The following is a 57,671-nucleotide window of genomic DNA, read 5'->3' as shown; positions in this document are numbered from 1 at the left end:
TTCCAGGAACAACATGCCCCGCATGGAATGCCACTTGCTCGGTTTCTGCGAAAACGTTATCGACATTGCGGTTCAGCGTCATCTTGCCGACAATTTGAATCGGGATTTCTTCCTGCGGCCAAAGTTTGGTAGCATCAAGCAAATCAAAGTCGAATTTATGTTCATCTTCTTCAGGGATGATTTGAACCCCTAGCTCATATTCCGGGTAGTCCCCGTTTTCGATTGCGTCGTATAAATCACGGCGGTGGAAGTCCGGGTCTTTGCCTGAAATCTTCTGTGCTTCGTCCCACACGAGCGAATGCACGCCGAGCGTCGATTTCCAGTTGAATTTCACGAAATGGGATTTTCCTTCCGCATTGACGAAGCGGAATGCATGGACGCCGAAGCCATCCATCGTGCGGAAGCTGCGCGGCAAGGCGCGGTCAGACATCAGCCACATGATGGCATGGGCCGTTTCCTGGTTGTACGCGACGAAATCCCATAATGTATCATGGGCACTTGCTGCCTGCGGCATTTCGTTATGCGGTTCCGGTTTTACGGCATGGACAAAATCCGGGAATTTGATGGCATCCTGAATAAAAAAAACAGGCATATTGTTGCCGACCAAATCGTAATTCCCTTCTTCTGTATAGAATTTTGTCGCAAATCCACGCACATCCCTCACGGTTTCAGCGGAGCCTCTAGATCCTGCTACAGTGGAGAAACGAACGAAAACAGGCGTTTTCTTGCCTTTCTCGGACAGGAATTTGGCTTTCGTCAAATGTTCCAATGAATCATATGCTTCGAAAACACCATGCGCCGCATAGCCTCTGGCATGGACCACACGCTCAGGAATCCGCTCATGGTCAAAATGCGTCATTTTTTCGCGGAAATGAAAATCCTCCATCAGCGTTGGCCCGCGTTCTCCAGCTTTCAGTGAAAATTCATCCTCCGATACTTTGACTCCCTGGTTGGTTGTAAGATGCTTACCGGCGTCATCGCTGCGGAATTGCTCCAACTGTTCGTCTTTGCTGTCAGCGCCGATTTTTGTTTTCTTATCCATTTCTCCACTCCTCTGCCGCAATTTTCTTTCTTTAATCTTTCTACCCTCTAAATTTTTTAATAAAACGCAAAATGGAAAAACATGAAAAAAGCCCTGCAGGCATGAATAGCCTGCAGGACTTCCCACTTAAAATATACTTAAATCCCATTCTTTTGAAATCTGCCGCAGCATCATTGTCCCCGCTGCGCTGTTCCCTTGAACATCAATCGCCGGTCCGTAAACCCCGATGCCTGCACCAGCCTTGAATTCGTAGGTCTGGGAATGTAATTTCGGAGGCACAGCCCCCATGATTCCGCCAGACACGCCGCTTTTTGCTGGGATGCCGACATGCGCAGCAAAATTGCCGGATGAATTGTACATGCCGCAGGTGACCATCAAGACTTTGGCAACTTGCGCAATTTCAGCCGAGAAATGCGTTTCCTTCGTAATCGGGTTAAAACCGTCGTATGCGATGATCAGCCCGATCAGCGCCAAGTCCTTGACGCTCATTTTGATGGAGCATTGGCGGATGTATATATCCAATGCTTCCTCCACTTCAATATCCAAAAACTTCGCTTCTTTCAAGTAGTAGGCAAGTGCCCGATTGCGATGGGATGTCTTCCATTCAGAATCGTACACTTCCTTATCAAGCTCCAACGGATGGCCGACGAGCTTTTCCAGAAATTCCAGTAAAAATTCGTATTTCTTCTGGCTTGTCGGACCTGGCAAGAGTGCAGAAATAGTTATTGCTCCTGCATTGATAAAAGGATTGAATGGTTTGTTCGGCCGGTGTATTTCAAATGGGATAATCGAATTGAACGCTTCTCCGGTCGGCTCGACATCGACGCGCTCCAACACGAAATCCAAGCCGTAATGGCAACTGACAGCGATGAACGTCAAGGCCTTTGATATGCTTTGCAGTGTGAATTCCTTGTCCGTATCCCCTGCACAATAATAATGGCCGTCTTCATCGACCATACAGATGCCCAGAAGGCTTGGGTCGACTTTGCCAAGCGCCGGAATATATTGGGCGGTCGTGCCTAAGACGGCATGCCCCTTGTTTTCTTTCACCCATGCTTCGAGCTGCTCCTGGATATGCGGGTTTTCCTTCATAACATCCCTCCTCCTGAAATTTCGAAAACCCCTCTTTTACGCAAGAGGGGTTGATTGATTATAAGTTATCGTACCATTCTTTCGCCGCTTCGACTTCCGGCATGGTCAATTGATGTCCATAATTTTCCCAATGAAGCTTGACGCTTGCGCCGGCATCGCTTAAAAGCCGCTCCAGATCTGTCGACTCTTGTGCCGGGCAAATCGGATCATTCGTACCGGCTGCAATGAATACAGGAACATTTGCCAAGTCCGGTAATTCCGTATCGCGGTTCGGCACCATCGGGTGGTGGAGAATCGCACCTTTCAGCGCATCTGCGTATGTGAAAAGCAGATTGGCTGCAATATTCGCTCCGTTCGAGTAGCCGATGGCGATGACATTGGCACGGTCAAAACCGTGTTCTTCAGCTGCTTTGCCAATAAACTCGTGTAATTCTTCCGTCCGCATTTTTAAATCTTCCATATCGAATACACCTTCAGACAAGCGCTTGAAAAAGCGCGGCATGCCATTTTCTGAAACGTTGCCGCGGACACTTAAGACGGAAGCCTGCGAATCGATATGAGCTGCAATCGGCAGCAAGTCGTTTTCGTTGCCTCCTGTGCCATGGAGCATCAGAAATGTTGGTTTGGATGGGTCGGTACCTTTTTGGAATATGTGTTTCATTTTTTAAAACCTCCTGAGATAGTAGAAAGCCCCTGTTCAGGCTTTCCCCTTTTTTGATTAGCTTAAAACTTATCTTGAATTCGAGATAATAATAACATACTTTTCGTTTCATACCAACTAATCCGCTTTCAGTAAAACAGCGGTTTTCTACCAAAAAAAATGCAGCGGAACAGATCCGCTGCATTCCTATTAAACTTCTAACCAAGCATTTCTTCGAGATGCTGTTTGGAAAAATGGTATGTTTCATTGCAGAAATGGCATTGGGCTTCCGCTTGGCCATCAGTCGCAATCATGTCCTCGATTTCTGCCGGGCCAAGGCTGACGATGGCATTCGAGATGCGCTCACGTGAACATTGGCATTGGAATTGCACAGGCATTTTTTCAAGGACTTTGACATTCTCGCTGCCAAGAACTTCCGACAAAATCTCTTCTGGTGTCAAGCCGTCGCGCACCATGCTTGAAATGGTCGGAATTTCCGATAGGCGCTGTTCAATATGCGCAATGACACTTTCTTCAGTGCCCGGCATCAACTGGATGATAAAGCCTCCTGAAGCCTGGATGCTATTGTCCGGATTGACAATTACGCCGACTCCGACTGAAGAAGGAACCTGCTCTGAAGTAACAATATAATGCGTGAAGTCTTCACCCAGTTCTCCGGATACGAGCGGCACTTGCCCGACGAAAGGATGCAGCAAGCCGATGTCTTTTGATACCGACAGTGTGCCTTCCGTTCCGACAGCGCGGCGCACATCCAATTTTCCTTTTTCATTCAAATCAAAATGGGTATGCGGGTTCGACACATAGCCTCTGACTTCCCCTTTGGCATTGGCGTCCACTAAAATCGTTCCAAGCGGGCCATTGCCGTTGATTTTGATCGTCAGCTTTTCTTCGCCTTTCATCATGGCTCCGAGCATGACGGTCGCTGTCATTGAGCGGCCAAGTGCAGCGGAAGCAGTCGGCCACGTATAATGGCGGCGCTGCGCCTCCCCAACAGATTCAGTTGTTCGTGTGGCGTAAGCACGGACTTGCCCGTCGTACGCTAATGCTTTTACTAAATAATCATTCATCTATAATCACTTTCTTTCTATATATTATTATTAATGGTTTTATCTTTTAATTTTTCTGGCGTAACGTCGTTGCCGAGTGGGTCGATAATCGTCAATCCGGTAACCGAACTTTCTACCTGTCCACGAATCTCGCGCAGATAATCTTCGCGCAGCACTTGCCGTTCCACTTCCTGGGCTTTCGTCAAACCTATTTCTTTTGCTATTTTTGATAATTCGTTAATGCGCGTCAAACTTGCAATCATCGATTACCGCTCCTTTCCTGAACAAGCATTTTTTCGTTTAACCATTTTTGAAGTTCTGCCGCTTTCGGCTGGAATCGCTCTTCTTCCATCTTCCGTGCCAATGAAGCCACTGTTTCGCGCTCCATAACAGCTCTCCATGCCGATTCGGCTTCATCCATCAAATCCGTCAACAAGCAACTGGCCTCTTTTTTTTCAAGTTCCAGCAAATCACCTAATATTCCGCTTGGAGAATACAGCGATTGCCTGCCCTCGATTGCCAAGTAAATATCGTACACACAGATTTCCTCGGGCCGCTTCTTCAACCGGAATCCACCTTTGACGCCAGGCACTGATGCCACCAGATCCGCACTGACCAATTTCCTCAACAACTTCTGAAAATAAGTGGGTGATGCGTTCAGCTGCTGGCTGATTGCTTCCCCGGAAAGCACCGCTCTGCCCGGCAGCATATTCAGCAAAAGAATGGCATATACGGATTGTTCGACCCCTGTCTTCATGTGCATGAAATTCACCTCTATCCCTTATTAACGAGGACAACAATTGTCCTTGATTGCAATCATAAAATATCTCGAATTAGAAGTAAAGGTTTCTGCCTGCAGCAAAAAACCATCCGCTGCAGGCGGATGGTTTGGAGGTTATTGAGGAACTAAGCCATATACAATTTGTAAAAACGATATTCCGCAAAACAGCTGCGCTTGCCGCGGGCGAGCGCCAAGCCTCCTCGCTCGCTTCGAAAACCGATGCTCCTGCATCGCTTCGCTAGCTTCGTCGCAGGCGTCTACGCTGTTTTGCTCCATATCTAGAGACTAGTATTAAACTACAGATAGTATATCTTTGAAGTTCTTCAATCAAAGAAATAACTTGTTCTTAAGAAACACTTTTGAATGAAGCGGAAGACGGCGACTCCCGCGGGAGCAGTGACGGAGCAAAGCGACAGAACGACGCGAGCTGAAGGCCCCGCAGGAGCGAAGCGACGAGGAGACTGAAGCCGTGCCCGCGGAAAGCGTCCGTCTGTCTCTGCATCGCTTCGCTAGCTTCGAGACATGAAAGTGCGTTGAAGCGAAATGAAAAGATATTAAGAGTCACATACTAAAACAAACCGCTGAGGCCTCCGTAGACAAGTGCGAGCAAAATGACAAAAGCCGGATGGATTTTCTTGATTTCCAATAGCCAGTAGCTGAGCACCGCAAGTACTACGGTCTGCACACCGCCGGACGTTTCAGCCGATGTCATGAAAAACTGCAGCGTCATGGCGCCCAAAAGAACAGCGATGACGGGACGGATCATCTTCGTGATGTTTTTGACTTTCGGGGAATCTTTGTACTTCATCAACGTCATCATCAACGCGACCATCAAAATCAGCGAAGGTGCTATCGAAGCGAACAGCCCGATAAACGAGCCGAGGATTCCGCCCTCCATATATCCGATATAGCCAGCCATTTTCGTCGCAATCGGTCCTGGAAGTGCATTCCCCAATGCCAGCACTTCCCCAAATTCCTGCGTCGTCATCCAGCCGTACCGGTCAACCACTTCCTTCTCAACGAGCGGGATAGAAGCAGGGCCTCCGCCATAGCCCAAAATGCCAGGAATAAAAAACGCCAGAAAAATGGACCAGTAAATCACGCTGTCCGCCCTCCTTTTCTAAAGCCCAGCAACACGATCAACAAAATTCCGATGATTAAAACAACTGGATGGATATGGAGGATTTCCATCAACAGGACTGAAATTCCGAGCAGCAAGGCAGCGCGAGGCCAGCCCAGGGATTGCCCGGATTTTTTCACGAAATCCCAAGTCATCACCCCAAGCATGACCGCAACAACCGGGACAACTGCTGCTGACATGCTGTTGACCCATTCCACACCCTTGAATTGCTGTAATGCACCAAGCAACAGGATCATCATCAGGACCGTCGGCACCACTAACGCAATCAGCGCCGTCATGCTGCCAACGATGCCGCCGATGCGATAGCCGATATAGCCGGCCATTTTCGTGGCAATCGGCCCTGGCATCGTATTGGCAAGCGCCAAGGTATCGCTGAACTCGTCTTCAGTCATCCAATCATATTTTTTCACAGCTTCCGCATGGAAAAGAGGGATTGCCGACGGACCTCCGCCAAAGCCTAAAATACCGACGCGAAAAAAGGCGGCAAATAAATCGGCATTGATTTTTAAGGCTGAACCAGCCCGCGGCTCCATCCCTTTTTTCCCTTCAGTCACCAAACAGCCACGGCTCCATCCGTACGGGACTCTGTGCCGCCTGACAATACGCCCGTGTCCGGATTGCGCCAGATGATCTGGCCGCGGCCAAAAGCACCGCCGTCTGTAGCTACTTGAATTGCATGCCCTTTACGCGCAAGCGACTGCGCTAAATAATTCGGGAAGTTCGGCTCGACCAAAATCGTTTTGCCGCCCATCCATTGCCATCTCGGCATATCGAGAGCAGCCTGTGGATTCATTAAATAGTCGATGGTGTTCGTGACCACTTGGAAATGGCCTTGCGGTTGCATGTAGCCGCCCATTACGCCGAATGGACCGACCGCTTTGCCATCTTTGGTCAGGAATCCAGGAATAATCGTGTGGTATGTCCGTTTCCCGCCTTGCAGGACATTCGGATGCTGCGGTTCAAGCGAGAAATCCGCTCCGCGGTTCTGGAGGCCGATTCCCGTTCCCGGAATGACGATTCCTGAACCGAAGCCCATGTAATTGCTCTGGATATAGGAAATCATATTGCCTTCTTCATCTGCTGCAGACAAATAAACGGTCCCGCCTTTAGGCAGCTCGTAAGGAACAGGATCTGCTGCACTTTCACCGATTGTACCGGCGCGCTGGGCCGCATATTCTTCAGATAGAAGATGTTCGACGCTGACAGGCATCGCTTCCGGTTCCGTGATGAATTCTTTGCCGTCTGTGAAAGCCAGCTTCATCGCTTCGATTTGTGCATGATAGGTGTCAGCTGACTGCCATTTCGGCTCTTTCAGTTTTTTGAAGATATTCAATGCCATCAACGCTACCATGCCTTGGCCGTTGGGTGGGATTTCCCACACATCATAACCTCGGTAATGGGCGGATACCGGTTCAACCCATTGCGGTTTGAATGCTGCAAGGTCCTCTTTTGCAAGGAAGCCATTATGCTCCTTCATGAAGGCATCGATTTTTTCAGCGAGCGGCCCTTCATAGAAAGAACGCCCTTCTGTTTCAGCTATTTCCTTCAATGTCGACGCATGTCCTGGCGAAGACCACATTTCTCCAATTTCCGGAGCCTTGCCATTCGGTGCGAACGTATCAAACCACGATTGGTATTCTTCGGAAGTGAACGAATCCTTGAATTTTTCATAAGCCGCTTTCCAGTACTTGCCGAGAATCGGCGTCAACGGATAACCTTCTTCTGCATAGCGGATTGCCGGTTTTAACGCTTCGGACAAAGGCAATTTGCCGAATTTGCTGGAAAGTTCCGCCCATGCAGCGGGAACGCCAGGAACGGTTACTGGCACGACGCCGTGCACCGGCATCTTGTCGTGGCCAAGCGCTTTTACCGCTTCTACTGAAATCTTCGCCGGTGCCGGACCAGAACTGTTCAGTCCGTGGAGCTTGTCCTTCACCCATACCAGAGCAAATGCATCTCCCCCGATTCCATTGGAAGTCGGTTCAACGACCGTCAGCGCTGCTGCTGTCGCAATTGCAGCATCAATTGCATTGCCGCCGTTTTGCATCACTTCGATTCCTGCTTGGGCCGCTAAAGGCTGGGAAGTTGCAACCATGCCCTTTTTTGAAAATACCGTATGCCTTTTTGATTCGAATGGGTGCTGTAAATAGTCCATTAAAATTCCTCCAGTTATAAGAATAAAAGCCAGCTGCCGGAGTTTCCCCCGGCACCCGGCTCATAGTTTGCCCGCGAAATGGCACGCCGCAAAATGATTTGGTTCATGTTCCACAAACGCCGGCTTATCCACTGTACAAACATCCTGTGCAATCGGACAACGGGTATGGAATGGGCAGCCTGTAGGCGGATTTGCCGGATTCGGCATATCGCCTACAAGGCGGATGCGTTCGCGTTTCGCGTTGATCGCCGGCCTTGGAATCGCCGACAACAACGCTTTTGTATAAGGGTGGAGCGGGTTGTTGAAGATTTTGGATACATCGCTCATTTCCACCATATTCCCGAGGTACATAACAAGCACCCGATCGCAGAAGTAACGCACAACTCCTAAATCGTGGGAAATGAACATATAAGAAAGATCGTATTTTTTCTGGATCGTTTTCAGCAGTTTCAAGACTTGCGCCTGCACTGAAACATCCAATGCCGATACCGCTTCATCGCAAATGACAAAAGAAGGATTGAGGGCAATTGCCCGTGCAATGCCAATTCGCTGCCGTTGCCCGCCGCTGAATTCATGTGGATAGCGGTCGTAATGTTCAGGCTTCAGCCCCACTTCGGCTAACAAGCTCAAAACGGAATCTTTCCGCTCTTTCGCCGACATATCGGTATGCATCTTAAACACTTCATCCAATGCATGCCCGATGCGTTGGCGCGGATTCAGCGAAGCGTAAGGATCTTGGAAAATCATCTGCATTTCTTTGACAAATTTCTTTTTTTCCTTGCGGCTCAGATCCTGGATTTCCTGCTGCCCGAAGCTAATTGTACCATCAGTCAGCTCCTCAAGCCCGAGGATTGTGCGCCCCAGCGTCGATTTTCCACAGCCGGATTCCCCCACCACTCCGAGGCTTTCTCCTTTGTATAATTTCAGTGTTACCGACTCAACGGCTTTGACATTGCCGACAACCCGTTTAAAGACTCCGCCTTTAATCGGAAAGTATTTTTTAACGCCATTCAATTCAACGAGGACTTCAGGATTCGACCGTGACTCTTCCACTGCTTTCATCTTTTTCGGCCTCCTTTTCATTCAGCCAGCACATCGCACTATGGCCATTGGATACCTTGAAATTAGGAGGTTCCGTCACTTTGCATTTATCCATAGCGAATTTGCATCGTGGATGGAAACGGCAGCCGCTGATTTGTTCATTCAATCCAGGCATATTGCCCGGAATCGGCTCCAGTTCAAATTCAGGATCATCGACGTTCGGCACCGAATGCAGCAACCCTAACGTATAGGGATGGCTCGGATTGGTGAATATTTCTTCCACCGGCCCTTCTTCGATTTTCTTGCCTGCGTACATGACCATGACGCGGTCGGCAACTTCTGCTACGACACCCATATCATGTGTAATCATCAAAACGCCCATATTCAATTTCTCTTTCAAGTCTTTGATCAAGTCCAGAATCTGTGCCTGGATGGTAACATCCAGCGCCGTAGTAGGTTCATCCGCAATCAGCAGACTCGGGTGGCAGGACAAGGCCATGGCGATCATGACCCGTTGCCGCATCCCCCCGCTCAATTCATGCGGGTATTGGTTCAACCGTTTCTCCGGATTGGGTATTCCCACCTGCCGGAGCAATTCAATGCCTTGTTTCGATGCTTCTGCTTTAGACACTTTATGGTGCAGCATCAGCGGCTCCCTTAATTGATAGCCGATCGTCAAAACCGGATTCAACGCAGTCATCGGCTCTTGGAAAATCATTGAAAGCCGGTTGCCGCGGATTTTTCGCATTTGTTCATTTGATAGATTTTGAAGAGGTTCGCCGTTCAGCAGAATCTCCCCGCTTTCAATTGAACCGTTGGATGGCAGCAAGCGCATCACCGATAAAGAAGTGATGCTTTTCCCGCAGCCGGACTCGCCGACGATGCAAAGCGTTTCCCCTTTATCGACATGGAAAGAAACATCTCTGACCGCTTGCAATGTTCCATCGGCTGTACGAAATGATGTGACCAAATTCTTCACGTCAAGCAATCTTTCTCCCATATTCTCCCTACTCTCTCGTTACGTCTTTTAAGCTCCATTGGCCATTAGGGTCCACTTTCAGCCCTTTGACCGATTTGTCAGTAGCTGAAGTCACAAGGCCATGGTACATCACGATGGCTACATCGTTTTCAAGCATGTACATATTCGCCTCGTTCAAATATTGCTCGCGCTCATCTTGGTCGATCGTTGTACGCGACGCTTCTACAAGCTTATCGAATTCAGGATCGCTGTACTGCGCACGGTTTGAGTTTCCAACGTTATCGGAATGGAAGTTCGGATAAAACATCTCAGAACCGTCGCTCGTTACATTCGACCAGCTTAAGAATGTCATATCGTATTCACCTGCACGTGCTGTATCAAGGAATGTCGCCCATTCCATCATTTCAATTTCAACTTTGAATCCAGCATCAGTCAATTGTGCTTGGACAATTTCAGCCATCAGCACAAAGTTATCGCGGTTTGCCGCAAGCAATTTGATCGGCTCATCGCCAAAACCGTTTTCTTCAACAAGTTTTTTAGCAGCTTCCGGATCGTATGCTGTTCCTGCATTGTCTGCACTTTCGTTATAGCCGAAAACTTTCGGTCCAAGCACGCTATCGCTTCTTACACCTAATCCATTCAGTTTTTCAACAAATGCGTCACGGTCGACTGCTTGTGCCACCGCTTTACGGAACGCCGGATCTTGGTTGCGTTCTTTCGAATGATTGAACGTCAAGTAGTAGACCGGAGTCCCTTCCTGTTTAGCAACTTCAACATTCTTTAAGCCTTCAATACGGGAAATCTGTTCTGGCGGCAATGCATCAAGGAAGTTCACTTCCCCTGTCTGAAGCATTGAAATAGCTGTGGATGTTTCAGGAACTACTCTGAATGTCACTTTATCAAGAGCGACTTCCCCATCCCAGTAATCGGCATTTTTTTCAAGGACGATTTGGTCTCCAGTTGCCCAGCTGACAAATTTGAATGGGCCAGTACCTACCGGGTTTTGCATCAAATCTTGTTTTTCGTCAGCAGTTGGGCTGATAATCGCTGCATTTGAGTGGGACAATGCTGCAAGCAACGGTCCGTATGGGTATTTTGTTTTGATTTCTACAGTTGTTTCATCAACCGCTGTTACTGTATCAATTGGCTCCAACAAGGATGCACGCGGCGCTCCTGTTGCCGGATCGCGCAATTTATCGAAAGAATATTTAACGGCTTCCGCATTGAATGGTGTACCATCCTGGAACGTAATGCCTTCTTTCAATTTGATTACCCACGTCAGCTCATCCGTATTTTCATAGGATTCTGCAAGTTTCGGTTCCAATTCCATCGTTTCCGGATTTCTTTCAAATAAGTTTTCGTAAATTTGGGTCATGACGTTCGAAGAAACCGAGTCATTCGTCATTGTCGGAGATAATCCCACGGCGTCAGAAGTTGAAGCATAAATGACTTCCTTCGCTCCCTCGCTTGCCGGCTCTGAACCAGAACCTGAGCCTTCTTCCCCTTCGGGAATTGTGCTTCCTCCTGAACAAGCCCCTAAAATCAGTACCCCGATTAATGTTAATAAAAGCAGCCAGTGTTTTTTCATTTAAATTCCCCCATTCTTATTGTTGTATATCCATATTCGGATCAAGCGCGTCGCGCAAGCCGTCTCCGAGTACATTAAAGGCGAAAACTGTCAGCATGATGGCGATGCCGGGCACAATCGTCAAATGCGGAGATGTCCACATAAAGTCTTGGCCCTGCGAAATCATTGCGCCCCATTCCGGAGTCGGAGGCTGTGCGCCGAGCCCTAAATAACTGAGTGAGGCTGTGGAAAGGATTGCAGTCGCCATCCGCATTGTTGCAAAAACAATGATTGGTGCAGTGGCGTTCGGCAAAATGTGGCGGGCCATGATCCGCAGATCCGAAGCGCCCATCGAGCGCATGGCCATGATGTATTCTTTTTCTTTGATCGATAACACCGAGCCGCGGACAATCCGTGCACATGTAGGAATCGACCAGATGCTGATGGCAATCGCAACATTGACCAGGCTAGTTCCCAGGATAGCGATGATCAGCATCGCCAACAGAATTCCCGGAAACGAGAACAGCAAATCGACAAAGCGCATGATTACTGCGTCAAGCTTCGGGTAAAAGCCGGCGAGCATGCCCAGGAGCACTCCGCCGATAAGCCCTAACGATACAGCAACCAGTCCGACCACCAGGGAAATCCGGGCTCCGAAGACGATGCGGCTCCAAACATCCCTGCCGTAATTATCCGTGCCAAGCCAATGGCCATCACTGAACATCGGCAATTCACTGCTGGCGAGATTCTGCTTTATCGGATCGTGTACCGTGATGGCCGGTGCAAAAATGGCCATCAGGATTTGCAGAATAACGATAATCAGGCCAGCTACTGCCAACTTGTTTTTAAACAAGCGCCGAATCGTGGTGACGATATATTTCTCGCGCTTTTTTTCTTTTAAAGCAACTGTTTCCGCCATTGCCATTAGGTCCCCTCCTTCTTAATCGAATTTGATCCGTGGATCGATATAGGTGTAAATGATATCAACAAGCAGATTGACGACTACGAACAAGGTAGCGACGAGAAGCACGGAACCTTGGACCATCGGAAAGTCCCGGGCGGCAATGGCATCGATCATCAAACGGCCGACCCCATTGATCGCGAATACTTTTTCTGTAATGATCGTTCCGCCCAGCAGGAAACCGAAATTCAAGCCGATAACGGTGATAATCGGGATCATCGCGTTTTTCAAGGTATGGATCCAAATGACATTTTTTTCTCTGACGCCTTTTGCGCGTGCAGTCCGGACGTAATCCGCCCGGATCACTTCCAGCATCGAAGATCGTGTCATGCGGGCAATCATCGCCGCTGAACCTGTGCCGAGTGTGATGGCCGGCAGGATCAATTCTTTAATCCCCGCTAATGTATAGAAGGGATTCGTCATCCCGCCTACCGGCAGCCATTGGAGATTGACCGAGAAAACCAGGATGAGCAATGCCCCCAGCCAGAAGTTCGGTATCGAGATCCCCGCTAATGCAAAGGTCGTTGCCGAGACATCCAGCAAGGAATTTTGCTTCAATGCCGAGACCAGGCCTGTAATGATGCCGATGACCACCGCGACAATCATACTGGCGATTGCCAGTTTCAAGGTATTTGGAAAACGGACTGCGATTGCATCAGCTACTGGTTGAGAAGTCTGATAGGAATAACCAAAATCCCCTTGCACCGCATTGCTGACATAGCGTACATATTGTGTAAGAAACGGATCGTCCAAGCCGAGATTCGCTTCGATTGCCGCTATATCTTCCGCCGTAGCAGTCGGGCCGCCAATGATAGCTGCCGGATTCCCGGGCGCTATATACATGGAAGAAAAGACGAGAAATGAGATTCCGAACAGCAAGAATGCCAATTGCATGATTCGGCGGATTATTAAAGCAAGCATTGTTCCTCCCCCTCTTTACATTTGTTAAGTATTTAAATGAAAACGATTAACAAATGATTTTTTTGATTTCTTTGATTATAGAGCAAGTGTTTTGAAAAATCTATACGAATTTTCAAAAAAGTAATTATTTTTTGTTTTTTTCAATCAAAAAATTAAAATTCAGCTTACAAATCTTTCTTTTAGTTCAAAATCACATTCGTTTTTAATCTTTTTGAAATATTTGGATGTAACCGCTTTCCAATATTCTGGAATACAAAAAGAAAGTAGCTATAAAAATTGAATTTATGTTTCTAATCCTCGATATTCCGCAAAACAGTCTTCCTTGCCGCAGCCGTACGCCATGATATGCGGTTGGGATCACACATAAAAATCTTCTTCCTGACCTGATGTTGAGCTTACTTGCGCCATTCTTTTTTCGCTTGCGGAAAGCTATAGGTAACTTGCAGCTAGCGCATACTTACTTGCAGCAACATAACCGTTTCTTAAATTTCCTCCTAGTCTGCAAAGATGGAAGCACTCTTCTTCACAATCGCTTATAAAACTTCAGTCCATCTGATTTTCCACACAAAAAAAGCCTGCAGCAATTGAATATGCTGCAAGCTCTTAGAGTTTCAAACCATTTCTGCTCTTGAAACGCCGTAAAAGAATATGGCTTTCTACACGCGTGATTCCTTCAAGCGCATATAACTCCTCGTTGATAAACTTTTCCAAGTCCATAAAATCATCCACCAAAACGTGCATGTGCAGCGTTGATGGCCCCGTCATCTGATAACAGCTGGCAACGCTTGGGTTGTCCGCCAATGCTTGCGCCACTTCGACCAAGGAAGATGGTTCACAGTCCACTTCAAAAAATCCGGATACTTTTTTGCCGACCTTTTCGCTATTGATGACCACAGTGAATTTTTCGATGACACCCGCCTCTGTCAATTGGTGGACGCGTTCCCGGACTGCCACACGCGACAAGTTCAATTCCTTGCCAATGTCGACATAGGAAGAACGGCCATTGACGGTCAATAACTCCAAAATTTTTCGATCGATTTCATCCAATTTCATAAGCGCACCTCTAAACTATATTTTTGTATATGATTATACGACTTTTACTTCCGTTTTGAAAGATAAATTATAAATATTTTTACTTTTCGAAATCATTTATAGGTAATGTTTTGATTTTATGATAAATTACACAAGAAATTCCCGGTTCCGGTTCGAAGCTTCCTTGCTCTTTAAAGCCGAAAGTTTCATACAGTTTTCTGGCGGGCTCATTCAATGTGGCTGTGCTGACAATAAAGCCGCTGTCCGGAAAATTCCCCAGTAAATGCTCCAACAATTGGCGGGCTATTCCTTGCCGAAAATGCGACGGTGCAACGGCGAGCCGGTGGATGTCGATTAAAGGTCCCTTCGCTTTGTAAGAGATGAAGCCGGCCAACACTCCGTTGAAATACCCAATGAAGGTTTCCCCTGAATTCTGTATTTCCAGTATCGACTCATTTAAGTGCGGAATGCCGTCGAAACCAATCAGCTCGGCTTCAACTTGGTATGCGCGTTTTTGCAGGCGCTGAATTTCTTTTGCCGTCTTTTCCTGATGGTGGTTCAATCGCTCGATCATAAATGCACCTCTCTCCGATTTTACCATATTTCCGATTGTGGGCGGGCGCCACCGCCATACAAAAAAACCGCTGGCTTCCAGCGGTTTAGTGGCTGATAAATTTATAGATTACGTCCATCATTTCTTCAGTATCTTTATAGCCCAAGTCATAGAGTTCTGTCAGCTTTCCGACATCCCGCTCCATTCCGGTCATTTTGAAATATTTAGATGGCCGGATGACCAGCACCGTCCCTTCCGCTTCCATTTTTTCGATAAGTTCCATTGTTGCATTATAACGGATAGCCCAATCCTCCAGGTTCTTGATGATCCCTGGGAACTGGCGGTAAAAGGTTGGCACGATGCGCGCGAACGAATTCTTTTTTTTGCGGTACCCTTTCTCTTTGGTGAGAATAATGACCGGCCTTGTCACTTCATCCTCCAGCGCTTTCCGGATTGGCAGTGGATCAGCAAGCCCCCCATCCATCAACATGCGCCCATTGTATTCGACGGGCCGCGCCATTAAAGGAATTGAGCTTGAGGCCCGGACAATCGATAGGATGTCATCCGCATGCTCGTTCTTTTTATAGTAGATGGCTTCACCCGTCATGCAATCAGTCGTCCCTACTACGAATTCTTCGGTGGCTTTATTGAAATTCTTGTAATCGAATGGCACGAGACGATTTGGAATTTCGTCAAAAATCAAGTTCATGCCGAACAATTCCCTTTTCAGCAAGAGGTTCTTTACTGATATATAATCCGGATGATGGACGTAGCCAATTGTCACTTCACGATTGCGCCCGGATTGCCGCGACACATAAGAAGAGGCATTGCAGGCACCTGCCGAAACCCCGATGATGTAATCCACAAACAATTTTTCCTCCAAAAATTTTTCAAGAACTCCCCCCGTATAAACTCCCCTCATGCCTCCCCCTTCTAAAATCAGGCCACTCTTCATTTGGAATCCCTCCGATCATCCTACTTTTCGAATCAACTCCGGTCCATTGTGTTTTGGCGAATTAACGGCATCTGAGACTTCAAAAGTTTCCATTTCGTCCGAGTCGAACGGCTTCAATAACTCTTCGAGAACCTGTGGAGCCTGTTGGGGATCGAGCCAGAGTTTCTCTCCTTCTTCCGACAGCATGACGGGCATTCTGTCATGGATTGTCCCCATTACACGATTGGCCTGTGTCGTCAGGATGGTGCAAGTGTTCACAGTTTCCCCTTCTGGTGATTGCCATGTTTCCCAAAGCCCCGCAAAAGCGAATGGCTTTCCGGACTTCAGCTTGGCGAGCATCGGAATCTTTCCTTCGTCCGTACGCTGCCATTCATAGAACGCATCCGCAATGATCAAGCAGCGTTTTTTCTTGAATGCATGGCGGAAACTTGGCTTTTCGGCAGCCGTCTCTGCTCGGGCATTGATCATCTTATAGCCGATTTTCTGGTCTTTCGCCCACGGCGGTACTAGCCCCCATTTCAAATAGCCAAGACGGTTCTTTGTTCCGTCGTTCACTATTGCCAGCACTTTTTGGGAAGGAGCAATGTTGTAGCTGGGTGAATACTCCCCTTCGCCAACTGCACTTTCTTCAATGTGAAACCTTTCTAAAATTATGGCATAATCCGTATACAACGCGTATCTGCCGCACATACAAACCCTCCATTCCATCCTTGTTTCCACACCTTTAATATAACAGAATTTTCCGTCTTTTAATTGTTATCAGCTCATTTTTCCAATATTATCACCTATTCTTTATTCGCATCCCCCCATTGCGTGCACCCGGTAAATCGCATTAGCCCGTTTCATCCCCATTCGCTGCAAAAGAGTGGTATAATAAGACATAAAGAGCTTTACAAGGAGGAATTACATGGCTACTGCACGAGAAATGAGTCTGGTAAACAAAGATTTTCTGGTAGAAGAATTAGGGCTGAAGCAACAAGGCAACTCATCGGTATTTGCAAATGAGGATTGCTTCGTTTTATCTCCATCAGTCCAACGGTACGAAAAAGGTTTTGATATCAGCGAATTCAGCTTGGCGAAATTCGACCCGGAGCGTCAACAAGGCTTTTTGATCGTACGGTATATGGATACCTTTTTGATGGCTAAACTCGAAAGCTTCAAAGAAAAAATGATGCCGCCTGAGCTTCAGATCAAGAAGAAAAACACAAAACCGCATTGGAAGTTCACGGTTGCTGAAAACCCGGCTTACCACTTGGTAAATACCCAAAACAAAGAACTTCGCTATCGCCTTCAAGAACCTTCGAAGAAACAGATTCTTTCTTTCTTCAATAAAATATGAAAAAATCCCGCAATCATTCGATTTGCGGGATTTTTTCATGTCTTTCTCAAACACAATTCCATTGCAGTTGATTAATGGTAATATATTGATATCGCTAAGCGAATGGATGTGAATTTTATGGAGCTTCAAAAACACACTTCCAAAGACAAAGATTTTTGGAAGATCATGCTCAGCCTGCTGCTCGCTTCTCTTTTCATCTTCGCTAATCTGTACGCCGTGCAGCCGCTGCTTCCGCTTTTCGTCTCAGAATTCCAGGTTTCGATTTCCACATCCAGCTTGGCATTGTCTTCGACAATTGTCGGACTGATTGCCGGCTTGATCGTTCTCGGTTTCTTTTCTGACCGCAACGGCAGGCGAACTTATATCATCTATTCCTTGCTTGGGTCGGCGCTCCCTTTTTTCCTGCTGCCGTTCATTGAATCTTTTACCTGGTTTGTTGTCCTCCGCCTGATCCAAGGTTTTGCGCTGGCAGGAGTTCCCGCAGCGGCACTGGCTTATATCAGTGAAGAGATCGACCGGAAAGACATCGCGTATGCGACCGCCCTCTATATTTCCAGCAATGCACTTGGCGGTATGATCGGCCGGGTGCTCGCCGGCTATCTGTCAGACCACTTTTCCTGGCAGACCGCCTTCCTTGTTTTCGGGATAACCGGCCTTTTGCTTTTCGCCGCTGTGTTGCTGCTGCTGCCGAAATCCCTTCATTTCCGACCGAGCGACCTAAGCTTCGCCAAAGACATTGCGGGCTTTCTTTTCCATTTGAAAAACCCTTCTTTGCTTGTCGTCTTCGGCCTAGGGGCAGTTTTGCAGATTTCGTTTACAGGCATCTGGACTTATTTGCCATTCCACTTGGAAGCACCCCCATACTCCTTGACGCTGCAGGCCATTTCTTATTTCTTCTTCGCATACGGAATAGGTGTCGTTGGTTCACCTCTGGCCGGGCGCACCGCAGAACGATTCGGCCTTCGAACTGTGCGCAGGGCCGGTGTGGTGATTTTGTCTTTGGGGATTCTAATGACCCTAAGCTCCCAAGTCTGGCTCATCGCAGTCGGTTTATGCGTGACGTGCCTAGGCTTCTTTACTGCCCATTCCTTGACTGCAGCCTCTGTAGGACAGCAAGCTGCCCATCATAAAGGAAGCGCTTCGAGTTTATACCTTGTCGCTTATTATATCGGCGTCGCTGCCGGCAGCTCGCTGTTAAGCCCGCTTTGGACTGCTGGAGGCTGGAACGCTTTGGTGCTGTTCACTGCGTCGTTGCCCATGCTATACCTATTTGCTGTATCGATGTACCGAAAAAATGCCGCCTCGGCTAAAAACTGAGGCGGCATTTTTTCATTCTTTTTCGTTTTCTTTTATTGGCGTTTCTTCATCACCGACTCCAAGGTTGCTGTGTGCGCCCTTTTTTTCCATGTCTCTTCCGTCTTCACTGGATTCCTGCTGGATGCCTTCGAATTCTTCCCGTTCGCGGCGGTTTTTTGAGCCGCCGAGAGGGCGTTCATTCGAAAAGTCGTCTTTTCCCATGAATTTCGCCTCCTGTTTTTCGTCTATAGGGCGATTATTCCCTATAACGCAACGATAAAACTCCTATTTCAGGTTCAATTTCATAGCTCGCAGAATTTTTTCCAATATTCTATTGGAAGTAGATTGAAAAAGCGTCATAACCAAAATAGACGACCAATACTGAAAGCCCGGAAAATACCAGGTATTCAGCAGTTCCACCAGTCGTTGCAGTGATGGGGAAGCGGATTGTCACTTTCAATGGAAAAAGTAATTTAATCCCATTTTTCGTCGCCATGTCCAATATAAGATGGCTGACCATCCCGACCAGAAAACCGGCGCTGATGGCTTCTCCCACCCCGATAGCATTAAACAGGATGCCCATCAGCACTAAGAAAAGCAGGCTGTGCGTAAATGTCCGATGTCCGAACAGAACATTGACGATTTTCGATAAAACCGGGAACGAGCGGCCGATTTTGCTGCCTCCGTGGCAGATATCCGGCAACAGCGCCCCTATTGTTCCGGAGCATAAGAGTATAACCGGATCGTAATGTGTGATTTGGGCAAATGCCAGGCTTGCGGCAATGCCCCCAATGATGTGTGTTTTTCCAGTCATGTCGCCTGTTCCCCTTTTTTAGTATCTTCTTTTATTATACTGAAAACCGGGTATGATGAGGTATAGAGAAAAAATTAAAGGAGTCGAGGGCGATGGGAATCCATAAGTTTTTTACCTCATTAAATGATTTGGAGCGGATTATCCGTGCTCCGGGCAGATTTAAATTCGAAGAGCATAACGTGGCGGCGCATTCCTGGAAAGTCAGCCAATATGCGATGTTCTTTGCCACCATCGAAGAACGGGCAGGCAAAAATGTCGATTGGAAATCGCTGTATGAAAAGACCATTAACCATGACTTTGCGGAAGTGTTTATCGGCGATATCAAAACGCCTGTCAAGCACTCTTCACCTGAACTTAAAGAAATGATTGCAAAAGTGGAAGAAGGCATGATGGAAAAATTCATCTACCGCGAAATCCCTGAAGAATTCCACGACGTATTCTTCGACCGCATGAAAGAAGGGAAAGACGCTTCCACCGAAGGGCGGCTGCTTGAGATGGCAGACAAGCTCGATCAATTCTATGAGTCGTTCGCTGAATTGAAACGCGGCAATTCGGACAAGGAATTCGTTGCGATGTACCGCATTGCCTTGAAAAAACTGCTGGCTATCCCGCTGAAAGCGAGCGTTGATTACTTCCGGCATGTCATTCTTGAAGACGTCATCAGTGAAGACTCGATTGTTGATATAAAGGAAATCACCCGTGAGGTACTCGCTGATTAATCTAAAACGATAGGTTTTGCCTTTTAACTATGGTAAATTTATAACAATACCAAAAAAATCCGGAGGTGAATCCCTTATTTAAGGGAATTTATTGGACCCCATACTTTTATTGAATTTAGTTTTGCTCATCTTATTAATCGCATTGACAGCCTTTTTCGTCGGGGCTGAATTCGCCGTCGTCAAAGTCCGCATGTCGCGCATCGACCAGCTGATCGAAGAAGGCAATAAAAAGGCGTTGACCGTAAAAAAAGTTGTCGGCAACTTGGATTATTACTTATCCGCCTGCCAGCTCGGAATTACGGTCACAGCACTTGGCCTTGGGTGGCTCGGAGAACCGACCGTGGAGCGGATTTTGCATCCTGTTTTCGATGCATTCGGTATCCCGTCATCGGTTTCGGCCATCGTTTCGTTTGTCCTGGCTTTCTCGCTTGTGACTTTTTTGCATGTTGTCATCGGCGAAATGACGCCGAAATCATTGGCGCTCCAATTCGCCGAACGCATGTCATTGCTGCTGGCGCCGCCACTTTATTGGTTCGGTAAAATCATGGCGCCTTTCATCTATTTGCTTAACGGTTCGGCGCGCGTTTTCCTGCGCATTTTCGGTGTCCAGCCTGCTTCAGAAGAACAGGCCCATTCGGAAGACGAACTGAAGATCATCATGGCACAAAGTTTCCAAAGCGGCGAGATCAACCAAACCGAATTGTCCTTTATGCAAAATATATTCGCATTCGATGAGCGCAGCGCCAAAGACGTCATGGTGCCACGTACCCAGATTGTCGCTTTCCCGCAAGACTTGAGCTGTGAAGAACTTTTAGCTGAACTTCGGGAACATCGCTACACGCGCTATCCTATTGCGAATAATGGCGATAAAGATGATTTGATCGGTTTTATCAATGCCAAAGAAATCTTGACCCATTATGCGCTTGCAGGCGATGTGAAAATGCAGGATTTCATCCATAGCCTTCCTTATTTCCATGAAACGACGCCTCTCCAGACCGCATTGATGAAGATGCAGAAGGACCGCACGCATATCGCTTTGGTGATTGATGAATACGGCGGAACGTCAGGAATTATTACCATGGAAGACATTTTGGAAGAAATTGTCGGCGAAATCCGCGATGAATTCGATGATGAAGAAGAAGCTGAAATCATTAAAGAAAGCGAAGACCGCTACCTTTTAAATGGGCGTGTATTGCTGAAAGACCTTGAAGAGCGATTCAATCTGGATTTTGAAGACAGTGACGATATCGATACGATTGCAGGCTGGATCCAGCATCAACTGGTGGAAGCAGAAATTGGTGATATCGTTTCAAAAACTGGGCAGCGCTGGATTATCCTCGAAATGGAAAATCATCATATTGTAAAAGTCTCATTGGAAATTCTCAGGGATTAACAAAAAGCAGGACATCTCATTGCAGATGTCCTGCTTTTTCCCGTTTAAACGAACATTATTTCCCAATTGGCATTGACCATAACGACACCCTTCTATATTATAAGAACAAATGTTCTTATAATATAGAAGGAGGGATTTGCATGAAACTGAACAGGCAATTAAAAGTGAATGGACAAATCAAAGACCGGGGTACGATCAAGTGGACAGCGATGATGCTGCCCGAACATGTTCAGATGCTCCGCGATTGGCAGAAGCACGAGCGCAGCGATGCACGGCCTTATTTGGACGAATTCGATCTTGAAGCTCTTTACGAGGAAATCCATTTGGCTTATAGACGCCAATGCCTAGTCGAAATCCAGGTTTGGCAAGAAGAGGCGCAAGCTTTCACCGGGATTGTAACTGCGATAGATCTCAGGCTCAAAATGCTGTCTTTAGACAGCAGCGGAAACGTATTAAAGTTTTCTTTTGACGACATTATTGGAGCAGCTATGCGTGAATAGCGGCATGATATGTGGGCGATTTTAAAATTTCAGGATTAACTCAGCCAGCAATGGGGCATATAAAGAATAGTCTAAAGTATGGAGGTCGGATATATGAGCAAATTCATGTCGTATGCTAAAGCTGTTGGCGGCGAAATCAAAAAAGACAAAGCCACAACCTTAGCTGCTGCACAAGCCTATTATTATTTATTAGCAATTGTTCCTTTATTAATTTTGCTGCTGTCAATCCTGCCTTATTTGCAGATTGATCCGGATAAAGCTATGCAGTTTATCGCCGGCATCATGCCAGGAGAAGTGGCGCGGACATTTGAAGACACGATCGTTAGCGTTGTCACTACGCCATCGGGCGGTTTGTTGACATTCGGTATTTTGGGTACGTTATGGTCAGCCTCAAATGCCATGAACGCCTTTATCGAAGCGACAAATGAAGCTTACGATGTCGAAGAAACCCGTTCGTTTATCAAAAAGAAAGCAACAGCAATCGTTTTGACATTGTTCATGCTTGTTGCCGTCATCATCGCTTTGGTGTTGCCGATCTTCGGCGGAGCCATCATCGATGCAATCAGTACAACCTTGAACTTGCCGGAACAGACGGAAATCATTTTCCAAGTTCTGCGCTGGGTCATCTCGATCGCGGTCATGAGCATCGTGCTGGCCTTCCTTTACAAGTTTGCGCCGAATAAGCAATTCCCTTTCAAAGAGGTATTGATCGGTGCAGTCATCGCTACCGTTTTATGGCAAGTCGTGTCACTTGGATTTTCGATTTACGTGGCAAACTTCGGAAGTTATTCCGCAACTTACGGAAGCCTTGGAGGATTAATCGTCTTGATGCTTTGGTTCTTCTTGACTGGCTTGATCCTGGTGATCGGTGCGGAAATCAACGCTGTCATCCATAAACGCAAGAATACGAAAAACGCTCCTGCACAAGTTTACGAGGAGTAGAAAAAAGCGTGCCGCTGAATTCAGCGGCACGCTTTTTTTCGTTTGCAGGGCTTTGCTTACTGTTCTTCAGCTTTTTTGAACATTCATGCCTGGCCGATGTTCCAGGAAATTCCGGTACGCGAAACCCGCTACCTCATCTTCCGAATAATGCTTTTGCAATTCATTTACAAGATTTTGGAACTTCGAAGCATTTTCCAGATCGATGATGTGGGAAGCGATGCCGTCAAAATCAGAACCGATTCCAATCTGCTTTACGCCTCCGAGGCTGCAAAAATGGTCGATGTGCCGGATTAAATCCGGAATCATAATATCTTTTGGATTGGGTTTGATAAAGTCCAGGCAAAACACGACATCAATCATGCCATTCTTCGCGAACATTGCTCTAGCTTGCTCATCATCCAGGTTTCTTGGGTGATCGCAAAGAGCCCGGGCATTGGAATGGCTCGCAATCGGATAATCAGCGAGTTCCATAACGTCCCAGAACCCTTTCACCGATAAATGCGAAACATCTGTGAAGACCCGGTTTTCATTGTTCAAGCGCACAACGTCCTTGCCTAGCAGGGTCAGTCCTCCACCCCGGGGCTCTCCGGCGCCGTCCGCACATAAATTCGCATTGTTCCACGTCAGGCCGATTGACAGCACGCCCAGGCGATACAATTGGCGCAGCTTCATCAAATCATTGCCAAAGGCATCCGCCCCTTCAAGCGTCAAAACAGCGCCGATTTCGCCGTCTGCCAGCGCATCGATATCTTCCCATCGTTTAATGTGCTTCATGGCCGGGTTTTTGCCAAGAATTTCCGTGTAAAACAGATCGACCTGTTCAAGCGCATGCTGCCATTTTTCATTGTCCGGCAAATCCGGATACAGGAATACTGCAAAAAATTGGACTTTGACCCCGCCTGACCGAAGCCGCTCGTAATTTGTTTCGATGCTTTCCGCATCCGTGAAATTCAAGGGCTGCTGTTTGTAGAAAGCTCCTCTTTTAGCAAGCTGTAATTTCAATAAAGCATCGCAATGCGTATCGATAATCTGCACTTACTCATCCCCCTCTTCCAGGCACGCTTCGATAAAGCCTTTGAAAATGCCCATAGAAGGGGCGTCACCGGCAATTGCCATGTTCTCCGGATGCCATTGCACGCCCAACACAAAATGATGTTCCTTGCTTTCAATCGCTTCAATCACACCGTCACTGGCTGTACCGCTGACCAAGAAAGACTCCGGCACCATCCGGTTGGCTTGATGATGGCGGCTATTGACTTTCAATTGCGTGGTTCCCGTCAATCGCTGCAGCAGAGATCCTTCCGGAACGTGCACGAAATGCGAACCATGGAACTTCGGTGCCTTCTGCTGATGCTGAAGCAAGTCGCCTTCTTTCTGTGTAGTGATGTCCTGATACATATCCCCGCCCACCGCAATGTTCAAGATCTGCGCTCCGCGGCAGACAGCCAGAATCGGCTTGCCCAGCTCCAACACTTTTTTGATCAATGCCAATTCAAACGCGTCGCGCGACGGGATGATCACACCAAGGTTTGGGTGCGGCTCCTCGCCAAATAGCGTGGGATCGATGTCGTAGCCGCCAGCAGCGAATAATCCATCAATTCGGTTCGCAATCTGGTCAATATCCTTTTCCTGCAATAAATGAGGAAGCATAATCGGCAAGCCACCTGCCTGTAAAATAGCGTCCGTGTCCGCCTGTTCGATTGCATATTGTTCCTTGCCTAATTCTTTTGATGCCGTGATGCCGATGATTGGTTTCATTTCCATTTCCCCCTGTGACTGAATATTTTGTCTGAATATATTAAACATACAGAATTAACCACTAAAATGCCAGGTGAACTGGTAAGATATTTCTGAAATAGCTCAGGTGTAAGCCGATATTCCGCAAAACAGCTACGCTTGCCGCGGGCGAGCGCCAAGCCTCCTCAGTCGCTTCGCTCCCTGCGGGGTCTCGGCTGTCTCGCTTTCCCGCAGGCGTCTCCGCTATTTTGCTCCATATCTGGAGAACACGAAAGAAACTGCAGAAATTATATCTTTCGTATTCTTCAGTAAAAGAAATAACTCGCTAATAAGAAATATCTTTGAATGAAGCGGAAGGCGGCGACACCTGCGGGAGCAGTGATGGAGCAAAGCGACAGAGCGACCTGTGCGGAAGGCGCCGCAGGAAACGAGGTTTGAAGAACCTCGTTTGCGACGAAGCTAACGCAGCGATGCAGGAGCAGCTCTTTTTCAACGACGAGGAGACTGAAGCCAGGCACGCGGTAAGCGTCTGCCTGAAGCGCAATGCAAAACAACCATCTATGTTGTCCGACAGTCTGAGGTATCACTCCAAAACGTCCGAAGCGATTTTCAACAGCTCTCCTTGTTTCCTAACAGGTGAAAATCCCGATAAGCGATCGCTTATCGGGATGGCAGTTATTGTTCTTCACCGTATTCCGCTATCGCTGATGCAATGGCATCTTCAATCGGTGTCACGGTAGCGAGATCGTTATTGATGAGGATTGAGAAAATCAATTTTTCCCCGCTGCGAGTTTCCGCGTACCCGGATAATGCGGAAACAGCAGTCAATGTTCCCGTTTTAGCGGTGACATTGCCAGTTGCTTCCCCTGTCTTCATACGGTTGCGGAGCGTCCCGCCTACGAAGCGTTCAGGCACGCCTGCTACCGGCAGCGAATTCAAGTATGCACCGAACCATTCTTCCTGCTGCGCTCCGTGGAGAAGAGCCGAAATTTCATTTGCAGGGGCCAGGTTGACGTGGGACATACCCGAGCCGTCGCGCAACTGGACCGTGTCCATATTCACCCCAAGGTCTGCAGCAACGTCTTCAACCACTTCAAGCCCAGCGTCCCAACTTCCTTCACCGGAAACCGCCTGCCCCATTTCTTTCACCAGCACTTCAGCATGTCCATTATTGCTCAGTTTCATAAATGGAATATAAAGCTCACGCAAAGGCATCGATTCGCGCTCAGCCAGCAACGTCGAACCATCCGGGACCTCGCCCATCTTCATGCCATGCTTCCCGATCAATTCGATTCCTTCTGCAACCAAGGCATTTTCAAACAAATCCAAAGCGTAGCCCGACGGTTCCGTCACAGCGATCCATTCTCGCGTACGTGAACCTTCAAGCGGCATTTCGCCTTCGATGATGATGTCGTTTGAACCGTGGGCGCGGATGATGGAAACTGTTTTCTTGCCGCCAGCCGCTATTGTCGTCGTGTTATTGATGATGTTGACGTAATCGGTATGCGGCGTCAGCGTCACTGCAGTTTCTGCACCTTGCGCACCACCTGGATTTACTTCTACAATGACAGAGCCCGCATCGTAATCTTCGTTCGGCGAAGCCGTCAAAGCCGACACCTCAGCGCCGTAATAATAGCGCTCGTCTTTCCAAGTAATGTCTTCAGAAAGGCGTTCATCATCATACCATGTGTCATCGCCGATAAGGTCACCTTTCACTTTTTCAATGCCCTGGCTTTTCAGCGCAGCGGCAAATTCCTCGAAGTCTTTTTGCAGCAGCGTCGGATCGCCTTTCCCTTTCAAGTATAGGTTCCCTTGTAAAACCTTTCCTTTAAGCTGGCCATCTGTATGTATTTCTGTGCTGAAACGATGATCTTCCCCCAAAGTTTCCAGCGCTGCCGCCCCGCTGAACAATTTTGTGTTCGATGCCGGCGTCAACCGGGAATCTCCGAAATGGTCGTAGATCACTTCTCCGGTCTCTGCTTTGCGAATACTGACACCTGTCGTTGCACCATCCAGGCGCTTGTCCTGAAGCAATAAATTGATGTCATTTGCGAGTCCCGCATAATCATCATCCGCTCCAGCTGTTTGATTAGCATTTTCACCTTGGATAGGCGATACAGCCAATACAGCCGCCAGTACGACGGGCACCCCCCACTTCAATGCACGTTTCTTTTCCACTTTTCCAGCCCCTTTTTCCTAGTGATGAAAAAATCATAGCATACCAGGAGAAAGAATTTTCTGATTTTTTAACAAATGATTCCAACTACTTAGTACATTTTCATTAAATAGGAATATGTTCCATAATTTATATAATCAATTGATTGTTTTACTCTTGTGCATAGACCGATAAACCTAACGCAAAAGCCGCAAAGCATTTAGCTTTGCGGCTCGGTTTCATCACTCACATATTCCATTGCAGGCCGGTCGAGTAGATAAGGCGTTCACCTATAAAAATTCGGCATTCTGTATTCGGGCATTTGGCTGACAATGAAATTTTGATGTCTTCCCATTCCCCACGGCTGTTTTTCAGTTTCCCGTAAAGCCGTGAACTCAAGTGCAGACCAATATGTTCATCCTGCAATACTCCGTCGACGTAGAGTTTATCGCTCAACATCGTATTTTCTACGTGAATGCTGTGATCTTCATATTTCAGCTTCCAGGTGTTTCTCATCCAATCCCTCCGCCCTCAGGTTCTTTTACTGTCAGTATAGCAAAGCCCTTTGCCAAAGGCGCCTATTCAGCCCTGCCTGAATAAAAAAACGGCATCGCGTTTTCGCGATGCCGGGCTTCCGTTATTCTTTGATCAATTCCAGCTCAACCGGAATCGATGCTTCCACTTCTTCGCCGTTAAGCGACTTCACTGCAGCATCCACTGCCATTTCGCCGATCAATTGCGGTTTTTGCGCAATCGTTCCTGCCAAACGGCCTTCTTCCACTGCTTTCACAGCGTCATCTGTCGCATCAAAGCCGACAACTGTAATATCTTTTCCAGCTGCTTCAATTGCTTCAAGAGCCCCTAAGGCCATTTCATCATTATGGGCAAACACACCCGTAATGTCAGGGTTCGACTGAAGAATATTTTCCATAACAGTCAATCCCTCTGAACGGTTGAAGTTAGCTGTTTGTTTAGCAGCTACTTCTAAGCTGTCAGCTGCGATTTTGTTGAAACCTTCGCCGCGTTCACGTGCCGCAGAAGATCCTGGTACGCCTTCAAGTTCAGCAACTAAAGCACCTTCGCCAACTAATGATACTAGGAATTCCCCTGCCATTTCACCACCCGCAACATTATCTGATGCGATATGTGAAACCACTTCGCCGCCTGCTGCACTGCGGTCAACTGTAATAACGGGAATGCCAGCCGAGTTCGCTGATTCTACTGCAGCCGTTACCGCTTCCGAGTCAACCGGGTTGATCATGATCAAATCTACGCCTTGCTGGATCAAATCTTCTACGTCACTTGCTTGTTTTGAAGCATTGTCCTGTGCATCGACAACCGATAATTCAGCGCCAAGTTCTTCCGCTTTCGCTTCTGCGCCATCATTCAATGTAACGAAGAATGGATTGTTCAATGTAGAAATCGAGAACCCGATTTTGAATTCCCCGCTTGATTCCCCGCCGCTTCCCTCTTCTTCAGACTCTGAGCCTGGTGCTTCCATCGAACATGCTGCCAAAATAAGCATTGCCAACAACACCAACAATAATTGAATCTTTTTCATTTCTCAACACTCCCTATGCTGTTTTTTTACGGTCCAAGAGAACCGCCAATAATATTACTGCACCCTTCACCACTTGCTGGAAGAAGGAGGTTACCCCAATAATGTTCAAACCGTTGTTCAATACGCCGATGATCAGCGCGCCGATCAATGTTCCGACAATCCATCCGCGTCCACCGGTCAAGCTGGTGCCGCCGAGGACGACAGCTGCAATCGCATCAAGTTCGAACATTTCACCTGCCGTCGGCTGCGCCGAGTTCAAGCGGGAAGTCAGCATAAGCGCCGCCAATGCTGATAATAATCCCGTCAACGAGTAAACGTAGATTTTGATGCGGTCTGTGTTGATGCCCGACAGAATCGATGCTTCTTCATTGCCGCCGACCGCATAAACGCGGCGTCCGAACGTCGTTTTCTTCAAAATGAAATACAAAATCCCGAAGCTGATAAGCATGGTCACAACCGGAACCGGGATTCCAAAAAAATAGCCTTTGCCAAGCATTTGGAACGCAGCGTTATCGCCAAGCCCTGAGATTGGGCGGCCTTCTGTATAGACGAGCGTCAGCCCCCGGTAAATGGTCATTGTCGCAAGCGTCGCGATAAATGGTGCCACTTTCCCTTTAGCAATGATGAAGCCATTGACTGCGCCAAGGATGGCCCCGAGCAACAAGCCCGCAAGCATGGCGAAAATCGGGTCGATTCCGCTTGCGATCAAACCCGCGCTGACTGCGCCGGTCAGCGCCAAGATAGAGCCGACCGATAAATCGATGCCGCCGGTCAAAATAACAAAGGTCATGCCGAATGCAATCAATGCGTTAAAAGAAACCTGTCTCAGCACATTGAGCAAATTATTCATGGATAGGAATCCAGGCTCTAAAATTGAAAAGATTAATACGATGACAATCAATCCGATAAATGGACCGATCTTTTGAAGCAACGATTGATTACTGTTCTTTAACTTCATGGTTCCCGCCTCCTGCAGCAAAATGCATAATTCGTTCCTGGGTCATTTCAGCTTTCGGCAAATCAGCTGCCACTTTTCCTTCGTGCATGACCAACACACGATCTGCCATCCCGATGACTTCAGGCAGTTCAGAGGAAATCATCAAGATTGCAACTCCGCGTTCCGCAAGTTCATTGATGATTGAATAGATTTCCTTCTTCGCCCCGACATCAACACCGCGTGTCGGTTCATCCAGAATCAGCAGTTCAGGTGCAATCCCCAGCCATTTGGCAATGACGACTTTCTGCTGGTTTCCGCCGCTCAAGGATTTTGCCGTTTGCTCCGGCCCTGAAGTCCGAATGCCCAAGCGTTTCACCATGCTGTCGTATAACGAGCGTTCCTTCTTCTTGGAAATCAGGCCGTTTTTCGAAATCGCAGAGAAATTAGTCAAGCTGACGTTTTCTTCGACAGTGAAATCTACAATCAGCCCCTCGCTCTTGCGGTCTTCCGTTATATAGCCGATGCCCAATTCTTTCGCTTGCTTCGGATTTCTGATTTTCACAGCGCGGCCATCGAACTCGACTGAGCCTGAATCCGCTTTCTTATAGCCAAAAATCGATTGTGCCACTTCGGTGCGCCCCGCGCCCATCAAACCGGCAATCGATAAAACTTCGCCCCGGCGAATTTCAAAGCTGACGTCTTCAAAGCAATCCTTTCGGCTCAAGCCTTTTACAGCCAATTTGACATCGCCGATGGCGGCATTGCGCTGCGGAAAGCGTTCACCGAGTTCACGGCCGACCATCATCTGGACAATTTCTTCAAATGAGGTTTCCGCAATCCGCTTATCCCCGACATATTCCCCGTCCCGCAAAATCGTGATGCGGTCGCAAAGCGAAAAGATTTCTTCCATGCGATGCGAAATGTAGATGAACGAAACGCCCCGTCCCTGCAGTTCACGTATAGTGGCAAACAGCGTATCGATTTCTCGGTCGGTCAATGCCGCTGTCGGCTCGTCCATGACGATCACTTCCGCTTCGACAGCGAGCGCTTTGGCTATTTCGACGATTTGCTGCTGGCCGACCGATAACGAACTTGCAGGCGCTGCCGGGTCGATGTCCAACCCTAAATCCAAAAGCGCTTTTTTTGTTTTTTGTTCCATAGTTTTGGTTTTAATGATCCCGCTTCGCCCGAAAGTCTCTTCGTTTCCCAGAAACATATTGTCTGTAATCGATAAATGGGGAAGAATGTTCAACTCTTGATGGATCACAGCAATTCCAGCGTCTTCTGCCTGCTTTGGCGAAGTGAAATGGACTTCTTTGCCTTTCACTTCCACCGTTCCGCTGTCGCGCGAGTAAATGCCGGTCAGTATTTTCATCAGCGTCGATTTTCCGGCGCCGTTTTCGCCCATCAACGCATGGATTTCTCCAGGCTCCAATGAGAACTGGACATTCTTCAATACTTGGTTGCCGCTGAATGACTTGGATATATTGGTCATTTTAATCATCGGGATTCACCTGCCTTTTTAAAAGATCACACCAGAACGAAGAACAATATTGGCATACGGCGTCGCTTCACCGGTTCGGATAATCAGCTTTGCCTCTTTGCTCATTTTCTTCAATTCATCATGCGTAATGTATGCGGCATTGACCTGTTCCAGGATGCCGGATTCGACTTCAGGATTTTCTTCAGTTATTTCCCGGGCAATAAAACCTGCCTCTGCCTGGAAATCTTCCAACACTGCCTGCAGCACTGTAAGAAATGAAGGTTCGCCGATGCGATAGGATAAATCGATGCATTGGATGCCTTTCGGTATCGGCAATCCGCAATCGGCGATAACAAGAAGGTCTGTATGTCCAAATGCAGCTAAAGCCGCCGCTATGTCACGGTTGATCATGCCATGCTTTTTCATTTTTTGTCATCTCCCATACGCTCCAGCACTTCTTGCCGGAATGGCATTCCGCCTTGCGCCCCGAATTTTTCAACCGACAGCGATGCAGCCGCATTGGCATAGCGCACAGCCTCCTCGAAAGGCATGTTTTCTACCAATGCCACAGCAAATGCTCCATTGAATGTATCACCTGCACCAGTCGTATCGATCGCTTGTGTTTCAAAACCCTCTACCAAGACATGCTTGCGGCCGTCAAAATATCTTGCCCCTTTTTTGCCTAATGTGACGATCAAGCGGTTCGGGTATTGCTCAATTGACTGCTCCCAGCCTGCACCAAAGATTTCTTCCGCCTCTGTTTCATTCGGCGTCAAATAAGTGGCGTATGGCAGCAACTCTTTTGTATAGGCATCAGCCGGCGCCGGATTCAAAATCGTCGGCACATTATGTTTATGGCAAATTTCCAGCGTCTTTTGGACGACTGGAATCGGCAGTTCCAATTGCAGGATGACGATGTCGCTCGCTGAGAGCTTGGATTCAAGCGCTTCCAATTCATGCGCTTCAATGGCGTGGTTTGCCCCCGGCACGACGATGATGCGGTTATCACCTTCAGACAATAGGATGTTCGCAATGCCGCTCGTCCCATCTACACGCTTCACCATACCGATATCAATATTTTCAGAAGCCAAGCCTTTCAACAGCTCATCGCCGAAAGCGTCGGTTCCGACCGCTCCGATCATTTGAACCGCCTGACCGAGGCGTGCAGCTGCAACTGCCTGATTGGCTCCTTTGCCCCCAGGAATCGTTGTGTACAAATCCCCTAAAGCTGTCTCGCCTTGTTTCGGAAAGCGATTTGCCCTTACGACTAAGTCCATGTTTATGCTGCCAACTACTGTAATCATTCCGCCACTCCCTTTGTTGTTCCGCGAAGCTTCAATTGCACCGGCACTTCATAAAAATGCTGATCGACAGGCTGGTTTTCAATCCGCTTGATCAATACCCGTGTTGCAATCGCTCCCATTTTGTACACGTCCTGCGCCACTGTTGATAGGCCCGGCGACAGCATTTCTCCCATCGCGATTCCATCAAAACCGACAATCTGCAATTGCTCAGGCACTTTGATGCCGAGTGTCACCGCCGCTTTCAATGCACCCGCCGCAGATACATCACTGCTGGCAAAAATGCCGTCTATTTCTTTATGCGCCTTTAAAAACTCATCCGTGATTTTCTGTGATTCCGAAAAATGGAACGGGCACGTCACCACATGATATTTTGCACCCGATGCTTCAATGGCGTCCATGAATCCTTGATAGCGTTCATTTGCAGGATTAAGCTCATTCGGTCCCCTCAAAAACAGGATGTTTTTGCAGCCTCTTTCCAGAAGTGCATTCGTGCCCATCGCTGCTCCTTCCCGGTTATTGGAAGACACCGTCGGGATTTTGTCGTTAATGGCACGGTCAAGCGCCACAATCGGCAAGGCCATATTGGCGTAATGCGGAGCATCCAACTGGTTGGATGTCACGATAAAGCCGGCAATGTATTTTTTCTTTAAGGTATTCAAGTAATTTTTCTCTTTCTCCGGATTTTCATCCGAGTTGCATAACACCACGGTATAGCCGTATGTCAGCGCAACATCTTCAACCGCCCTGGCGAGTTCAGGAAAAAACGGATTGGTGATGTCCGGCAAGATCAGGCCGATCAAATTCGATTGCTTGGTGTTCAGCGACCGCGCAACCGGGTTTAACTCATACTTCAATTCATCAACTGCTGAAGTAACGGCTTTTGCTGCGTCCGCGCTGACGTAACCGCTTCCATTTAGAAAACGGGAAACTGTCGCTACTGATACTCCAGACTTTTTAGCCACGTCTCTGATGGTTGTCATTTCCCTGGCTCCATTCTTGTGTCGGTGTGTAACCGGTTACACAAAATATACATCGCTGTTTCCCTCATGTCAATGTGAAGATTTTCCAGAAACCAAAAAAAGGATTCCATGGGGTGGGATGGAATCCTTTTGATCAATTGCACGGTACGCGCATATCGCTGTTGCTGTTTTGTCCAGTTAAGCTGTAGCTCACTACATTAAAGCCTTTTTTCTGTAAGAAGCGTGCACCCAGATTTTTCTCAATCGCATCTGATGCTATTAAATGTATCGGCTGATCCGGAATTTCCTTATGGCTGCGCATTAAATAGGAAAATGGCAAGTTCATAGCTCCCGGCACTTCTTCATTCGAGATATTGTAAGGACGGATATCCAGAATCGTCAACAACTTGGAATCCACATCTTCGAGGCATTCTTTTTTCATTCCGCGAAGCGGCATGAATCTGCGGTAGCCGCTGCCTGCAAGCAGCAGCGCCAGTAATGTAATCGGTATTGACATATCTACTCACCTGCTCCTTTGCATCTTAAAACCGCCGGAATAGTTCCGGCGGTTCGGTTTTATCGTGTCAGTTACGCTTTTACTTCAGTCGACCATTTTGAATATCCGCCAGGCATGTTGACGATGTTATCGATGCCTTTCGCTTTCAGCAGGCTGGTTGCAATCGCTGAACGGGCTCCGCCTTGGCAATGGACAATGACAGTTTTGCTGGCATCGACTTCTTCCAAACGGTTCTTCAACGTACCAACCATGATATGATCGGCATTTTCAATATGTCCTTCATCATACTCCGTTTTATTTCGGACGTCGAGTACATTGGCTTCGCCATTGTCGATCATTTCTTTTGCTTCTTCAATGGTCACGTTATCGTATTTATCCAATTTATCTGCTTGAGCGATGATTGCATTTGCATCCGCATAGCCAAGAACTTCGTCAATGCCGATTGAATGCAATGCGATGGCCACTTCATCAAGCGCTTCAGGATTTACCAGAATGTAAACCGGCTTTTTGTAATCCACGACCCATCCTGCCCAGTTCGAGAATGATTTATTGAATGGAATGTTGATTGTGCCAGGGATAAATCCTTGGCTGAAGGCATCTGCCGGGCGCAAGTCCAGGACTTGTTCGCCTTGTTCCAGCAAGTTTTTGATATCGTCTAATCGATCGATCGGTTTCAGTTCCGGCAAGTTGGCAATCAACTCAGGGCCTACTTTGTTGACCGATTTCATGACCGCGAAATAATACGGCGGTTCCGGCTGTCCTGCCAGCAACTCTTCCGTGAACGATTCTTCATCTTTGAATTGAAACGCCCAGTTGAATAACTTTTCGTATCCGACAGTAGTGGAAGGCACTGCACCCAAGGACTTGCCGCAAGCACTTCCTGCGCCGTGTGCCGGCCAAACCTGCAAATACTCCGGAAGATCTTTAAAGCGTTCAATCGACTTGAACATATCTTTGGCTCCGGCTGCTGAAGTGCCTTGGATGCCTGCCGCTTTTTCAAGCAAATCCGGACGGCCGACATCGCCGACAAAGACAAAATCGCCTGTGAAGATTCCAAGCGGCAAATCAGCTGCTTTTGTATCCGTCAAGATGAATGAGATGCTTTCCGGCGTATGGCCAGGGGTGTGCATCACTTCAAAGACCAAATTGCCGATATTGAATTTATCGCCGTCTTTCATTAATTGGTGGCTGACGTTATCTAAGTTCTGGTATTTCCAATCCTTGTCGCCTTCATCCGAAATATACATTTTAGTTCCGAAACGGTCAGCCAATTCGCGCGATCCGGAAACGAAATCTGCGTGGATATGCGTTTCAAGTGCTCCCACAATTTTCAGGTTTTCTTTTTTAGCTAGTTCAACGTATGGGTTAATATCGCGCATCGGGTCTACCACTACCGCTTCCCCAGTTGCCTGGCAGCCTACAACATAAGATGCGTGCGCTAATTTATCATCATAGAAATATCGTAATAACATAGAATGATTCCCCTTTTCTTGTTGTTTGTTATTGTTAATTACAATATACCCTATAGGGTATATGTTGTAAACCAATCTGCTCCAATTTTTCTTTCTTTTATATTCAGGCGTTGAAAATCGTTGATGCGGCGATGCATGAATTGCTTGAAAATATTCAAAAAAATCCCCCTGTCCTGCCAGACAAGAGTCAGTCTGACAGGACAGGGGGAGCTGGTTGTATTCAATTACGCGTTGACTTCTTTTTCCTGAATCGCTTCGGATCGGTTTTTCTCCGTTTCCGACACGTATACGGCACAAGCCGCATCGCCTGAAATGTTGATTGCGGTTCTCGTCATATCAAGCAAACGGTCAATCCCGAGCACAAGCCCGATTCCCGCTACCGGAAGATTGACGCTGCCAAGCACCATCGCCAGCATGATCAAACCGACTCCAGGTACACCTGCAGTTCCGATGCTTGCCAGGACAGCGGTCAAGACGACCGTCGCCAATTGGGTCATCGTCAAGTCAACACCGTACGCCTGTGCGATGAACATCGTCGCAACGCCTTGCATGATTGCTGTGCCGTCCATGTTGATCGTTGCGCCAAGCGGCTGGACAAACGAACTTATCGATTTAGGTACACCCAAATGCTTTTGGGCAACATCCATCGAGACAGGCAAAGTCGCTGTACTGCTGGACGTACTGAATGCCACACTCATTGCCGGGGCAAACTTCTTGAAAAACCAGATCGGGTTTTTCTTCGCCAACAAGCCTACGGTTCCGCCGTAAGTGAAAATAGCGTGGATGAACAACGCAGCCAAGACTACCGCCATGTATGCGCTCATCGCTTTGATGGCCGACAGCCCCTGTGAACCGATAGCTGTCGCAATCAAGCCGAATGTTCCATAAGGAGCGAACTTCATCACGATGCCAACAAGATACATCATAATATCATTGCCTTGTTCGACGAGATTGACAATCCCTTTCGTGCGCTCTCCCAGCGCAGTAAGCGCCAAGCCGATGAATACGGCAAAAACGATAATCTGCAGCATATTGCCGTTCGTCAGTGCTTCAAGCGGGTTTTTCGGAATGATGTTCAATAACGTTTCGGCAACAGAAGGCGCTTCTTCAGAATCGAATTCTGCGGTTTCCAGATCAAAATCTCCCGCTAGTCCCGGTTGGACGATTGCGGCGAGGCCAAGGCCAATTACTATTGCAATAGTAGTGGTCACGAGAAAATAAGTGATTGTTTTAAAGCCGATCCGGCCCAGTTTCGCAGGATCGCCAAGTCCTGAGGTTCCCAGGATTATCGAAAAGAATACTAGCGGCACGACCAGCATGCTGATCAAGCTCAAAAAGATTTGGCCAAGCGGCACGAATAAATATGTATTTAAAGTATTAAAAGCGTCAGGTGCAAGCAGATTGATAAGTAAACCTGTGATGGCACCTAATATTAATCCGGCAATTACTTTTACAGTCAAACTTTTTTTCTTCATTCAAATCTTCCTTTTCTTCTGACATAGGCAATAGTTTACCTCAAATCGAAAAGGAATTATAGCTTTAAGTAATTATCTGAATTGCGCTTTTATAAATATACTACTATAGCATTATGTCGTGTAAGAATTTCTAACCACTTTAAAGAGGCAACCTGCGAATTTTTGGGCAGCTATTTCCCAAAACTGCAGAGTTTAAGAAATTGAGCACTAAATCGTTCCGTACCTTCCTCTTCTCAAGAATTTCACAACTTTGCTTTTGCTTCCACATCAGTCTTTCAACAACGCTTTCTTCATCTCAATCGGGCTTACCCAAACCCGAAATCACAAGTTCAGCGAAAATCGAAAATGAGCCATATTTCGTATGAATAAAAAAAAGCCCTATTCGGGCTTTTTCACACGCATTCATTTTTCTTCACCAAGAACCAGCTCGTAGACTTTTTTAGGTCTTCCGCGTTTGCCTTGGTTCAGATCTTCTTTAAGGCTGCGAATCAGCCCCATCTGTTCCAGTTCACTTAATATTCTCCTGGAATTGCGGTCTGTGTTTTTCAAAAGCGATGACATCATTTCACTGCTGAAATACGGGATATTCTTTAATTTTACGTATTGATAAACTTTCATCGGAATATTTTCACGGTAGCCATGCGTTTTCAGAACAGCTTCCCAGTAGACAGGGAGCTTCAGATTCGGCAATGCATTTGTATTGTCCTTACCAAGAGCACCAGTGTTGATTCCTTCTTCATCAACGTAGATGATTGTTCCGGCGGCTTCTTCATTGGCGTATTCAAAAGCCCGTTGGACATGTTGTTCAGCATCATGAATCGTGTAGCCAGAGCCGATTCCGATGTGAAAATCCAAAGTGGTCCGCATAGTGATTTCATTTACCATTTTTGAAAATGTGCGCTCAGCTATCAATAATTCGTAATCCCCTTGGGTGGCATAGATGAAATGCACACCACCGCCACGATTTATCAAAGATCCATTCAATTTCCTCGCAATTTGCAGCAATTCAAGTTCTAGTTCAAGCTCTTTCTGCTTTTCTGCAAAGTCATAGACCGTCTTTTTGCAAACCCGCCCGCCTTCGACCAATTGAAAACCGATAATGACCACTTTCTGCTTTTCATAGACATGGCTTTGAGCGCGAGAAACAAGCAAATCCAATACTGTTTTGATGGCTAATTTTGAAGGCACCACTCGATAGCAGGGAATTCCAAGCTTCCTCAACGCCAAATACACTTTCAGTAAGCAGGTCAGTGCAACTTCCGCTTTTCCAGCCTTGTAATTTTGGAAATGGAAATCAATGATTTCGTCATAATCTTTATACCCTTGGTACGAAAGCAATTCGAAATTAATTTTGTCCAAATGGTATTCAGAAAAAAGCGATTTGACAATGCCTTCGTCCACGGTATCCAGGCTCATATGCGAAACGAAGCGGCCATGCTCCTGCATGACTTGCAGGCAGGTGCCAAGAAGCGCCATACCGTGGAGAGGAGGATAAGAGGCTTCCTGCTCCGTAATCAAGCCTTTTTCCAAGCAATAATGATAAGGCGTTTGTCCTGAAAAGATCCATTGCGTCACTTCATAGCGATGTTTGGACATGATTCCCGGCAATTGCTCCGAACCAAAATACTCGAATTCAACCAATTCAATCCTCGAATCCAGCTGGGCGACTTCCCTTATGATTTGCAAAGAGTCTGGAGGACCGATTGCCCCAATTCGGACTTTCATCATGTTTGCACCTTCTTATTTCACTTTTTTGATATCCGGCAATACATTTGTATCTTCATTCACCAGCGGATAATGGCATGCAACAAAATGGGCTGGCAGGATTTCCCGGTATTCGGGCATATCTATCTCGCATTTTGCCTGGGCGTAAGGGCATCTCGGATGGAATGGGCAACCCGGGGGTGGATTGCTCGGACTCGGAATTTCCCCTTTGATCAATTGATGCTCTTTTCGCAGCCTCGGATCCGGTATTGGTACAGAATCCAGCAAAGCATGTGTATACGGGTGCAGGGGATGTTCGAACAATTCATCCCTGTCAGCAAGCTCCACCATCTTCCCTAAATACATGACGCCGATACGATCGCTGATATGGCGCACCGCAGGCAAACCATGTGCTATAAAAATATAAGTCAAATCCATTTCTTTTTGCAACTTTTTGAGCAAATTGAGGATTTGCGCCTGGATTGAAACGTCGAGCGCCGACACGGCTTCATCGCAGACAATTACTTTGGGCTTTAATGCCAATGCCCGCGCAATTCCAATCCGCTGCCTTTGCCCGCCGCTGAATTCATGGGGATACAATTTCATCTGGTGCTCCCGCAACCCGACGAGCTTCAACAATTCGCTTACTTGTTTCTTCAATTCTTTTCCAGAAGCCAAGCCATGGACCAGCAACGGCTCCCCGACCAGTTCTTCGACTGTCATTCTAGGATTCAAGGATGAATAGGGATCTTGGAAAATCACTTGCAGGTCGCGCCTGGCTTTACGGAGCTCTTCCTGTGTCATTCCGGCGATATCCTGGTCCTGGAAATAAATATGCCCTTCTGTCGCGTCAAGCAAGCCCAGCATCAAAGAACCGGTTGTCGATTTGCCGCACCCTGATTCTCCTACAATACCCAAAGTTTCACCTTTGTAGACTTTAAAATTCAAGCCGTCTACAGCTCTGACAATGGTTTTCGTTTTTTTGATAAAACCTTTTGACATATCAAAATGTTTTTTCAGGTTTGTCACTTCCATGATCACCTGATCTTCGACGACGTTCATATGATCCCCCCTTGCCTTAAACTTTTATGCAGCGTTTCGCATGATTTTCTGAAACATACTCTAATGGAGGATGGATTTTCGTACATTCGATATCCCCTATCGGACAGCGCGGGAAAAACTTGCATCCAGTCGGCATATCGGCCGGATTCGGCACTGTTCCTTCTATAGAATACAATTCATCTACTACGTCATGGATTTTTGGTATGGAAGCCATCAGGCCTTTTGTGTACGGATGAAGCGGATTTTCAAATAGTTCGTAAATCGGTGCTTCTTCCACGACTTCTCCTGCATACATGACAATGACACGGTCCGCAAGTTCTGCCACCACACCCAGGTCATGGGTGATGATCATAATGCTGGTATTCGATTTTTCTTTTAAATTGCGCAATAATGTCAGAATCTGCGCTTGAATCGTGACATCGAGTGCAGTTGTCGGTTCATCCGCAATCAATAGCTTTGGATTGCAGGATAAAGCCATCGCAATCATGACGCGCTGCCGCATTCCCCCTGAAAGCTGATGCGGAAACCGGCCCATCACTTTTTCAGCATCCGGGATGCCGACTGTCTCAAGCATTTCAATGCCTTTTTTCTGCGCCTGCTCTTTTGACATTTTATAATGCAAAATCAACGTTTCCCTTAATTGATAGCCGATTGTAAAAACCGGATTCAATGCTGTCATCGGCTCCTGAAAAATCATGGCAATTTCTTGGCCGCGCAACTCCCTGTATTGTTTTTTGCTTAGATTCCTCAAATCTTTATCTTCAAAGTGGATGTCGCCTTCGTAGACTTCGCCATTCGCTGGCAAGATACCCATTAACGCAAGCGATGTAACGCTTTTCCCGCTTCCTGACTCTCCTACAATAGCTAATGTTTCACCTTTTTCAACGTCAAAAGTGACTCCGTTTACAGTAGACACATAGCCGTCTTCCGTTTTAAAGCGGACTTTCAAATTTTCTACTTTTAAAAGGCTGTTATTCAAAACCAAGCCACCTCCTTTCATTAATCTTTGATTTTCGGATCCAGTACATCTCTCAGCCAATCGCCAAGGAAAATGACTCCCAGTACTGTAACGGTGATGGCAATCCCTGGGAATGTAGCTACCCACCAGCTGGTTGCGATATATTCACGGCCGTCGCTCAACATCAGCCCCCATGAAACATCCGGCGGCTGAATGCCCAGGCCAAGGAAACTTAAACTCGCTTCCAGTATAATTGTCGTGGCCACGTTGAGCGTGGCGATTACGATAAACGAGGATAGGACGTTCGGTAAAATGTATTTCGTAATAATCCGGAAATCTTTCGCTCCGATTGCTTTGGCAGAACGCACATAATCGCGTTCTTTGATGCTGAGCGTTTCACTGCGTACCATACGCGCATAGACGACCCATGAAGTACCTCCAAGCACCAGTATCAAAGTAATGAGACTTGGCCCCATGACTGCAAGAATAATCAGCATGAACAAAATGTTCGGAATTGCCAGTAGGGAATCGACTGTCCGCATGATAATGAAATCCCATACTTTGCCGTAATAGCCAGCAATCAATCCGAGTGCCATGCCGATGGCCCCCGCTAAAAGGACCGCACTTATGCCAATCAATAACGATATTCGAGATCCGTAAATAATTCGGCTTAAGACGTCACGCCCTAAATTATCCGTTCCTAATAGAAATTCCGTACTTCCGCCTTCAAGCCAGAATGGAGGGAGCAGACGATTTATTACATCCGTCTTGGCTGGATCATTGTCTGTCAATAACGGAGCGAAAATGGCCATGAGAACCACAGCTACCACAATAATCAGGCCGACCATGCCGGTTTTGCTTTTCAGCAGCCTTTTCCCAAGCCTCTTCAAGGAGGACTGGGGTTTGACTTTTTGTTCATTTGCAATTGGTTCTGTTATTTCCGTCAATGCCCTGACCTCCTTTAATCGTATTTAATGCGTGGATCCAGCAAGCGATACACTAAATCCGCAAACAAATTGCTTAAAATAACGAAAATGGCAATGATGAAAGTGGCGGCCTGGACGACAGCCATATCTCTCAAGTTCACCGACTGAACCAGCAATTGGCCAAGCCCCGGCCAAGCAAATACCGTTTCCGTGATAAGCGTGCCGCCTATCAGCGTAGACGTTTGCAAAGCCATAATCGTCACTACGGGAATCAGCGCATTCCGGAAAGCGTGCTTATTGACGATGATCGCTTCCCCCAGCCCTTTGCTTCTGGCTGTGCGAATAAAGTCCTGCCCTAAAATTTCCAGCATGCTGGACCGAATCAGACGAGTCATTTCTGCTGCGATGCCCGTTCCGAGAGTTATTGCTGGCAATACCAAATGGCCCAACGTGCCTCTTCCAGAAACAGGGAAAAATTGAAAAGTCACAGATAATAACAGAATCAGCATGATGCCAAGCCAGAAACTCGGCATTGCTTTGCCTAAGACCGCTCCACCCGTGATGAAAAGGTCCAAAAAGCTATTGCGTTTAACAGCTGACAGGATTCCGAGCGGAACCGAAATGATAATGGCAACAATCATCGAGGCAATGGCCAGTTCAAGTGTCGCCGGAAGCCTTTCAAGAATCAGATTCAGCGCATCGGTATTGTAGCGGAATGAGTCACCGAAATCGCCTGTCACCAAATCCCCTAAATAATTGAGGTACTGGATAGGCAGCGGATCATTGAATCCCATTGCTTCCCGCAAGGAATCGCGCTCTGCTTCTGTCGCGGTCTCTGGCAGCATCAACGATACCGGATCGCCTGTGACGCGCACCAGCAAAAAGACGATCAGCGTGATCAGCAGCAGTACCGGAATTGTTTTAACCAGGCTTTTCAAAAAATACTTCATGCCAAACCTCCCCTATTGAAAAAAAGGGGGCACGCCCCCTTCTTTTACTTCAATGTAATTGAATCCACATAGAACATTTCATTCAAGCGCGGTTCGAAATTCAGCCGTTCGTTGATGCCAGTAATAGCATCCAATTGGAACATATAAATTTGAGGGCGATCTTCCGCAATCAATTCTTGAGCTTTCTGATACTGCTGCGCTCTTTCGTCAGCGTCCATATTCTGTTCCGCTGCCAACAACAGATCGTTTACTTCAGGGTTATTATAATCCGATTCACCCGCGGCTTCTTCCGTTGTCAGGCGGTCAAGCGCAAGCGATGCATCGAACATCGAGTTGCCGTAGCCGATGTAGAACATTTCACCGAATCCTTTTTCCTGGTATTTCTGGTTGAATGCGCTCCATTCCATCAACTCCAAGTTTACAGTGATGCCAACTTCAGAAAGCATTGCAGTAACCAATTCAACTGTTTCTTTATCTTTCAAATAACGTCCGTTCGGTGCGCTAAGTGCAAGCTCGAAGCCATCTGCATGCCCTGCTTCTTCCAGCAATTGCTTCGCTTTTTCTGGATCATAAAGGGATTTACCGTATAGATCTTCATTAGCACCGACGTTCCCTGGCGTTACACGGGTGCGTGTAACTGTTCCAGCGCCTTCAAGCAACGAATCGACAATCGCTTGTTTATCAATCGCCAAATCGATAGCCTCGCGGACTTTCGGATCTCCCGTCACGCTGCCTTCATCTGTGCGCAGCGTAAACATCATGACTCGCTGCGTTGGTGATTGGACAGCTTTTACACCGTCTGTGTTATTGATGCGTTCAACATCTGTCGGCGGGATATTGACAGCAACGTCCACTCCGCCTGTCAGCAATTCAGAAACACGCGTCGAATCTTCTGGAATGCTGCGGAATACGACTTCTTCCCATTTCGGCGCTTCGCCGAAATATTCCGTATTAGCTTCCAGCGTCAAGCGGTCGTCTTTCTTCCATTCTTTGAATTTATAAGGGCCTGTACCGACTGGCTGCTCCAAGAATACTTCCCAGCCTTCCGTTTCGATATAGTCTTTTGGCAGGATTCCTGAACCCAGACGGGACAATCTGTTCAATAATGCAGGTTCCGGATTTTTTGTGATGATTTCAAATTCGTAGTCTCCAAGAACTTTCACTTCCTGGATCTGGTTGTAGTTTCCATGCTCCAGCAATGTATCATCTTTCGCGATTCTTTCCAGCGTGTATTTCACATCATCCGCCGTCAGGTCTTCCCCATTGTGGAATTTGACGCCTTCTTTCAATTTAAACGACCAGGTTTTGTCATCAACATTTTCCCAACTTTCAGCTAAATCAGGCTTGAATCCTTCTTCGCCATCATTCGTCAAAAGATAGTTGAACATATTGACGTGGACAGCTTCTGTTGATGTCGTATTGTGGTCATGGATATCAAAAGACACTACATCTGTACCATTGGCGACCACCAAGGTTTTACTGTCACTCTGCTCGACAGGCTCTTCGCCTTCAGCCCCGCCGCTTTCTTCTCCGCCTGAACATCCGGCCAACACGACTACCAAACTTAGCATTAATCCCCATAGACTTTTTTTCATCCTTTTTCCCCCTCAGTTTGTTTTAAATAATTGCTTGCCAATAAACTCAACACGGATATGCCATAAAGAAACGATTGTTCGTCGACATCGAAGCGGCTATTGTGGTTTGGATAAGCCGTGTCTTTGCCATTTTCTGTTCCGAGGCGGAAAAATACGGAAGGCACTTCTTGCGAAAAATAAGCGAAATCTTCGCCTCCCATTGAAGGAGCGGATATTTTCAATGCCCCTTCCCCATACAATTCGCCAATTGCGTCTTTAAGCAGCCCGCGCATTTCGGCATCTATTTTAATAGATGGTGTAACGAATTGATAATCCAGTTCGCAGTCTCCCCCGAAACTTCGGGCAATGCCTTTCGCAATCGCTTCGATGCGTTCAGGCATCAGTTGCCGCGTCTCTGGCTTCAGCGTCCGCACGGTACCTTTCACCAGGACCGTGTTTGGAATGATTGTCGCTTTGCTGCCAGCTTCTATCTGTCCGAAACTCAGCACCACCGAATCCAATGGATCCGTCTGCCTGCTGACAATTTGCTGGAGCGAAACCAAAACTTGCGCTGAAATCATAATCGGGTCCACCGTTTGATGAGGATGGGCGGCATGCCCCCCTTTCCCAGTCACTTTAAGTTCAAAAATGTCGACAGCGGCACAGCTATACTCCGCTGTAGTAACTGAAAACTCACCGGTTTTCAGCGTCGGGTGGACATGCAAGCCGGCCATCGCGTCTACTTTGGGGTTAGCCAACACGCCATCTTCAATCATCGCCGCGGCACCTTCACCTATTTCTTCAGCCGGCTGGAAAATCACCTTGAGCGAACCGCTTGGCAATCCTTTGTCCGCAAACAGCTTTGCCACTCCCAGCAGAATCGCGGTATGCGCATCGTGCCCACAAGTGTGTGCAGCGCCTGCGTTTTGGCTTCGGTATTCCTTGTCTATCTCATCTTCCATCGGCAGAGCATCCATATCAGCACGAAGCCCGAATACTGGCCCCGCCTTTCCGCTCTCCAGCAATCCCACAACACCTGTTTTCCCTACATGCTCCTGAACTTTGTAGCCCCATCTCCTCAACAGATCCGCTACAATTCCCGCTGTGCGCGTTTCTTGAAAAGATAACTCAGGATGCGCGTGCAAATCTCTGCGAATCGTTGTAATTTCTTCAAATAGCGAAGAAATTGAGCTATGCAATTCTGGATGCGTTTCTTTCAACTCTTGGAATCCACGGGTTTCTCCGGCTATCACAGCCATTATCGAACACCTCCTTCAGATGGCTCAAATTGGCGGCTGAATTCGAAAACGAGCGCCGCAATCATCTTGATGCCATCGATGTAATCTTCGACATTAATATTTTCATTGGGTGCATGGTTATTGGACTGGAAATTGCCGACTCCGAAAGAAGCTGATGGAATTCCCAGGGCCTGGCACAGTTCGTACATCGGGCCGGTTCCAGGTGTATTCGGGATGATATTCGGCTTTTTGGCGCTGTATTTCTCCGCAACCGCAATCATCGCTCCTGCAATTGCTTCATCCGGATGGCTTCTTGCTGCCCTTTCAGAGCTTGTGACCAGAATCGTAATATCTTTGAACCCTTGGGCATCCAAATGCGCCCTCAACTGCCGAAGAATCTTTTCCGGATCTTGTCCAGGAACCAGGCGGAAGTCCAGTTTAGCCATGGCTTCCGATGGCAATACCGTCTTTGTCCCTTCACCTGTATAACCGGAGGAAATTCCACAGATATTACAAGTCGGTTCAAAAATATGCTTGCGCTTCAACTCGGTTCCTTCCAAATCCAACACGAATTTATCGAGCTCCAGCTTTTTCAGGATTTCCTCTTCCTCCAGCCGGTACTGCGAAAGCAATTGATCTTCAAGTGCTGTGACCGGCTCGATATCATCATAAAATCCCGGTATCAATATTTTTTCATCGGCATCTTTCAGCGTATTAAGCGCCCACACCAATTTCCATACCGGACTTTCAATAATAGCGGCCTGCGCAGAATGCAGATCCGTATTCGCACCTTTCGAGCGAAGCTCGACATACAACATGCCTTTCACGCCAAGGCTGACTTGCACTGCGCCATCCGCATCGCGGTAGCCAAATTCCCAGACACAGCCGTCAGACTTGATCTTGTCAGCATATTTCTTAGCGAACTCAGGCAAGTTGAGGCTGCCGATCTCTTCTTCGCCTTCAAAGATGAATTTAATATTCACTGGGAGTTCTTCTCCGCATTGTTGAATGGCATGCAATGCCGCAAGGCGGGCAATGAGGTTGCCTTTATTATCAGCAACTCCCCGGGCAAAAATTTTCCCGTTTCGGATATCCGGCTCAAAAGCAGGTGTTTCCCACAGCTCAACCGGATCTTCTGGCTGCACATCGTAATGGTTATAAAAACTTAGAGTTTTATCGGATTTCCCTTTCATTTCTGCAAATACCACTGGAAATCCGGAGGTCTCCAGCTTTTCCGGTTTTAACGAAAACGCTTCTTCAAACAATTCGTCCAAGTAGCCGACAGCTTCTTCCATTCCGCGATTTTGAGCGGCTACACTCGGAATCTCGCAAAAATCGATCAGCCACTTTATGTACATCTCCCGATTTCTTTCAATGAATTCTTCGATATCCTGCACGCTTTTATCAGCCCCTTTTAATTAAGGAAAATTTCCTTAATGTTTTTTATAACTTTACTAGGTCTTTGTAGCGCGTGTCAATGAAATATTTAGTTTTTTCAAAATAAATTGATTTATCTTTCTATTTATGTTTAGGTATAAATATAATGAAATAAGGAAGGGAAATGATAAAATGAGCGTTTTTTATGAATATCTGGAAGAGAATAAAGCAAAGATCAAAGAGCAGCTTCTCCAATTGGTGAAAGCGGAGTCGCCCAGCCACCGCAAAGATAAAGTTGATGAATGCGGCGTTATTTTAAAGGAAATATTCCAAAATAATTTAAATGGCGATTGGCAGCTTCAAGAATTTGAAAACTCAAATGCCGGAAACCATTTGCTGTTTTCCTTGAAGGAAGATTCAAATAAGCCTCGTTTCTTGTTCTTGAGCCATTTTGATACAGTCTGGGAAGTCGGTGCGCTGCCGATCGTGGAAAAAGGCGACGATATTTATGGCCCCGGCATATTCGATATGAAAGCTGGACTTCTTTCTTCTATTTGGGCCATTCGCTCACTTCAGCAGGAGTATACTGAATTGCCGTTCTCCCCAGTCTTTCTCTTCACCTCAGATGAAGAAGTGGGAAGCACGACTTCAAGAAAGCTGATTGAAGAAGTTGCCCAGACTTGCGACGCCGTCTTCGTGATGGAGCCGCCGGTATCAGGCACTTTCGCGTTGAAAACCGAAAGAAAAGGCGTCGGCCGCTATACTTTAAGCGTAAAGGGCGTCAGTGCACATGCCGGAAATCACCATGAAGACGGAGTCAGCGCCATCCATGAACTGTCCCAGCAAATCATTAAACTCGAACAGCTGACAAATTATGATCAAGGCACCACTGTCAATGTCGGGGTGATCCGAGGCGGCACCAGCAGCAACGTCGTGTCTGCAGCGGCGGAAGCGGAGATCGATTTCAGGGTGACCAGCCATGGCGAAGCCGATAAAATCATCAAAGCCCTCGAAAGCTTAAGCCCTTTCAACAATGCAGCGGAATTAGCGATTTCCGGGGAGCTGAATCGCCCTCCTATGGAAAAAAGCGAAAAAAGTGAACGTTTGTACCAGAAGGCCCTATTGGCTGGCAAGCGTCTAGGGATTGAGCTGCAGGAAGCGAAAGCCGGAGGCGGCAGCGACGGCAACTTCACGGCTGCGCTGGGAATTCCAACGCTCGATGGGTTGGGCATCCCAGGAGACGGGCCACACGCTATCCACGAGCACATCCATTTTGACCGTTTCAGCGAACGGTCCGCGTTGGTTGCCGAATTATGTCTGGAGCTCAGCAATTCTTGAAGTGTTAATTCCACGCAAAAAGCCATTCCTCGACACAGAAGAGGAATGGCTTTTTGTGATTTCCCATGAAGGTTTCAAGCCCTTAGTATATCGAATCCGGAACACATGCTACGGGATGAGCAATACTTTCCCGATACTTTTGCGGCTTTCAATAAGGGCATGCGCTTTCGCTGCGGCTGCGAGCGGGTAGCGTTTCGAAATGACGATATTCAAATCCCCTTCAAGCATGAGCCTGGTGATTTCCTGTGCGGCTTCATGCAGAAATTCCGGACGCTGCTTGCGGTAGGTGCCCGTGCTATAGCCGATGACAGAGCGGCAGCTGGAATGGAGTTCAGTCGTTTTGATGCGCCCTGGCACCGACCCTTCATTGGCGTGGCCAAATGAAACAATCCGGCCGAAAGGCGCCAAGCATTTCATGCTTTTCTCGAAGTTCTCGCCGCCCACAGTATCCAGAATAACGTCTGCGCCTTTTCCGTCTGTCAGTTCATTGACAATGGCTCCGAAATCCTGCGTCCGGTAATTGATGGCGTGGTCGGCCCCGAATTCTTTCGCCATTGCCGTCTTTTCGGTGCTGCCTGCTGTCCCGATAATTTTGCCTGCCCCAAAAATCTGGGCTAGTTGAATGGCCGTCGAACCGATTCCGCCAGCGGCTGCGTGGATCAGAATGGTTTCACCCCTTTCAAGCCTCGCCATTTTCCGGATAACGTTATAGGCCGTGATGCCGACCGTCAGTGAAGCGGCTGCTGTTTCAATCGGCAATTCATCCGGCACTGCAAACGTCAAAGCTTCATCCGTTTTGACGTATTCCGCATACGAGCCCTCTTTCGGAAATGCCATCACGCGGTCCCCTTTACGGAAACGCGTGACTTTGCTTCCTACTTCTGTGATAACCCCTGCACAATCAAGTCCCGGCGTGAAGGAAGCACCTGCCTCGACTCCATGGTACTGGCCTTGGCGCGCCTTGATATCCGCAAAATTGACGCTTATTGCTTCGACTTTAATCAATACCTGGTCCGGTGCAATTTCCGGCATCGGCGCATCCTCCAATTTCAGAACGGACGGCCCTCCCACTTCGTGAACAACTATCGCTTTCATATCAAAACCCCGTTTCTGTTTAGAATATCAGCATGCACGCTCCAATAACCACACCACCGTATATCAAAGCGATCACGGATTTCCAAGCTGGCAATCGAAAAATCTTCTATTTCTTTAAACCAGCATTTTTAAAAGGTAAGTTGCGTAGATTTCCTCGATTTTTTCATTGCTGTATTCCCCTTCTGGAGAGTGCCAGACTTGGACCCAATTGGTCGCACCCAGGATAATCATACGCGCCATTTTTTTCTGCTCAATCGAGAACTCGCCTTTGCTTATGCCTTCGTCGATGATCCTGTCAAAAACCTCCGCATATTCCGCACGCTTTTCAACAATTTCACCCAAATGCTCTTTAGAGAAAATCTGTTCAGGCTTAACGATCAGATTGAATATTTCCTTTTCCCGGATCGCGACTTCCAAATGGAATTTAATCGCCATCTCCATTTTCTTTGCTGAAGAAATTTCCTGCGACAAAATCTCTTCCATCTTCTTCATAGCCTCAGACAGGATCAAATCGTGGCACCGATAAAGCAATTCTTCCTTGTTTTTAAAATAATAATAAAGCGAACCTTTTGTCATCAATAGTTCCGCTGCAATATCTTCCATCGTGGCGTTATGGTAGCCTTTGCGTGAAATGACTAAGCTGGCTGAACGAAGGATATCCTCTTTTTTCTTAGCAGCTTTCCGTTCGCGTAAGCTCATTTCGTCCACCTCATTTACTCATTTTCAAAGAAACCGTCTGTTGAACCGATCGTCCATCAGTGTTTTGCAGAGGCTTTTTCCTTCAGCTGTTCGCGCAATTCGAGCCTGCCGATATCGCGCAGGTGGACTTGATCCGGTCCATCCACTAAACGAAGCGTCCTCGCATATGCATAATGGGCAGCAAGCGGGAAATCTTCCGTTAGCCCTGCCCCGCCAAATACTTGAATTGCCCGATCAATAACATTCAAAGACACACGCGGAGCTGCAATTTTTATCATCGCGATTTCTTTGCGTGCTCCCTTTGCACCTTCAGTATCAATTTTATGCGCTGCATGCAAAGTCAGCAGACGCGCCTGTTCAATTTCGATGCGGCTTTCGGCAATAATTTCTTTGATGACGTCTTTTTCAGCTAATGTGGAACCGAACGCCTCTCTGCTTTCTGCGCGTTTGCATAATAGTTCAAGTGCCCGCTCCGCTGCGCCGATCGCCCGCATGCAATGGTGGATACGCCCTGGCCCCAATCGCCCTTGCGCGATTTCAAACCCGCGTCCTTCGCCTAACAGCATATTGCCAACCGGCACCCGGACATTTGTATAATGCACTTCCGCATGTCCTTGAGGCGCATCGTCGTAGCCGAACACCGTTAATGGCCGTTTGATTTCGACTCCCGGTGCATCAAAAGGCACCAAAATCATTGATTGCTGTTGATGCTTTGCTGCAGTCGGATCGGTTTTCCCCATGACGATGGCAATTTTGCAGCGCGGGTCCATAGCACCGGTCGTCCACCATTTTTTCGCGTTAATGACATACTCATCTCCGTCGCGAACAATGCTGCTCTGGATATTCGTCGCATCCGAAGACGCCACATCCGGTTCTGTCATCGAGAAACACGAGCGGATTTCACCATTCAGCAGAGGCTCTAACCATTGCTTTTTCTGTTCTTCCGTGCCGTATTTCACAAACACTTCCATATTGCCGGTATCTGGCGCGTTGCAATTGAAGATCTCGGGAGCAATTAAAGAACGGCCCATAATTTCACAGAGATGCGAGTAATCGTAATTGGATAGACCCGCTCCGTAACGAGGGTCGTCCAAAAACAGATTCCACAAACCCTGTTCTTTGGCTTTCGCTTTCAGCTCTTCGATAATTGGCGGAATTGTCCATCGGTCTTCGGCTTCCTGCAGGTATTTTTCTACTGTCGATTCATTGGGATAAACGAATTCGTCCATAAATTGCAGTAGTCTCGTTTGCAACTCTCGGGCTTTCGGTGACAATTCTTTAAGCATTTGCAGTTCCTCCAATATTTCACAATGTATTTCCAAATGGAAACCCTTTCATTTTTTGCATTAATACCATCAGTTATTTTGAATGTTTATTCAAAGTTAGTATAAAGGTTATTTTTTTGAATAACAAATTAATTATCAAAGCATTTTAAATATTCTACTAATAATAAGATTTTTTCATTTAGTCAATAACATAAAAAGACCGGTGCGCCTAGTGGCGAACCGGTCCTTATATCTTTCTGGCATTCATTAGCCCAGATCTACGTTATGATACACCTGCTGTACATCTTCCAAATCCTCAATAGCATCAATCATTTTTTCAAATTGCGCTTGCGCATCTTCCGGCAATTCCAATTCGTTCTGCGCGAGCATCGTCAATTCAGCTACTGTGAATTCCGTAATGCCCGCGTTTTTGAATGCCTGCTGGACAACATGGAATTGGTCCGGCTCGGCATAAACGATGACCGAATCTTCTTCTTCCATGATATCGCGTACATCGACGTCTGCTTCCATCAGCAATTCCAATACGTCGTCAGCCGTTTTGCCTTCAATTCCGAAGACTGCAGTATGGTCGAACATATACGAAACCGATCCACTGACGCCCATATTGCCGCCATTCTTGCCGAACGCTGCACGCACATCAGATGCTGTGCGGTTGACGTTATTTGTCAATGTGTCGACGATGACCATTGAACCGCTTGGCCCGAATCCTTCGTAGCGCAATTCGTCGAAGCTTTCCTCAGACCCGCCTTTTGCTTTGTCTACAGCACGGTCGATGATCACTCTTGGCACGCTATACGTTTTCGCGCGTTCAAGAACGACTTTCAATGCCTGATTCGATTCCGGATCCGGCTCTCCTTGTTTGGCAGCTACATAAATTTCACGTCCGAATTTCGCGTAGATGCGGCTTGTGTTCGCGTCTTTTGATGCTTTTTTCTCTTTGATATTATTCCACTTGCGTCCCATTGTGTTTCCCACTTTCTTTCAACTTTGAATGTGAAGAACGTTCACTATCTTCCATTATATAATATAATCCTAAGTTTTTCAGAATTGCTGAGCTGAAAGTTTACAAAAAAAGAGAGCAAAGCTTTTTCCAGCTGTGCTCGTTTGCAATGAAACTATCGCTTCCAAGCAGGGATTCCTGCCAAGCTATCGTAGATACGGCGGCTTTTGGTAAAAATAATTCGGCTTCACTACATCATTTTTATACGGTTTATGGAAAATATGTGTTGTTGCTGGAGACATCGGCGGGATGAGCCACGCCCAGTTTCCGGTGACGTTCCGTTCTGCTGCTTCTTCTTTTTTCTCGTAGCTTTTGAATTGCTTGGCGGCGGTATGGTGATCGACAATCGTCACACCCGCTGCTTGAAACGATTCGAGAACAGCAATGTTCAATTCGACAAGCGCTTTGTCTTTCCATAATGAACGGTTCGAGCTCGTATCCAAGCCCATGGCTTCCGCCACTTTCGGAAGCAGATTATAGCGGTCTTCATCCGCCAAATTGCGCGCACCGATTTCCGTTCCCATGTACCAGCCGTTGAATGGCGCGAGTGTATAATGGATACCGCCTATTTCAAGCTTCATTTCTGAAATGATCGGCACAGCGTACCATTTCACGCCCAGTTCTTTAAACGCCGGAAACTCAGGATGCTCAAGTTCTACTTCAAGCACCGCTTTTTGAGGCAGTTCGAAAAAGCGCGGTTTTTCGTGCGCTGTCTCAATGACGATTGGCAGCACATCATAAGGCGTACCCTCTCCGCGCCAGCCCAATTTTTCACATTCTCTGGTAAATTCAAGCGACGACGAGTCGCCGATAATTTCTCCATTTTGTTCGTAGCCCGCGTAGCGGATCAGTTGGTGATTCCAAATCCGCGCTTTGTCCTGGCCATTTTGCTGCGGAGCAAAAATGGTGATGGCTGGCCGGATCTTCCCGCTGTTAGCGGCAAATTCGATGTGCCCCAGCAACGCTTGAAAAATATCTTCCGCTGATTCTCTCCCGCGCTCATCAAACACAGTCAATGTGTTCCAAAAAAGCCGGCCGATGCAGCGGTTATTATTGCGCCACGCCATCCGCGCGCCGTGCTCCAGTTCATCAAATGTATGGGTGTAAGTTCCTTTATCGTCTATTTCTTTTTTGATTTCATTGATCCGGCTGTTCAGTTCCGATTCCGTCTTCCCTAATTCACTGCAATATCCCGATAAAAACTCCACGGCTTCCATAAGCAAGGCATTGGGCGTCCCAATAGCGTTCAAGATTATCACTCCTCGTCAACATTCTATCACCGACACTGTCTATTTTCATGCTGGAAATGCGCCGCCGCTGTGTTTTTTGTGACGAATACAGTACACTTGAACAAAGTGAAACTACAACGGCAGGAGACTAGAGAAGATGGTAAAAGCGATTTTTTTTGATTTGGACGATACTTTATTATGGGATAAAAAAAGCGTAGAGCTGGCGTTCCAGAAAACCTGTGAAATGGCAGAGTCTCTCAGCGGGTCGGATTGCACCGGCCTTGAAAGTGCGGTCCGCGCAGAAGCGAGTGAATTGTATGCTTCCTACCCGACGTATGCCTTCACGAAAATGATCGGCATCAACCCATTCGAGGGCCTATGGGGAACTTTCGATGATGCAGGCACCGATTTCCAGGAAATGAAGAAAATCGTTCCGGAATACCGGCGTGCTGCCTGGACCGGCGGATTGAAGCGCATCGGCATCGATGACCCCGCTCTTGGGCAGCAGCTGGCGGACCATTTTCCGGAAGCACGCAAACAACATCCCGTCCTGTACGATGAAACGACGCGCGTACTGGAAGGGCTGAAGGGACGATATGACCTTCTGCTATTAACGAATGGTTCTCCTGGCCTGCAGAATATCAAACTTGAAATTACGCCTGAAATCGCGCCTTACTTTGCCCATATCGTCATTTCCGGCGATTTCGGCAAAGGCAAACCGGATCCTGGCATCTTCGAATATGCGCTGGCCAAATTCGGCTATGCAAAAGAAGATGTGCTGATGGTCGGCGATAATCTGATGACTGATATCATCGGTGCAGAAGGGGCTGGCATCCGTTCTGTTTGGGTCAACCGTGAAGGAAAAGCTCCCCATGACGCCATTAAACCGACCTATGAAATCGCGCACCTGGAGGAATTGCTGCAATTGCTGGAACAGGAACATCTATAAAATAGCGGCAAAGAGGCACATCGGTATTATTCCCGATGTGCCTCTTTTTCTTATGATGCCCGCTCTATACTCGACTGTCCTTTAAAATACTATAAATTAATTGCGGTGACTTTTTCGATTTCCGCCAATTCCGTCAACTGGTCGAGACTGCTTTGCTCAGCCGGTTTGTCGATCGACAGCATCATGATTGCATCTCCGCCAGCATTCGAACGCCCCACTTGCATCGTCGCGATGTTGACATTTTCCTGTCCCAGCAACGTACCAACGCGGCCGATAACGCCCGGGCGGTCATTGTGGCGGATAAAGAGCAGGTTGCCTTTTGGCACAACATCAACAAGAAAATCATCAACTTTGACGATACGTGCGCCTTGGCCATTCAATAGCGTTCCAGCTGCTTTCCGCGTTCCGTTGGCCGTCTTGACTTCCACGGTGATCAAGTTCGTGAAGCCTTTCGCCGCAGTCGATTTGCTTTCATTTACAGTAACGCCTTTTAAATTGGCAAAATACATGGCATTGACGTCATTAACGATTTCGCCCAAATAGCGTTTCAGAAGGCCTTTCAGCATGTTGCGCGTCAGCGGCCCGACTTCGACGTTTGCCAACTCACCTGAATACTGGATATTCACTTCCTGGGCGGTACCATCTGCCAGGTCCGCCAAGAAAATGCCCAAGCGTTCCAGCAAATCAAAATACGGTTCGATCTGCGCCATGATTTCCTTCGGCACAGAAGGCAGGTTGACCGAATTGCGCACGGTGCCTTCTGTAAAGTAGCGGATGACATCATTGCTGACATCAACAGCGACAATTTCCTGCGCTTCTATCGTGCTTGCGCCAAGATGCGGCGTTGCCACCACTTCCGGCAAGTCGAGCAGCCGGAAATCGACCATCGGCTCTTGTTCAAAGACATCAAGCGCCGCTCCAGCCACCTTCCCTGCTTTAATGGCGTCATACAAAGCATTTTCATCGATAATGCCACCCCGGGCGCAATTGACGATTTGCACGCCGGGTTTCATCATGTCGAAAGCTTCCGCATTGATGAGATGCCGCGTTTCTTTCAATAAAGGCGTATGGACGGTGATGAAATCCGCAGCTCTCACCACGTCTTCGACCGAGCCGAAATCGACGCCCATCTTATCCGCTTTTTCAGGTGTCAGAAACGGATCGTACGCGATGACGTTCATCCGCTGCCCTTTGGCGCGCGCAGCCACTTCCGCTCCAATGCGCCCGAGTCCGATGACGCCAAGCGTCTTGTTTTTCAATTCCACACCGACAAACGATTTGCGGTCCCAATTATGGTTGCGCAGCGCATAATACGCCTGCGGAATTTTCCGGGCCATCGACATCAGCATCGCCATCGTATGCTCAGCTGCTGAGTTGGTGTTGCCGTCCGGCGCATTGACGACGATGATGCCGTGTTCCGTCGCAGCTTCGAGGTCAATGTTATCAACGCCGACACCGGCACGGCCGATGATTTTCAAGTGCTTCGCCTTTTCGATGATGGCGCGGGTCACTTGGGTCTGGCTTCTGACAAGCAACGCGTCAAAATCACCGATGCGCTCCCCCAATTGCTCGGGCGTCATATTGGTCTCGATCGTAATATCAAAGCCATCTGCTTGGCGCAGCGGGTAAATGCCATCTTCACTTAACGGATCACTGATCAAGATATTATAATTCATTGCTCAGACTTCCCTTCATCCAAGAAAATTTGTTGTGCTGCACGCACGCCGTGGCCCAGTTCAATGTTTTTGCCTGCTTTGACGATGCCGATTTCCATCGCCGCAATGGCCTGCAGCATATCTGCGGGCGAACAATAACCCATATGGCCGATGCGGAAAATTTTCTTCGCCAGCTCTTGCTGTCCGCCTGCAAGTTCAAGATTGAATTCGGTTTTCATCACTTTGCGGAACGTTTCCGGATCGAAATCTTCCGGCTTGACTGCCGTCACGGTCGGAGAAGCGTCCGCGTCCGTTGTCAAAAGCGGCACGCCCAGCGCTTTAAATGCTGCGCGCGTCATGTTCATCATGAGCGTATGGCGGGCATAGACGCTTTCGAGCCCTTCTTCTTCCAGCAGCTCAAGCACTTGCTGCAAGCCGAATAAAATCGATAATGCTGGTGTGAAGGGCGTTGTATCTTTAAGGATATTGTCCCGGTGCTTCGCCAAATCGAGGTAGAAGCGCGGCTGCGGATTGGCGTTCACTTTTTCCCACGCCCGCTCGCTGGCAGCGATAAAGGCCAAACCGGCCGGCAGCATAAATGCCTTCTGGGAACCGGTGACGACGATATCGATTCCCCATTCATCCATTTCTGTCGCGGTGCCGGCTACACAGGAAACCCCGTCTACAATGACCAAGGCTTCGGATACTTCCTTAATTGCTGCTGCCAATTCTTTTATAGGATTCAAAACACCTGTTGATGTTTCGCAAAATGTCGAAAACACTGCCGTTACAAGAGGCTTTTCTTTCAAGAATTCTTTCACTTTTTGGGGATTTGCCGCAGTGCCCCATTCCACTTCGAATATATGCGTTGTCAGTCCATAAGCTTTACAGATTTTCACAAAACGGTCGCCGAACGCGCCGGTCACTATGACCGCGACTTCTTCGCCGGGTGCAACCGCATTGACGACTGCCGTTTCAAGGCCGGCCGTACCGCTTCCGGTCATAATCATGACTTCCTGCTGCGTGCCGAAAACTTTCTTCAATTTCGGTCGGATATCCGCAATCATATCGGAAGTGCTTTGGCCGCGGTGGCCGATCATCGGTTGGCTCATGGCACGGGCAACACTCGGCGGGATCGGCGATGGCCCTGGGATTCTTAAAATTTGTTGATCTGTCAGCATTATGGTCATTCCCCTTTCATATTCAAAACGGTATACGGAACATCAGCATCCGGAGCTGGACCTAAAAAAAGGCTCTCCACCCCCTACATAAAAATGTAAGGGGCGAAGAGCCTTCAATTCGCGGTACCACCCTAATTCGCTGCCCCACCGTGGAACAGCCTCATTGGTTCACATGCGTAACGGACACGAGCCGGAGGAGCCTACTGGAGTTCAGCCCATCTATTCAGGAGTGCTGCCTACTGCCGGAACCGCTGATTTGCACCACCCATCAGCTCTCTTGAGATTCCTCTGCCGTCTGCTTGTCTCCGTCAAAATAGTTATTTGAATCTTTAATTGAATTCATCATAACAAATTGATTTAAGTTGTCAATATATATTAAATTTTCAGCTTTCTTTGGAACCGTTTTCATTTCAGGCAATCCTTTGTGCCTTAAGGCTCCAATCCATGAATAATTTTTTTTCTTTTACTAGGGGGAACGCAGCGTTTTACAGGCAGCCGAAGTTTCTCGGACTGAATTTGTTATACTTGAAAGATAATTCAGAAGGAGGCGTATGTGATGGCCCATGCATTTTCAATTGAGGACTACCTGGCTTTAAACCGGAACCGTTTTGAGGAAATCAGCACGTTCATCTGGCAGCATCCCGAAACACGTTATTTGGAATTCGAATCTTCCCGTTTTTTGGCGGATGAATTCGAGAAAGAAGGATTTACAGTGCAACGCGGCATTGGCGGGATCGAAACCGCTTTTTCCGCATCGTTCGGCGAAGGGAAACCGGTCATCGGTTTTCTTGGTGAATTTGATGCATTGGCAGGTCTCAGCCAAAAAGCACACAGCGTTTCTCAAGAACCGCTGGAATCGGGCGGCAATGGCCATGGCTGTGGACATAACCTCCTTGGCACAGGATCGCTTGCCGCCGCTT

The 57,671-nt window shown here is 47.5% G+C and carries 57 protein-coding genes and 1 other annotated feature (2 of these 58 only partly in view); of the genes, 9 read left to right on the top strand and 48 right to left on the bottom strand.

The features are described from left to right. The 18 genes from QMA09_RS00865 to QMA09_RS00780 form a co-directional block, all read right to left on the bottom strand. Nucleotides 1–1,042, bottom strand: partial view of a catalase gene (locus tag QMA09_RS00865; RefSeq protein WP_290211677.1) — the 5' portion only. 1,007 nt of this gene lie to the left of the window's left edge; the window shows 1,042 of its 2,049 coding nt (coding positions 1–1,042); the start codon lies at nucleotides 1,040–1,042; its stop codon lies off the left edge, out of view. A 126-nt stretch (nucleotides 1,043–1,168) separates the two neighbouring features. After that, nucleotides 1,169–2,134 (bottom strand): glutaminase, encoded by a 966-nt coding sequence (locus QMA09_RS00860; RefSeq protein WP_290211676.1) that lies wholly within the window; start codon nucleotides 2,132–2,134, stop codon nucleotides 1,169–1,171. A gap of 58 nt (nucleotides 2,135–2,192) precedes the next feature. Then, complete coding sequence (locus QMA09_RS00855) at nucleotides 2,193–2,795, bottom strand: alpha/beta hydrolase (RefSeq protein WP_135505325.1); 603 nt, start codon at nucleotides 2,793–2,795, stop codon at nucleotides 2,193–2,195. 197 nt (nucleotides 2,796–2,992) lie between these two features. Then, a complete protein-coding gene (hslO, locus tag QMA09_RS00850) occupies nucleotides 2,993–3,862 on the bottom strand; it encodes an Hsp33 family molecular chaperone HslO (protein ID WP_290211675.1) in 870 nt (289 codons plus the stop codon). Nucleotides 3,863–3,879: 17 nt separating this feature from the next. Beyond that, entirely contained in the window at nucleotides 3,880–4,104 is a 225-nt protein-coding gene (locus QMA09_RS00845; RefSeq protein ID WP_135505328.1) for a DUF896 domain-containing protein, read from the bottom strand. Beyond that, entirely contained in the window at nucleotides 4,101–4,604 is a 504-nt protein-coding gene (locus QMA09_RS00840) for an RrF2 family transcriptional regulator (protein WP_290211674.1), read from the bottom strand. The genes QMA09_RS00845 and QMA09_RS00840 overlap by 4 nt, the downstream gene beginning before the upstream one ends. Before the next feature lie 586 nt (nucleotides 4,605–5,190). After that, nucleotides 5,191–5,724 (bottom strand): chromate transporter, encoded by a 534-nt coding sequence (locus QMA09_RS00835; RefSeq protein ID WP_135505332.1) that lies wholly within the window; start codon nucleotides 5,722–5,724, stop codon nucleotides 5,191–5,193. Further along, nucleotides 5,721–6,296 carry a chromate transporter gene (locus QMA09_RS00830; RefSeq protein WP_135505388.1) on the bottom strand — a complete coding sequence of 192 codons (576 nt, stop codon included), beginning with the start codon at nucleotides 6,294–6,296 and terminating at the stop codon, nucleotides 5,721–5,723. The genes QMA09_RS00835 and QMA09_RS00830 overlap by 4 nt, the downstream gene beginning before the upstream one ends. 17 nt (nucleotides 6,297–6,313) lie before the next feature. After that, nucleotides 6,314–7,918, bottom strand: coding sequence for a gamma-glutamyltransferase family protein (locus QMA09_RS00825; RefSeq protein WP_290211673.1), 1,605 nt, complete (start codon nucleotides 7,916–7,918; stop codon nucleotides 6,314–6,316). A 60-nt stretch (nucleotides 7,919–7,978) separates the two neighbouring features. After that, on the bottom strand, nucleotides 7,979–8,980 hold the full coding sequence (locus QMA09_RS00820) for an ABC transporter ATP-binding protein (protein ID WP_290211672.1): 1,002 nt from the start codon (nucleotides 8,978–8,980) through the stop codon (nucleotides 7,979–7,981). Further along, entirely contained in the window at nucleotides 8,946–9,959 is a 1,014-nt protein-coding gene (locus QMA09_RS00815) for an ABC transporter ATP-binding protein (RefSeq protein ID WP_135505338.1), read from the bottom strand. The genes QMA09_RS00820 and QMA09_RS00815 overlap by 35 nt, the downstream gene beginning before the upstream one ends. 7 nt (nucleotides 9,960–9,966) lie before the next feature. Continuing rightward, the gene (locus QMA09_RS00810; protein WP_290211671.1) at nucleotides 9,967–11,526 is read right to left on the bottom strand and encodes a glutathione ABC transporter substrate-binding protein; all 1,560 of its coding nucleotides are present in this window, start codon (nucleotides 11,524–11,526) and stop codon (nucleotides 9,967–9,969) included. A gap of 16 nt (nucleotides 11,527–11,542) precedes the next feature. After that, on the bottom strand, nucleotides 11,543–12,430 hold the full coding sequence (locus QMA09_RS00805) for an ABC transporter permease (RefSeq protein ID WP_135505342.1): 888 nt from the start codon (nucleotides 12,428–12,430) through the stop codon (nucleotides 11,543–11,545). Nucleotides 12,431–12,445: 15 nt separating this feature from the next. Then, nucleotides 12,446–13,387 carry an ABC transporter permease gene (locus tag QMA09_RS00800; protein ID WP_135505344.1) on the bottom strand — a complete coding sequence of 314 codons (942 nt, stop codon included), beginning with the start codon at nucleotides 13,385–13,387 and terminating at the stop codon, nucleotides 12,446–12,448. Between the two features lie 603 nt (nucleotides 13,388–13,990). After that, nucleotides 13,991–14,440, bottom strand: a complete 450-nt coding sequence (locus tag QMA09_RS00795) for an Lrp/AsnC family transcriptional regulator (RefSeq protein WP_135505346.1) — start codon at nucleotides 14,438–14,440, stop codon at nucleotides 13,991–13,993. 79 nt (nucleotides 14,441–14,519) lie between these two features. Further along, on the bottom strand, nucleotides 14,520–14,993 hold the full coding sequence (locus QMA09_RS00790) for a GNAT family N-acetyltransferase (protein ID WP_135505348.1): 474 nt from the start codon (nucleotides 14,991–14,993) through the stop codon (nucleotides 14,520–14,522). A gap of 85 nt (nucleotides 14,994–15,078) precedes the next feature. Beyond that, the gene (locus tag QMA09_RS00785) at nucleotides 15,079–15,927 is read right to left on the bottom strand and encodes a patatin-like phospholipase family protein (RefSeq protein ID WP_135505350.1); all 849 of its coding nucleotides are present in this window, start codon (nucleotides 15,925–15,927) and stop codon (nucleotides 15,079–15,081) included. A gap of 15 nt (nucleotides 15,928–15,942) precedes the next feature. After that, complete coding sequence (locus QMA09_RS00780; protein ID WP_290211670.1) at nucleotides 15,943–16,617, bottom strand: SOS response-associated peptidase; 675 nt, start codon at nucleotides 16,615–16,617, stop codon at nucleotides 15,943–15,945. A gap of 217 nt (nucleotides 16,618–16,834) precedes the next feature. Between QMA09_RS00780 and QMA09_RS00775 the strand changes: the two genes are divergently transcribed. Together QMA09_RS00775 and QMA09_RS00770 are read left to right on the top strand one after the other, a co-directional pair. Further along, entirely contained in the window at nucleotides 16,835–17,266 is a 432-nt protein-coding gene (locus QMA09_RS00775) for a hypothetical protein (protein WP_135505354.1), read from the top strand. Between the two features lie 117 nt (nucleotides 17,267–17,383). Next, a complete protein-coding gene (locus QMA09_RS00770) occupies nucleotides 17,384–18,583 on the top strand; it encodes an MFS transporter (protein WP_290211669.1) in 1,200 nt (399 codons plus the stop codon). Nucleotides 18,584–18,595: 12 nt separating this feature from the next. Here the strand turns inward: QMA09_RS00770 and QMA09_RS00765 are convergent, their stop codons facing one another. Both QMA09_RS00765 and QMA09_RS00760 read right to left on the bottom strand, forming a co-directional pair. Continuing rightward, entirely contained in the window at nucleotides 18,596–18,784 is a 189-nt protein-coding gene (locus QMA09_RS00765; protein ID WP_135505358.1) for a hypothetical protein, read from the bottom strand. Nucleotides 18,785–18,893: 109 nt separating this feature from the next. After that, entirely contained in the window at nucleotides 18,894–19,376 is a 483-nt protein-coding gene (locus QMA09_RS00760; protein ID WP_290211668.1) for a metal-dependent hydrolase, read from the bottom strand. Between the two features lie 92 nt (nucleotides 19,377–19,468). Here QMA09_RS00760 and QMA09_RS00755 point away from each other — a divergent pair, with 92 nt between their 5' ends. The 4 genes from QMA09_RS00755 (at nucleotide 19,469) to QMA09_RS00740 (ending at nucleotide 22,930) form a co-directional block, all read left to right on the top strand. Next, nucleotides 19,469–20,095 (top strand): YfbR-like 5'-deoxynucleotidase, encoded by a 627-nt coding sequence (locus tag QMA09_RS00755; protein ID WP_135505362.1) that lies wholly within the window; start codon nucleotides 19,469–19,471, stop codon nucleotides 20,093–20,095. A 91-nt stretch (nucleotides 20,096–20,186) separates the two neighbouring features. After that, complete coding sequence (locus QMA09_RS00750) at nucleotides 20,187–21,488, top strand: hemolysin family protein (RefSeq protein ID WP_290211667.1); 1,302 nt, start codon at nucleotides 20,187–20,189, stop codon at nucleotides 21,486–21,488. 140 nt (nucleotides 21,489–21,628) lie between these two features. After that, nucleotides 21,629–21,988: a YolD-like family protein gene (locus QMA09_RS00745; RefSeq protein ID WP_290211666.1), complete on the top strand. Its 360-nt coding sequence runs from the start codon at nucleotides 21,629–21,631 to the stop codon at nucleotides 21,986–21,988. A 93-nt stretch (nucleotides 21,989–22,081) separates the two neighbouring features. Beyond that, a complete protein-coding gene (locus QMA09_RS00740) occupies nucleotides 22,082–22,930 on the top strand; it encodes a YihY/virulence factor BrkB family protein (RefSeq protein WP_290211665.1) in 849 nt (282 codons plus the stop codon). A gap of 66 nt (nucleotides 22,931–22,996) precedes the next feature. On the opposite strand, the gene QMA09_RS00735 is transcribed toward QMA09_RS00740, so the two are convergent. From QMA09_RS00735 to QMA09_RS00635, 21 genes are all read right to left on the bottom strand, one after another. Beyond that, on the bottom strand, nucleotides 22,997–23,965 hold the full coding sequence (locus QMA09_RS00735; RefSeq protein WP_290211664.1) for a dipeptidase: 969 nt from the start codon (nucleotides 23,963–23,965) through the stop codon (nucleotides 22,997–22,999). Beyond that, on the bottom strand, nucleotides 23,966–24,688 hold the full coding sequence (locus tag QMA09_RS00730; protein ID WP_290211663.1) for a gamma-glutamyl-gamma-aminobutyrate hydrolase family protein: 723 nt from the start codon (nucleotides 24,686–24,688) through the stop codon (nucleotides 23,966–23,968). It lies immediately after the preceding gene. A gap of 654 nt (nucleotides 24,689–25,342) precedes the next feature. After that, nucleotides 25,343–26,845, bottom strand: coding sequence for a D-alanyl-D-alanine carboxypeptidase/D-alanyl-D-alanine endopeptidase (gene dacB / locus QMA09_RS00725; protein WP_290211662.1), 1,503 nt, complete (start codon nucleotides 26,843–26,845; stop codon nucleotides 25,343–25,345). A gap of 223 nt (nucleotides 26,846–27,068) precedes the next feature. Beyond that, on the bottom strand, nucleotides 27,069–27,338 hold the full coding sequence (locus QMA09_RS00720) for a hypothetical protein (RefSeq protein WP_290211661.1): 270 nt from the start codon (nucleotides 27,336–27,338) through the stop codon (nucleotides 27,069–27,071). Nucleotides 27,339–27,459: 121 nt separating this feature from the next. Further along, nucleotides 27,460–28,383 carry a ribose ABC transporter substrate-binding protein RbsB gene (gene rbsB / locus QMA09_RS00715; protein ID WP_290211660.1) on the bottom strand — a complete coding sequence of 308 codons (924 nt, stop codon included), beginning with the start codon at nucleotides 28,381–28,383 and terminating at the stop codon, nucleotides 27,460–27,462. Between the two features lie 13 nt (nucleotides 28,384–28,396). Then, on the bottom strand, nucleotides 28,397–29,341 hold the full coding sequence (locus QMA09_RS00710) for an ABC transporter permease subunit (RefSeq protein ID WP_183736441.1): 945 nt from the start codon (nucleotides 29,339–29,341) through the stop codon (nucleotides 28,397–28,399). After that, nucleotides 29,322–30,824 carry a sugar ABC transporter ATP-binding protein gene (locus QMA09_RS00705; RefSeq protein ID WP_135505378.1) on the bottom strand — a complete coding sequence of 501 codons (1,503 nt, stop codon included), beginning with the start codon at nucleotides 30,822–30,824 and terminating at the stop codon, nucleotides 29,322–29,324. The genes QMA09_RS00710 and QMA09_RS00705 overlap by 20 nt, the downstream gene beginning before the upstream one ends. 18 nt (nucleotides 30,825–30,842) lie before the next feature. Next, nucleotides 30,843–31,229: a D-ribose pyranase gene (gene rbsD / locus QMA09_RS00700; RefSeq protein WP_135505380.1), complete on the bottom strand. Its 387-nt coding sequence runs from the start codon at nucleotides 31,227–31,229 to the stop codon at nucleotides 30,843–30,845. Further along, nucleotides 31,226–32,107, bottom strand: a complete 882-nt coding sequence (rbsK, locus tag QMA09_RS00695) for a ribokinase (RefSeq protein WP_290211659.1) — start codon at nucleotides 32,105–32,107, stop codon at nucleotides 31,226–31,228. Before rbsK ends, rbsD begins: the two co-directional genes overlap by 4 nt. Further along, entirely contained in the window at nucleotides 32,104–33,087 is a 984-nt protein-coding gene (locus tag QMA09_RS00690; protein WP_290211658.1) for a LacI family DNA-binding transcriptional regulator, read from the bottom strand. Before QMA09_RS00690 ends, rbsK begins: the two co-directional genes overlap by 4 nt. Nucleotides 33,088–33,220: 133 nt before the next feature. Then, nucleotides 33,221–33,583, bottom strand: a complete 363-nt coding sequence (locus tag QMA09_RS00685; RefSeq protein WP_290211657.1) for a rhodanese-like domain-containing protein — start codon at nucleotides 33,581–33,583, stop codon at nucleotides 33,221–33,223. A gap of 71 nt (nucleotides 33,584–33,654) precedes the next feature. Next, complete coding sequence (locus QMA09_RS00680; protein ID WP_290211656.1) at nucleotides 33,655–35,055, bottom strand: MBL fold metallo-hydrolase; 1,401 nt, start codon at nucleotides 35,053–35,055, stop codon at nucleotides 33,655–33,657. A 224-nt stretch (nucleotides 35,056–35,279) separates the two neighbouring features. Then, the gene (locus tag QMA09_RS00675) at nucleotides 35,280–36,530 is read right to left on the bottom strand and encodes a dicarboxylate/amino acid:cation symporter (RefSeq protein ID WP_135500346.1); all 1,251 of its coding nucleotides are present in this window, start codon (nucleotides 36,528–36,530) and stop codon (nucleotides 35,280–35,282) included. A gap of 402 nt (nucleotides 36,531–36,932) precedes the next feature. Further along, a complete protein-coding gene (locus tag QMA09_RS00670) occupies nucleotides 36,933–38,258 on the bottom strand; it encodes a hypothetical protein (protein ID WP_135500347.1) in 1,326 nt (441 codons plus the stop codon). Between the two features lie 12 nt (nucleotides 38,259–38,270). Then, nucleotides 38,271–39,296, bottom strand: a complete 1,026-nt coding sequence (locus QMA09_RS00665; RefSeq protein WP_135500348.1) for an ABC transporter ATP-binding protein — start codon at nucleotides 39,294–39,296, stop codon at nucleotides 38,271–38,273. A gap of 16 nt (nucleotides 39,297–39,312) precedes the next feature. Further along, a complete protein-coding gene (locus tag QMA09_RS00660) occupies nucleotides 39,313–40,275 on the bottom strand; it encodes an ABC transporter ATP-binding protein (RefSeq protein ID WP_135500349.1) in 963 nt (320 codons plus the stop codon). 20 nt (nucleotides 40,276–40,295) lie between these two features. After that, nucleotides 40,296–41,192, bottom strand: a complete 897-nt coding sequence (locus tag QMA09_RS00655; RefSeq protein WP_421958234.1) for an ABC transporter permease — start codon at nucleotides 41,190–41,192, stop codon at nucleotides 40,296–40,298. A 23-nt stretch (nucleotides 41,193–41,215) separates the two neighbouring features. Next, on the bottom strand, nucleotides 41,216–42,130 hold the full coding sequence (locus QMA09_RS00650; RefSeq protein WP_290211655.1) for an ABC transporter permease: 915 nt from the start codon (nucleotides 42,128–42,130) through the stop codon (nucleotides 41,216–41,218). A 44-nt stretch (nucleotides 42,131–42,174) separates the two neighbouring features. Continuing rightward, a complete protein-coding gene (locus QMA09_RS00645) occupies nucleotides 42,175–43,725 on the bottom strand; it encodes an ABC transporter substrate-binding protein (protein ID WP_290211654.1) in 1,551 nt (516 codons plus the stop codon). Continuing rightward, nucleotides 43,722–44,963, bottom strand: a complete 1,242-nt coding sequence (locus QMA09_RS00640; RefSeq protein WP_290211653.1) for a M20 metallopeptidase family protein — start codon at nucleotides 44,961–44,963, stop codon at nucleotides 43,722–43,724. Before QMA09_RS00640 ends, QMA09_RS00645 begins: the two co-directional genes overlap by 4 nt. Then, on the bottom strand, nucleotides 44,963–46,339 hold the full coding sequence (locus QMA09_RS00635) for a M20/M25/M40 family metallo-hydrolase (protein WP_290211652.1): 1,377 nt from the start codon (nucleotides 46,337–46,339) through the stop codon (nucleotides 44,963–44,965). The genes QMA09_RS00640 and QMA09_RS00635 overlap by 1 nt, the downstream gene beginning before the upstream one ends. 172 nt (nucleotides 46,340–46,511) lie before the next feature. Here QMA09_RS00635 and QMA09_RS00630 point away from each other — a divergent pair, with 172 nt between their 5' ends. After that, a complete protein-coding gene (locus QMA09_RS00630) occupies nucleotides 46,512–47,657 on the top strand; it encodes a M20 family metallopeptidase (protein ID WP_290211651.1) in 1,146 nt (381 codons plus the stop codon). Nucleotides 47,658–47,765: 108 nt separating this feature from the next. On the opposite strand, the gene QMA09_RS00625 is transcribed toward QMA09_RS00630, so the two are convergent. From QMA09_RS00625 to QMA09_RS00605, 5 genes are all read right to left on the bottom strand, one after another. Next, nucleotides 47,766–48,752, bottom strand: coding sequence for a quinone oxidoreductase family protein (locus QMA09_RS00625; protein WP_290211650.1), 987 nt, complete (start codon nucleotides 48,750–48,752; stop codon nucleotides 47,766–47,768). 114 nt (nucleotides 48,753–48,866) lie between these two features. After that, nucleotides 48,867–49,451 (bottom strand): TetR/AcrR family transcriptional regulator, encoded by a 585-nt coding sequence (locus QMA09_RS00620; RefSeq protein ID WP_290211649.1) that lies wholly within the window; start codon nucleotides 49,449–49,451, stop codon nucleotides 48,867–48,869. 56 nt (nucleotides 49,452–49,507) lie between these two features. Beyond that, entirely contained in the window at nucleotides 49,508–50,737 is a 1,230-nt protein-coding gene (locus QMA09_RS00615) for an acyl-CoA dehydrogenase family protein (protein ID WP_290211648.1), read from the bottom strand. 246 nt (nucleotides 50,738–50,983) lie between these two features. Beyond that, on the bottom strand, nucleotides 50,984–51,700 hold the full coding sequence (locus QMA09_RS00610) for a YebC/PmpR family DNA-binding transcriptional regulator (RefSeq protein WP_135503530.1): 717 nt from the start codon (nucleotides 51,698–51,700) through the stop codon (nucleotides 50,984–50,986). 183 nt (nucleotides 51,701–51,883) lie between these two features. Further along, nucleotides 51,884–52,978: a nitric oxide synthase oxygenase gene (locus QMA09_RS00605; protein ID WP_483313537.1), complete on the bottom strand. Its 1,095-nt coding sequence runs from the start codon at nucleotides 52,976–52,978 to the stop codon at nucleotides 51,884–51,886. Between the two features lie 145 nt (nucleotides 52,979–53,123). On the opposite strand from QMA09_RS00605, the gene QMA09_RS00600 reads away from it, so the two are divergent. Continuing rightward, on the top strand, nucleotides 53,124–53,915 hold the full coding sequence (locus tag QMA09_RS00600) for an HAD family hydrolase (protein ID WP_290211647.1): 792 nt from the start codon (nucleotides 53,124–53,126) through the stop codon (nucleotides 53,913–53,915). An 89-nt stretch (nucleotides 53,916–54,004) separates the two neighbouring features. On the opposite strand, the gene serA is transcribed toward QMA09_RS00600, so the two are convergent. Both serA and QMA09_RS00590 read right to left on the bottom strand, forming a co-directional pair. Beyond that, nucleotides 54,005–55,591, bottom strand: a complete 1,587-nt coding sequence (serA, locus tag QMA09_RS00595) for a phosphoglycerate dehydrogenase (protein WP_290211646.1) — start codon at nucleotides 55,589–55,591, stop codon at nucleotides 54,005–54,007. Further along, complete coding sequence (locus QMA09_RS00590; protein ID WP_290211645.1) at nucleotides 55,588–56,751, bottom strand: pyridoxal-phosphate-dependent aminotransferase family protein; 1,164 nt, start codon at nucleotides 56,749–56,751, stop codon at nucleotides 55,588–55,590. The genes serA and QMA09_RS00590 overlap by 4 nt, the downstream gene beginning before the upstream one ends. A gap of 95 nt (nucleotides 56,752–56,846) precedes the next feature. Continuing rightward, nucleotides 56,847–57,072, bottom strand: a binding site (T-box leader). 235 nt (nucleotides 57,073–57,307) lie between these two features. Here QMA09_RS00590 and QMA09_RS00585 point away from each other — a divergent pair. After that, nucleotides 57,308–57,671, top strand: the start of a protein-coding gene (locus QMA09_RS00585) for a M20 family metallopeptidase (protein ID WP_290211644.1). 1,070 nt of this gene lie beyond the right edge of the window; only the first 364 of its 1,434 coding nucleotides appear in the window; it begins with the start codon at nucleotides 57,308–57,310; its stop codon lies beyond the right edge, outside the window.

The sequence above is a fragment of the Planococcus sp. APC 3906 genome, assembly GCF_030407685.1.
Taxonomy (GTDB): Bacteria; Bacillota; Bacilli; order Bacillales_A; family Planococcaceae; genus Planococcus; species Planococcus koreensis.
Note: the sequence above shows the minus strand (reverse complement) of the source record. Positions and strands in the feature narration are given on the sequence as shown.

What these genes read in the sequence shown, in the direction of transcription:
- QMA09_RS00860 (WP_290211676.1), bottom strand. Translation starts at nt 2,134, where the DNA reads ATGAAGGAAAACCCGCATATCCAGGAGCAGCTCGAAGCATGGGTGAAA.
- QMA09_RS00855 (WP_135505325.1), bottom strand. Translation starts at nt 2,795, where the DNA reads ATGAAACACATATTCCAAAAAGGTACCGACCCATCCAAACCAACATTT.
- hslO (WP_290211675.1), bottom strand. Translation starts at nt 3,862, where the DNA reads ATGAATGATTATTTAGTAAAAGCATTAGCGTACGACGGGCAAGTCCGT.
- QMA09_RS00845 (WP_135505328.1), bottom strand. Translation starts at nt 4,104, where the DNA reads ATGATTGCAAGTTTGACGCGCATTAACGAATTATCAAAAATAGCAAAA.
- QMA09_RS00840 (WP_290211674.1), bottom strand. Translation starts at nt 4,604, where the DNA reads ATGCACATGAAGACAGGGGTCGAACAATCCGTATATGCCATTCTTTTG.
- QMA09_RS00830 (WP_135505388.1), bottom strand. Translation starts at nt 6,296, where the DNA reads ATGGAGCCGCGGGCTGGTTCAGCCTTAAAAATCAATGCCGATTTATTT.
- QMA09_RS00825 (WP_290211673.1), bottom strand. Translation starts at nt 7,918, where the DNA reads ATGGACTATTTACAGCACCCATTCGAATCAAAAAGGCATACGGTATTT.
- QMA09_RS00820 (WP_290211672.1), bottom strand. Translation starts at nt 8,980, where the DNA reads ATGAAAGCAGTGGAAGAGTCACGGTCGAATCCTGAAGTCCTCGTTGAA.
- QMA09_RS00815 (WP_135505338.1), bottom strand. Translation starts at nt 9,959, where the DNA reads ATGGGAGAAAGATTGCTTGACGTGAAGAATTTGGTCACATCATTTCGT.
- QMA09_RS00810 (WP_290211671.1), bottom strand. Translation starts at nt 11,526, where the DNA reads ATGAAAAAACACTGGCTGCTTTTATTAACATTAATCGGGGTACTGATT.
- QMA09_RS00805 (WP_135505342.1), bottom strand. Translation starts at nt 12,430, where the DNA reads ATGGCAATGGCGGAAACAGTTGCTTTAAAAGAAAAAAAGCGCGAGAAA.
- QMA09_RS00800 (WP_135505344.1), bottom strand. Translation starts at nt 13,387, where the DNA reads ATGCTTGCTTTAATAATCCGCCGAATCATGCAATTGGCATTCTTGCTG.
- QMA09_RS00795 (WP_135505346.1), bottom strand. Translation starts at nt 14,440, where the DNA reads ATGAAATTGGATGAAATCGATCGAAAAATTTTGGAGTTATTGACCGTC.
- QMA09_RS00790 (WP_135505348.1), bottom strand. Translation starts at nt 14,993, where the DNA reads ATGATCGAGCGATTGAACCACCATCAGGAAAAGACGGCAAAAGAAATT.
- QMA09_RS00785 (WP_135505350.1), bottom strand. Translation starts at nt 15,927, where the DNA reads ATGAAGAGTGGCCTGATTTTAGAAGGGGGAGGCATGAGGGGAGTTTAT.
- QMA09_RS00780 (WP_290211670.1), bottom strand. Translation starts at nt 16,617, where the DNA reads ATGTGCGGCAGATACGCGTTGTATACGGATTATGCCATAATTTTAGAA.
- QMA09_RS00775 (WP_135505354.1), top strand. Translation starts at nt 16,835, where the DNA reads ATGGCTACTGCACGAGAAATGAGTCTGGTAAACAAAGATTTTCTGGTA.
- QMA09_RS00770 (WP_290211669.1), top strand. Translation starts at nt 17,384, where the DNA reads ATGGAGCTTCAAAAACACACTTCCAAAGACAAAGATTTTTGGAAGATC.
- QMA09_RS00765 (WP_135505358.1), bottom strand. Translation starts at nt 18,784, where the DNA reads ATGGGAAAAGACGACTTTTCGAATGAACGCCCTCTCGGCGGCTCAAAA.
- QMA09_RS00760 (WP_290211668.1), bottom strand. Translation starts at nt 19,376, where the DNA reads ATGACTGGAAAAACACACATCATTGGGGGCATTGCCGCAAGCCTGGCA.
- QMA09_RS00755 (WP_135505362.1), top strand. Translation starts at nt 19,469, where the DNA reads ATGGGAATCCATAAGTTTTTTACCTCATTAAATGATTTGGAGCGGATT.
- QMA09_RS00745 (WP_290211666.1), top strand. Translation starts at nt 21,629, where the DNA reads ATGAAACTGAACAGGCAATTAAAAGTGAATGGACAAATCAAAGACCGG.
- QMA09_RS00740 (WP_290211665.1), top strand. Translation starts at nt 22,082, where the DNA reads ATGAGCAAATTCATGTCGTATGCTAAAGCTGTTGGCGGCGAAATCAAA.
- QMA09_RS00730 (WP_290211663.1), bottom strand. Translation starts at nt 24,688, where the DNA reads ATGAAACCAATCATCGGCATCACGGCATCAAAAGAATTAGGCAAGGAA.
- QMA09_RS00720 (WP_290211661.1), bottom strand. Translation starts at nt 27,338, where the DNA reads ATGAGAAACACCTGGAAGCTGAAATATGAAGATCACAGCATTCACGTA.
- rbsB (WP_290211660.1), bottom strand. Translation starts at nt 28,383, where the DNA reads ATGAAAAAGATTCAATTATTGTTGGTGTTGTTGGCAATGCTTATTTTG.
- QMA09_RS00710 (WP_183736441.1), bottom strand. Translation starts at nt 29,341, where the DNA reads ATGAAGTTAAAGAACAGTAATCAATCGTTGCTTCAAAAGATCGGTCCA.
- QMA09_RS00705 (WP_135505378.1), bottom strand. Translation starts at nt 30,824, where the DNA reads ATGATTAAAATGACCAATATATCCAAGTCATTCAGCGGCAACCAAGTA.
- rbsD (WP_135505380.1), bottom strand. Translation starts at nt 31,229, where the DNA reads ATGAAAAAGCATGGCATGATCAACCGTGACATAGCGGCGGCTTTAGCT.
- rbsK (WP_290211659.1), bottom strand. Translation starts at nt 32,107, where the DNA reads ATGATTACAGTAGTTGGCAGCATAAACATGGACTTAGTCGTAAGGGCA.
- QMA09_RS00690 (WP_290211658.1), bottom strand. Translation starts at nt 33,087, where the DNA reads ATGACAACCATCAGAGACGTGGCTAAAAAGTCTGGAGTATCAGTAGCG.
- QMA09_RS00685 (WP_290211657.1), bottom strand. Translation starts at nt 33,583, where the DNA reads ATGTCAATACCGATTACATTACTGGCGCTGCTGCTTGCAGGCAGCGGC.
- QMA09_RS00680 (WP_290211656.1), bottom strand. Translation starts at nt 35,055, where the DNA reads ATGTTATTACGATATTTCTATGATGATAAATTAGCGCACGCATCTTAT.
- QMA09_RS00675 (WP_135500346.1), bottom strand. Translation starts at nt 36,530, where the DNA reads ATGAAGAAAAAAAGTTTGACTGTAAAAGTAATTGCCGGATTAATATTA.
- QMA09_RS00670 (WP_135500347.1), bottom strand. Translation starts at nt 38,258, where the DNA reads ATGATGAAAGTCCGAATTGGGGCAATCGGTCCTCCAGACTCTTTGCAA.
- QMA09_RS00665 (WP_135500348.1), bottom strand. Translation starts at nt 39,296, where the DNA reads ATGAACGTCGTCGAAGATCAGGTGATCATGGAAGTGACAAACCTGAAA.
- QMA09_RS00650 (WP_290211655.1), bottom strand. Translation starts at nt 42,130, where the DNA reads ATGAAGTATTTTTTGAAAAGCCTGGTTAAAACAATTCCGGTACTGCTG.
- QMA09_RS00645 (WP_290211654.1), bottom strand. Translation starts at nt 43,725, where the DNA reads ATGAAAAAAAGTCTATGGGGATTAATGCTAAGTTTGGTAGTCGTGTTG.
- QMA09_RS00640 (WP_290211653.1), bottom strand. Translation starts at nt 44,963, where the DNA reads ATGGCTGTGATAGCCGGAGAAACCCGTGGATTCCAAGAGTTGAAAGAA.
- QMA09_RS00630 (WP_290211651.1), top strand. Translation starts at nt 46,512, where the DNA reads ATGAGCGTTTTTTATGAATATCTGGAAGAGAATAAAGCAAAGATCAAA.
- QMA09_RS00625 (WP_290211650.1), bottom strand. Translation starts at nt 48,752, where the DNA reads ATGAAAGCGATAGTTGTTCACGAAGTGGGAGGGCCGTCCGTTCTGAAA.
- QMA09_RS00620 (WP_290211649.1), bottom strand. Translation starts at nt 49,451, where the DNA reads ATGAGCTTACGCGAACGGAAAGCTGCTAAGAAAAAAGAGGATATCCTT.
- QMA09_RS00615 (WP_290211648.1), bottom strand. Translation starts at nt 50,737, where the DNA reads ATGCTTAAAGAATTGTCACCGAAAGCCCGAGAGTTGCAAACGAGACTA.
- QMA09_RS00610 (WP_135503530.1), bottom strand. Translation starts at nt 51,700, where the DNA reads ATGGGACGCAAGTGGAATAATATCAAAGAGAAAAAAGCATCAAAAGAC.
- QMA09_RS00600 (WP_290211647.1), top strand. Translation starts at nt 53,124, where the DNA reads ATGGTAAAAGCGATTTTTTTTGATTTGGACGATACTTTATTATGGGAT.
- serA (WP_290211646.1), bottom strand. Translation starts at nt 55,591, where the DNA reads ATGAATTATAATATCTTGATCAGTGATCCGTTAAGTGAAGATGGCATT.
- QMA09_RS00590 (WP_290211645.1), bottom strand. Translation starts at nt 56,751, where the DNA reads ATGCTGACAGATCAACAAATTTTAAGAATCCCAGGGCCATCGCCGATC.